51 protein-coding genes, 1 tRNA gene and 3 pseudogenes (2 of these 55 cut by a window edge) are annotated in these 57671 nt (G+C 46.8%); 47 read left to right on the top strand and 8 right to left on the bottom strand.

The window, feature by feature from the left end; genetic code table 11:
- Positions 1-221: the 3' portion of a sulfurtransferase gene (locus tag HRU78_10145; GenBank protein ID QOJ23961.1), read on the top strand. The gene continues 160 nt to the left of window position 1, outside the view; 221 of the gene's 381 nt are visible here — the last part of the coding sequence; the start codon falls outside the window, past its left edge; it ends in the stop codon at positions 219-221.
- A 92-nt stretch (positions 222-313) separates the two neighbouring features.
- Here the strand turns inward: HRU78_10145 and HRU78_10140 are convergent, their stop codons facing one another.
- The 3 genes from HRU78_10140 to HRU78_10130 all read right to left on the bottom strand — a co-directional run bounded on the left by HRU78_10140 (position 314) and on the right by HRU78_10130 (position 5691).
- Entirely contained in the window at positions 314-1867 is a 1554-nt protein-coding gene (locus HRU78_10140; GenBank protein ID QOJ23960.1) for an APC family permease, read from the bottom strand.
- A 243-nt stretch (positions 1868-2110) separates the two neighbouring features.
- A complete protein-coding gene (locus HRU78_10135) occupies positions 2111-3904 on the bottom strand; it encodes an Ig-like domain-containing protein (GenBank protein QOJ23959.1) in 1794 nt (597 codons plus the stop codon).
- A 248-nt stretch (positions 3905-4152) separates the two neighbouring features.
- On the bottom strand, positions 4153-5691 hold the full coding sequence (locus tag HRU78_10130) for a matrixin family metalloprotease (GenBank protein ID QOJ23958.1): 1539 nt from the start codon (positions 5689-5691) through the stop codon (positions 4153-4155).
- Between the two features lie 282 nt (positions 5692-5973).
- On the opposite strand from HRU78_10130, the gene HRU78_10125 reads away from it, so the two are divergent.
- Positions 5974-7332, top strand: a complete 1359-nt coding sequence (locus tag HRU78_10125) for a cytochrome C (protein ID QOJ23957.1) — start codon at positions 5974-5976, stop codon at positions 7330-7332.
- A gap of 171 nt (positions 7333-7503) precedes the next feature.
- Here HRU78_10125 and phoB read toward each other — a convergent pair whose 3' ends face one another.
- Positions 7504-8232 carry a phosphate regulon transcriptional regulator PhoB gene (gene phoB / locus HRU78_10120; protein QOJ23956.1) on the bottom strand — a complete coding sequence of 243 codons (729 nt, stop codon included), beginning with the start codon at positions 8230-8232 and terminating at the stop codon, positions 7504-7506.
- Between the two features lie 305 nt (positions 8233-8537).
- Here phoB and HRU78_10115 point away from each other — a divergent pair, with 305 nt between their 5' ends.
- The gene (locus HRU78_10115) at positions 8538-9584 is read left to right on the top strand and encodes a hypothetical protein (protein ID QOJ23955.1); all 1047 of its coding nucleotides are present in this window, start codon (positions 8538-8540) and stop codon (positions 9582-9584) included.
- A gap of 123 nt (positions 9585-9707) precedes the next feature.
- On the opposite strand, the gene HRU78_10110 is transcribed toward HRU78_10115, so the two are convergent.
- Positions 9708-10154, bottom strand: a complete 447-nt coding sequence (locus HRU78_10110; GenBank protein ID QOJ23954.1) for a phosphate-starvation-inducible PsiE family protein — start codon at positions 10152-10154, stop codon at positions 9708-9710.
- A gap of 142 nt (positions 10155-10296) precedes the next feature.
- On the opposite strand from HRU78_10110, the gene HRU78_10105 reads away from it, so the two are divergent.
- The 15 genes and pseudogenes from HRU78_10105 (at position 10297) to HRU78_10035 (ending at position 27534) form a co-directional block, all read left to right on the top strand.
- Entirely contained in the window at positions 10297-11112 is an 816-nt protein-coding gene (locus HRU78_10105) for a DUF3450 domain-containing protein (protein QOJ25010.1), read from the top strand.
- The gene (locus tag HRU78_10100; protein ID QOJ23953.1) at positions 11109-12605 is read left to right on the top strand and encodes a MotA/TolQ/ExbB proton channel family protein; all 1497 of its coding nucleotides are present in this window, start codon (positions 11109-11111) and stop codon (positions 12603-12605) included. Before HRU78_10105 ends, HRU78_10100 begins: the two co-directional genes overlap by 4 nt.
- Positions 12606-12607: 2 nt before the next feature.
- The gene (locus HRU78_10095) at positions 12608-13201 is read left to right on the top strand and encodes a MotA/TolQ/ExbB proton channel family protein (protein ID QOJ23952.1); all 594 of its coding nucleotides are present in this window, start codon (positions 12608-12610) and stop codon (positions 13199-13201) included.
- 24 nt (positions 13202-13225) lie between these two features.
- The gene (locus tag HRU78_10090; protein ID QOJ25009.1) at positions 13226-13630 is read left to right on the top strand and encodes a biopolymer transporter ExbD; all 405 of its coding nucleotides are present in this window, start codon (positions 13226-13228) and stop codon (positions 13628-13630) included.
- A 4-nt stretch (positions 13631-13634) separates the two neighbouring features.
- Positions 13635-14273, top strand: coding sequence for an energy transducer TonB (locus HRU78_10085; GenBank protein ID QOJ23951.1), 639 nt, complete (start codon positions 13635-13637; stop codon positions 14271-14273).
- Between the two features lie 8 nt (positions 14274-14281).
- On the top strand, positions 14282-15454 hold the full coding sequence (locus HRU78_10080; protein ID QOJ23950.1) for a hypothetical protein: 1173 nt from the start codon (positions 14282-14284) through the stop codon (positions 15452-15454).
- Between the two features lie 154 nt (positions 15455-15608).
- Positions 15609-18812 (top strand): TonB-dependent receptor, encoded by a 3204-nt coding sequence (locus HRU78_10075; GenBank protein ID QOJ23949.1) that lies wholly within the window; start codon positions 15609-15611, stop codon positions 18810-18812.
- A 148-nt stretch (positions 18813-18960) separates the two neighbouring features.
- Positions 18961-19248, top strand: coding sequence for a hypothetical protein (locus HRU78_10070; GenBank protein QOJ23948.1), 288 nt, complete (start codon positions 18961-18963; stop codon positions 19246-19248).
- 126 nt (positions 19249-19374) lie between these two features.
- Positions 19375-20973, top strand: coding sequence for a hypothetical protein (locus tag HRU78_10065; GenBank protein ID QOJ23947.1), 1599 nt, complete (start codon positions 19375-19377; stop codon positions 20971-20973).
- 374 nt (positions 20974-21347) lie between these two features.
- The gene (gene pstS / locus HRU78_10060; protein QOJ23946.1) at positions 21348-22391 is read left to right on the top strand and encodes a phosphate ABC transporter substrate-binding protein PstS; all 1044 of its coding nucleotides are present in this window, start codon (positions 21348-21350) and stop codon (positions 22389-22391) included.
- Positions 22392-22500: 109 nt separating this feature from the next.
- A complete protein-coding gene (gene pstC / locus HRU78_10055) occupies positions 22501-23463 on the top strand; it encodes a phosphate ABC transporter permease subunit PstC (GenBank protein ID QOJ23945.1) in 963 nt (320 codons plus the stop codon).
- A 9-nt stretch (positions 23464-23472) separates the two neighbouring features.
- Entirely contained in the window at positions 23473-24318 is an 846-nt protein-coding gene (pstA, locus tag HRU78_10050; GenBank protein QOJ23944.1) for a phosphate ABC transporter permease PstA, read from the top strand.
- A gap of 8 nt (positions 24319-24326) precedes the next feature.
- On the top strand, positions 24327-25106 hold the full coding sequence (gene pstB, locus HRU78_10045) for a phosphate ABC transporter ATP-binding protein PstB (protein ID QOJ23943.1): 780 nt from the start codon (positions 24327-24329) through the stop codon (positions 25104-25106).
- A 1097-nt stretch (positions 25107-26203) separates the two neighbouring features.
- Positions 26204-26296, top strand: a pseudogene (locus tag HRU78_10040) (PEP-CTERM sorting domain-containing protein).
- Positions 26297-27444: 1148 nt separating this feature from the next.
- Positions 27445-27534: pseudogene (locus HRU78_10035) on the top strand (PEP-CTERM sorting domain-containing protein).
- Positions 27535-27712: 178 nt separating this feature from the next.
- Here the strand turns inward: HRU78_10035 and HRU78_10030 are convergent.
- A pseudogene (locus tag HRU78_10030) lies at positions 27713-28126 on the bottom strand (transposase).
- Between the two features lie 439 nt (positions 28127-28565).
- Here HRU78_10030 and rpsT point away from each other — a divergent pair.
- The 28 genes from rpsT (at position 28566) to xerD (ending at position 56377) form a co-directional block, all read left to right on the top strand.
- A complete protein-coding gene (gene rpsT, locus HRU78_10025; GenBank protein QOJ25008.1) occupies positions 28566-28832 on the top strand; it encodes a 30S ribosomal protein S20 in 267 nt (88 codons plus the stop codon).
- A 301-nt stretch (positions 28833-29133) separates the two neighbouring features.
- Positions 29134-30846, top strand: a complete 1713-nt coding sequence (locus HRU78_10020; protein ID QOJ23942.1) for a hydroxylamine reductase — start codon at positions 29134-29136, stop codon at positions 30844-30846.
- Positions 30843-31877 carry a hydroxylamine oxidation protein HaoB gene (haoB, locus tag HRU78_10015; GenBank protein ID QOJ23941.1) on the top strand — a complete coding sequence of 345 codons (1035 nt, stop codon included), beginning with the start codon at positions 30843-30845 and terminating at the stop codon, positions 31875-31877. Before HRU78_10020 ends, haoB begins: the two co-directional genes overlap by 4 nt.
- Before the next feature lie 100 nt (positions 31878-31977).
- Entirely contained in the window at positions 31978-32697 is a 720-nt protein-coding gene (locus HRU78_10010) for a cytochrome C554 (GenBank protein QOJ23940.1), read from the top strand.
- Positions 32697-33398: a NapC/NirT family cytochrome c gene (locus HRU78_10005; GenBank protein QOJ23939.1), complete on the top strand. Its 702-nt coding sequence runs from the start codon at positions 32697-32699 to the stop codon at positions 33396-33398. Before HRU78_10010 ends, HRU78_10005 begins: the two co-directional genes overlap by 1 nt.
- A gap of 290 nt (positions 33399-33688) precedes the next feature.
- Entirely contained in the window at positions 33689-34618 is a 930-nt protein-coding gene (pstC, locus tag HRU78_10000) for a phosphate ABC transporter permease subunit PstC (protein QOJ25007.1), read from the top strand.
- 47 nt (positions 34619-34665) lie between these two features.
- Positions 34666-35592 carry a phosphate ABC transporter permease PstA gene (gene pstA, locus HRU78_09995; GenBank protein QOJ23938.1) on the top strand — a complete coding sequence of 309 codons (927 nt, stop codon included), beginning with the start codon at positions 34666-34668 and terminating at the stop codon, positions 35590-35592.
- 4 nt (positions 35593-35596) lie between these two features.
- Entirely contained in the window at positions 35597-36394 is a 798-nt protein-coding gene (locus tag HRU78_09990; GenBank protein ID QOJ23937.1) for a phosphate ABC transporter ATP-binding protein, read from the top strand.
- Positions 36395-36633: 239 nt separating this feature from the next.
- Complete coding sequence (locus HRU78_09985; GenBank protein ID QOJ23936.1) at positions 36634-37389, top strand: triose-phosphate isomerase; 756 nt, start codon at positions 36634-36636, stop codon at positions 37387-37389.
- 17 nt (positions 37390-37406) lie between these two features.
- Entirely contained in the window at positions 37407-37790 is a 384-nt protein-coding gene (gene secG, locus HRU78_09980; protein QOJ23935.1) for a preprotein translocase subunit SecG, read from the top strand.
- 53 nt (positions 37791-37843) lie between these two features.
- Positions 37844-37928, top strand: a tRNA-Leu gene (locus tag HRU78_09975).
- Positions 37929-38006: 78 nt separating this feature from the next.
- Positions 38007-38363, top strand: a complete 357-nt coding sequence (locus HRU78_09970; GenBank protein QOJ23934.1) for an NADH-quinone oxidoreductase subunit A — start codon at positions 38007-38009, stop codon at positions 38361-38363.
- A 4-nt stretch (positions 38364-38367) separates the two neighbouring features.
- Positions 38368-38844, top strand: a complete 477-nt coding sequence (locus HRU78_09965; GenBank protein QOJ23933.1) for an NADH-quinone oxidoreductase subunit B — start codon at positions 38368-38370, stop codon at positions 38842-38844.
- 6 nt (positions 38845-38850) lie between these two features.
- Complete coding sequence (locus HRU78_09960; protein ID QOJ23932.1) at positions 38851-39471, top strand: NADH-quinone oxidoreductase subunit C; 621 nt, start codon at positions 38851-38853, stop codon at positions 39469-39471.
- 55 nt (positions 39472-39526) lie between these two features.
- Complete coding sequence (locus HRU78_09955) at positions 39527-40780, top strand: NADH-quinone oxidoreductase subunit D (GenBank protein ID QOJ23931.1); 1254 nt, start codon at positions 39527-39529, stop codon at positions 40778-40780.
- Positions 40781-40782: 2 nt separating this feature from the next.
- Entirely contained in the window at positions 40783-41259 is a 477-nt protein-coding gene (gene nuoE, locus HRU78_09950) for an NADH-quinone oxidoreductase subunit NuoE (GenBank protein ID QOJ23930.1), read from the top strand.
- Positions 41256-42533, top strand: a complete 1278-nt coding sequence (gene nuoF / locus HRU78_09945; GenBank protein ID QOJ23929.1) for an NADH-quinone oxidoreductase subunit NuoF — start codon at positions 41256-41258, stop codon at positions 42531-42533. Before nuoE ends, nuoF begins: the two co-directional genes overlap by 4 nt.
- A gap of 68 nt (positions 42534-42601) precedes the next feature.
- Complete coding sequence (locus tag HRU78_09940) at positions 42602-45013, top strand: NADH-quinone oxidoreductase subunit G (GenBank protein ID QOJ23928.1); 2412 nt, start codon at positions 42602-42604, stop codon at positions 45011-45013.
- Positions 45014-45035: 22 nt separating this feature from the next.
- Positions 45036-46133, top strand: a complete 1098-nt coding sequence (gene nuoH, locus HRU78_09935; protein ID QOJ23927.1) for an NADH-quinone oxidoreductase subunit NuoH — start codon at positions 45036-45038, stop codon at positions 46131-46133.
- A gap of 14 nt (positions 46134-46147) precedes the next feature.
- The gene (gene nuoI, locus HRU78_09930) at positions 46148-46636 is read left to right on the top strand and encodes an NADH-quinone oxidoreductase subunit NuoI (protein QOJ23926.1); all 489 of its coding nucleotides are present in this window, start codon (positions 46148-46150) and stop codon (positions 46634-46636) included.
- Positions 46637-46655: 19 nt separating this feature from the next.
- Complete coding sequence (locus tag HRU78_09925) at positions 46656-47261, top strand: NADH-quinone oxidoreductase subunit J (protein QOJ23925.1); 606 nt, start codon at positions 46656-46658, stop codon at positions 47259-47261.
- Positions 47262-47321: 60 nt separating this feature from the next.
- On the top strand, positions 47322-47627 hold the full coding sequence (nuoK, locus tag HRU78_09920) for an NADH-quinone oxidoreductase subunit NuoK (GenBank protein ID QOJ23924.1): 306 nt from the start codon (positions 47322-47324) through the stop codon (positions 47625-47627).
- A gap of 56 nt (positions 47628-47683) precedes the next feature.
- Positions 47684-49624, top strand: coding sequence for an NADH-quinone oxidoreductase subunit L (gene nuoL, locus HRU78_09915; protein QOJ23923.1), 1941 nt, complete (start codon positions 47684-47686; stop codon positions 49622-49624).
- Between the two features lie 75 nt (positions 49625-49699).
- Positions 49700-51184 (top strand): NADH-quinone oxidoreductase subunit M, encoded by a 1485-nt coding sequence (locus HRU78_09910; protein QOJ23922.1) that lies wholly within the window; start codon positions 49700-49702, stop codon positions 51182-51184.
- Positions 51185-51233: 49 nt separating this feature from the next.
- Positions 51234-52679, top strand: coding sequence for an NADH-quinone oxidoreductase subunit NuoN (gene nuoN, locus HRU78_09905; GenBank protein ID QOJ23921.1), 1446 nt, complete (start codon positions 51234-51236; stop codon positions 52677-52679).
- A 229-nt stretch (positions 52680-52908) separates the two neighbouring features.
- A complete protein-coding gene (gene htpG / locus HRU78_09900) occupies positions 52909-54819 on the top strand; it encodes a molecular chaperone HtpG (protein QOJ23920.1) in 1911 nt (636 codons plus the stop codon).
- A 156-nt stretch (positions 54820-54975) separates the two neighbouring features.
- Positions 54976-55479 carry a methylated-DNA--[protein]-cysteine S-methyltransferase gene (locus HRU78_09895; GenBank protein QOJ23919.1) on the top strand — a complete coding sequence of 168 codons (504 nt, stop codon included), beginning with the start codon at positions 54976-54978 and terminating at the stop codon, positions 55477-55479.
- Positions 55466-56377, top strand: a complete 912-nt coding sequence (gene xerD / locus HRU78_09890) for a site-specific tyrosine recombinase XerD (protein QOJ23918.1) — start codon at positions 55466-55468, stop codon at positions 56375-56377. The genes HRU78_09895 and xerD overlap by 14 nt, the downstream gene beginning before the upstream one ends.
- Positions 56378-56393: 16 nt before the next feature.
- On the opposite strand, the gene HRU78_09885 is transcribed toward xerD, so the two are convergent.
- A complete protein-coding gene (locus HRU78_09885; protein QOJ23917.1) occupies positions 56394-56867 on the bottom strand; it encodes a disulfide bond formation protein B in 474 nt (157 codons plus the stop codon).
- Positions 56868-57019: 152 nt separating this feature from the next.
- Between HRU78_09885 and HRU78_09880 the strand changes: the two genes are divergently transcribed.
- Positions 57020-57361: a hypothetical protein gene (locus HRU78_09880; GenBank protein QOJ23916.1), complete on the top strand. Its 342-nt coding sequence runs from the start codon at positions 57020-57022 to the stop codon at positions 57359-57361.
- Between the two features lie 25 nt (positions 57362-57386).
- Here HRU78_09880 and HRU78_09875 read toward each other — a convergent pair whose 3' ends face one another.
- Positions 57387-57671 carry the 3' portion of a DUF423 domain-containing protein gene (locus tag HRU78_09875; GenBank protein QOJ23915.1) on the bottom strand. The gene runs 90 nt beyond the window's last position, so the window shows 285 of its 375 coding nt (coding positions 91-375); the start codon falls outside the window, past its right edge; it ends in the stop codon at positions 57387-57389.

Raw genomic sequence — 57671 nt, 5'->3', positions numbered from 1 at the left:
GCGCTCAGCACCTTGGAAAAGGCATTATCGAACGCGATATTGAAACCGTGATTCCGGACAAGCAAGCGCCAATTGTGTTGTATTGCGGCGGCGGTTACCGTTCAATACTGGTAGCGGATGCATTGCAGCAAATGGGTTATACCAATGTGGTTTCGATGGAGGGTGGGATTAGAGCGTTGCGTGATGCGGGTTTTCCGCTTGAGAAAGATAAATCTATTTAGGAAAGGGGCAATGCACCCCCGATGTATTGAAACAAGTGCTTTCTAAAATTCGCTACTGACTTCCCCTGCAAATTCTCTTATTAAAAGTTAAGCTAACTCTTTTGTACAGTGCCTTTCGTCGCGTTAGCGGCCACGCTACTTTTCCCGTTATCAGGCACCATATGCGCTCGTTCGAGCGGTAGAGTTTCTCCCCGGAAGAATTTTGGTTCGAACAAGCTCCATAGCAGCATCAGCAGAACTCCGAGAAATAACGTAACCACGCCGATCAAAAACACTATACCCACACCCGCGATTGATCCGCTGGATCCATAACCGGGATCCATCATATTCCATGCTTGAATGACAGCTACGGCAACCAAAATGATGGCAGCAATTCCCGGCAAAATCACCTGAGATAATGTGGTATGCCAATGATTGAATGCGGTGCGATGAAAATACAGCACGCAGGATAATGCCGCCACCGTGTAATAAGTGCAAACCGCGATACTGACGCTGTGAATGGTGTCCTTAACGATTGATTCGCTGATCAAGCTTAGCGTGATGTAGATAATCAATGTCATCAAACCGATCGTCCAAGTTGCAAAATGCGGGGTTTGCGTTTTTTTATTGATCGAGGAGAATTTGCGCGGAATCGCCCGGTATGTTGCCATAGCCAATGCAGCGCGCGCGGCGGGCATGATCGTCGACATGGTGGCGGAAAATGCCGAAATTGCGATGATCAGCGCAGCGGCAAAAGCGCCTTTGGTTCCGATCATGCTGGTTGCCAGAACTGTAATGATCGAGTCGATATTGTCTTGAAATGTCAAACTGGAACTGTCATGCGTATCTATGCCGGCATACGCCAGTGCCGCCGTTGCGAAGACAACATAAGTAATCACTGTGATGAACATCGCAATGATGCCGCTTCGTCCCGCTTGTTCCGCGCTGCCGCTCGTTTCTTCTGACATTGCCAGGGATGCATCAAATCCCCAGAAAATGAATAGCGCCACCAGAAATCCATTTAAGAATGCATGAAACGATGAGATTGCAAACGGATTGAACCATTCGAACGACAAAGGCTCAGCGGTGCGCACGGCATCGCCTTGCATCACTTGCGCGAACAGAATGATTGCCAGAGCGATCAATCCGCCATATTGCGTGATCGTCAGAATCAAAGTGGTGCGTGAAGATTCTTCTGCACCAAGCGCAGTCAGATAGGTGGTGCTTAAGATAAATAAGGTAGCAATGCCAAAGTGGAACCATAACGGTATGCCCGTCATGCTTAGTAAAATAGCCAGTGCATCGACAATAATTTGCGTGGCCGCCACTCCCGCCAGTACGCTTGCCAATAGCAATGCCCAACCGCCCAGCCAGCCGAATCGCGGCCCGATAGCCTTAGTTCCCCACGTAAAAACCGTACCGGAATCGGGCGCCGAGGTGGTCAGGTGTTTATAAGACAATGCCACGAAGAACATCGGGATTACCGATAAAATAAACACGATCGGCAGTTGATAACCGCTCTGTGCGGCGCCATGTCCCAGTGCGCCGGTTAACGAATAGGCAGGAGCAGTTGCCGCAAGGCCGATGGTGACGGCGGCGGATTTGGAAATTGATCCTTTCTTCAACCCCTTGGCTTTCAGGCCGTGCATTACGGTTTCTTCGTGCATGTCATTCCTCATGTTTTACCGGAGCGCTGAGAAAGCAAAACCGGGATTTGCGCAGGAAAGTAACAAAGATTTGTAATGAAGTCAAAAATCGTCCGGATTCATCAAAAAGCGTGATTCTATTAGACTTTCATACGATTCGAAAGAAAATCGGAGATATTCAAATTTGCAAGGGCATTGTATCAGCAGCCCCAAATTTTCAGTATGGTGGCCTGTTTACGTGATTTATGGAACCATAATATCCGGCTAAACAAAGTCGGTCATCGTGATGAAATAGGGATCGGTTGTCGTGAATTCCAATGCGGTGGCATCATGAATGCCCGCATAGGGATTGCCGGCGATATCGGCGATGACTCCGTCTGCTATTTCAATATGGTAGGTGGTGTGCGGCAGCAAATTATCCGACGGATGGATGAAGACATCGCCATATTCATCGAACATCACTTGGCTCGTGTCATGAATATCGATGATGCGGGTATCGGAGTCACTGCTGAGAATAATTTTGCCGTTACCTGCCGCTACTTTCTCGTCAAAAAACAGTTGAATACCACTGTCGGGGCGCTGAATCAGTTGTTCATTCCAGAGATTGCCGGCGCTTAAGAACGGTTGATCATCGCTCGCCATGAAATTGGTCCAAAGCAATAAGGGATTGGAGTTCACCGATGTGAAGCTGAGTTCGGATTGAGCATCAGTGCCCGCAAAAACATTTCCATCCTTATCGGTCACAGCACCGGCTGCTACCCGGATAGTATAGAGGGTATCGAGAACCCAATCCTGCAATGGTTTGATGAACACCTGACCATAGTCATCGAATGTCACTTGACTACTGTCATGAATATCGATCGTGCGCGTGTCGGTGCCATTACTGATGATGATATCGCCATTAGCGGGTAACACTGGTTCGTCAAACTTCAGCAAGAGGCCATCGTCAACTTTGAAAGTGATCTCACCCGGCGGTGCAAGACTGCCAATTGCATCGATACCGTAAAGCAGCGGGTCGGAGGCGATTGTTGTAAAACTCATTGCATTCTGATCACCGATTCCGTGGAAAGCATGACCAGTGACATCCGCGATTACACCGGCCGCCATTTGAACAGTGTAGGTGGTACCAGGAATAAGATCAGCCGATGGTTTAATGGTGAAGTTGCTGTATCCTTCAAATGTCACTTGACTGGCATCATGGATGTCGATAGTGCGTGTATCCGAGCCGTTGCTGATAACAATGGCGCCGCTACCCGCTTGAACAGCTTCACCAAAATACAAAAGGATGCTTTCATCCACCTTTAACGTTGATTCATTCCACAGATTGCTCCAGTAGAGTTCCGGATCAGCGGGAGTAGCCACAAAACTAAGTGCATCCGGATCGTTATTGCCGGCATAAGCGTTACCGGCGGTATCGGTAATGACACCACTGGCAATTTGCAGGTGATAGCTGGTATTGGGAATCAAATCGGTTGCTGGGTTGATGACGACAGAGCTGCCATCTCCGCCGCCGAAGGTCACTTGGCTGGTATCCTGAATATCGATGACACGCGTATCCGAGCCGTTGCTGAGAATTATGCTGCCATTGCCTGGAATCACGGTCTCATCGAAATAAAGCCCTATGTCACCATCAGCAGCTAATTCAGCGGGTAAACCCGGATTCCACAGAGTATTGTCAATGTTACTGCTGAACAATAAAGGCGCGGAATCCACGGTATTAAAGCTTAACGTTTCGGGATCGTCGATGGCGGCATTGACATGCCCGTGCTTATCCGCGATGACGTTGCTCGCCATCTGAATGCTGTAATGGGTGTTGGCAACCAGATCCTGCGCTGGATTGATGATCACGTAATTACCGAATTTACTGCTGCTGAATGTAACCTGGCTGGTGTCGGTGATCGCGATTTTGCGGGTATCCGAACCGTTGCTAAGAATAATATCGCCGCATCCGGCAATCACCTCGTTTTCGAAGGGTAATTCGATAGTACCATCGGTTTTGATCACAGGCGCATGATCGGCATCGCTGTACGATAGAATCAGATTTGATGGAATTAGCATCTTTTGTCCTTGTCGCGCGGGTGGCTGTTGAATGATGTCTTTAGGCCGAATGATGGCGCATAAACTGTCATTGCTGGCGGCCATTATCGAGTAAGCCGGGTTTGGGTAAGTTGACGAATAGCGGTAAAAATCCTGATTTATTCGGCAAATCAGATGACTGTGCTGATGGTTAATTCAAGCCTGTTCGACAGCAGCGGTCAACTGGAAATTAGGTCAAACAAGCTTGAATCAAGGAAATCAACCGGCTATCAGCCGGTATACGCTAACCCAGTTTGCATAAGCCCCGTCAGGTGAATATTGTCCGCGTTGATGCCGGTATCTGCGGCCAGTATCGCGAGCGCGCCGGTAGAGATTTCGCCGTGGTCGAGCATATCGACATAAGGTGATTTTTCGCTGAGCGAGGGTGCGGAACCGAACAAGTTTTGCCACAACAGCGTGACGATATCGTCGTGGCTGGTTAGATTGGTGGCGTCGATGGCGAAAGTGGCCAGTTGTTCGTAACTCAATCCTTCGTCGGCTTTGCTCAGGCCGATACCGGCATAATCTTGATTGACCACGGCAGTGGCGCCGAATACCACGCCGAGCAGTTTGGCGACTTCTCCGGCGTGACCGTCGAGATCGAGCGCTACGTGCGCGTCGGCAAATTTCACCCGCTCAATGTTTGTCAACGTATCCTGATTGTCGGGATTGGTGTTGTCGCTGAGGGTGTAGCCGCCGAACACCGGGTTGAGCGTGAATTGGCTGCGCGCAGAGTCGACTTGCACGGTATCGATTCCGGCACTCCCATCCAAGTTGTTGCGGCTGTTGTTGCCGATCAGGATATCGTTACCTTGGCCGGCGACGGCATTTTCGATCGTAACGTTGTTGGCGATCCAGACGTTTGGAACCGGATCGCCGACATTGACACCGTTGGATTGAACGTAAACCGGCTGGCCGATAAACGATCCATCACCCGGATTCAAATCGATCACACCGGATATTGCACCATCGTAGCGGAGGGTATCGGTGCCGCCCGCATCCCAGAGGGTTTCGTGGTAAGTGTTGGCATCATTGAAAGCGTAGGTGTCGTCACCGGCATGGTAGTGTGTGTTGGCGCCGTATAAGTATTGTATTGCGGCGATGTCCAGCACCATCGGCGTGGTTGGGTGAAAGGAGAATTCGTTGCCCGTTTCGCCTTGTAAATTGGCATAGGTATAACTCATAACGGTGTGAATGGTGCTGTCCAAATTCGGCGGGAGTACCGGTTTGGATGGCATGTCGGGGTCGGCGAACGGGTGGCTGAGGCCGAGCGCATGGCCAAGTTCGTGCAGAATGGTTTCGAAGGAAATGTTGCCGGGGTTCCAGTCCTGCGAATTGAGCAAGCTATTGGTATTAATCCAGATATCGCCCGCTAAGGGGCTTGTATTGGGTAAATAAGCCCAGGCCAAGGTCGATTCATCCGGGTCGTCGGTGTAGGCTGCACGGATATCGCCCACGTTGCCGGGAGTTTCCGTGACCTGAACGAAATTGATATTGGCTACGTTGGCCCATTGTTGCAGCGCTTTGATAAAAGCTGTCTGATCCGCGGTGGTCAGCGGTGCGAATGCACTTCGCCAGGGCTCGCCATCGCCGAATTGGGAGCCGTATCCGCCGGATAGTGATGACCAGTATGAAACACTATTGCTCGTTGGGAAGCTGTACGAAATGGTTGAGTTTACCCAGCGTGTTCCGCCGAGGAGTGAATCAATCGAATTGATATGAGCCGGAGTGGTTGAGGTAATGCTGCTTGAAACAAAAGGTGTTGGCATGGTGAATCCTGAATCGGTAAATTAAGGAATGGGTTCGGAATGGTGTCACGATAAATCAAGTTGTTGTTTCTTACCTATTTGTTTTTAGATAACTTCACAATTCTTTTCATCAACTTCACAAGAAATTAATGCATTGAAGATAATAATACATAAATATAAATTGTTCCGTTGAAAATGGCAGTCGAGCGATTGATTTGCAGACTGAATTAGAACTAGATTGCTCTTTATTCACGCGAATTCTCTTGTATAAATTTTTTCATTTCAATTGATAGGGGTTGAATAATGACCGCAATAAAAAATGCGATGTCATTGGGTGTTGGTTTGTTGGTATTTTTCCTGATAAGTTCTAACGCGAATGCGCTGCCGAGCTTCGCGCGCCAGACCGGTTACGCGTGCAGCGCTTGCCATGTGCAGTCATTCGGGTCTAACCTGACAACGGTCGGCAGAAATTTCAAACTGAATGGTTATACGCAGACGGACGGTAAGAATAACAATCTCATTCCGTTGAGCGGTATGCTCCGCGGTTCGTATACGCATACGCAGGAAGCCCAGGCGGACGGTGCGGCGCCGCGTTTCGGTAAGAATGATAACGGCACGATAGATGAAGCATCCGTTTTCCTTGCCGGCCGTTTGACATCCAAGATAGGTGCGTTTGTCCAGGGAACCTATGATGGCGTGGAAAATATCGGTGTGCTGGATAACATCGATATCCGCTTCGCGGATCGTACCGATGTCGCCGGTCAGAAGCTGGTTTTCGGTTTGACGGCGAATAACAACCCGACCGTTACCGATCTGTGGAACACCACGCCGACATGGGGATTTCCGTGGAGCTCATCGCCCTTAGCGCCAACGCAATTGGCTGCCAATTTGATCGAATCGCTGGGTTCGCAGGTGATCGGCGCGACAGCGTATATGATGCTGAACGATTTGTTGTATGTGGAAGCCGGTGGCTACACCAGTTTGGCCAAGAATGCGCAAAAAGGGATTAGCGTATTCGACGCGGAACAACCTAGACTGAACGGCGGCGCGCCTTATTGGCGGATTGCGCTGCAAAAGGACTGGAACGGTCATTATGGCGCGGTGGGAGCCTATGGCATGCATGCCGATGTCAATCCGCAAAGAATCGCCGGTGCAGGCACGGACCGGTACGACGACTTCGGCTTTGATTTGACTTATCAATATCTCGCCAACCCGGTGCATATTTATGAATTTACCGCAACTTATCTGCGTGAAAACCGCAACTTGAACGCCAGCTCGGCGCTGGGATTGGCGGATAAAGTAAAGAGCAATCTCGACACGGCACGGATAAGAGCCGGGTATACGTTCCAGCAAACCTACGGTTTGAACCTGTTTTACAATCAAACCACCGGAACGTCCGATACCGTCATCTACAGTTTTGGTGATCCGATCAGCGGCAGCCGTACGGGGAATCCGCTCAGTCAAGCATTTATCGCCGAAGCCAGTTTTACTCCTTTCGGCAAAACCAATGATTCCGTGATGAGCACGTTCGTTAACCTGCGTATTGCGGCGCAATACGTACACAATTTCAAATTTAACGGCAGTGTTCACAATTATGATGGCCTGGGCCGCAACGCGGTGAACAACGATACGTTCTACTTGAACGGCTGGCTGTCGTTTTAAGATATCTTTGCTGTTCATGCTTGAAAGATTGTTGCCGGGTGCAGCAATGGTTAAACTGCAACCCGGGAAACAATCTTTAAGGCACATGAAACCCGGATGTGCGGGTTCATAACATGAAAAATCCGCAACCGGATATGGATATTTTAAATAGGAGAGAAAGACAGTAAGGGTTTACTCAACGTTTTCTTCACAACATTCGACTGAAAACCGGTAGCCGGTGCCGCGCACGGTTTGTACCAGATTTTCTTTTCCCACCGCTTCAAGAATTTTGCGCAACCTGCGGATATGCACATCGACGGTGCGATCCTCGATAAATACATGATCGCCCCACACGCGATCGAGCAATTGCGCGCGCGTATGCACGCGCTCCTTATACGCCATCAGGAAATGCAGCAAGCGGAATTCGGTCGGGCCGAGCGAGATTTCCGCCAATCTGGACGGTTCGTCAGTCGTAGCGACATGCACGCGGTGCGTTACCGGATCGAGTCTCAAACCGCCGACTTCGATGATTTCATCGGACATTTCCGGCATCCGGCGGCGCAGCACAGCCTTGATCCGGGCGAGCAACTCCCGCGGTGAGAACGGCTTGGTAACGTAATCGTCCGCACCGGCTTCCAGTCCGGCGATTTTGTCGCTTTCCTGAATGCGCGCGGTAAGCATGATAATCGGAATGCTTTTGGTGCGTTCTTCCCGCCTTAATTTGCGCGCGAATTCTATCCCGCTGATATCCGGTAGCATCCAATCGAGCAGCACCAGATCCGGCAGAACGTTATTGACCATTTTCCTGGCTTGCTCGGCATCGTCCGCGCACAGCACGATATGCCCCGCCTTCTTGAGATTCAGCGCGATCAGCTCCTGGATTGCATGTTCGTCTTCAACAACGAGTATGGTGACAGCCATCAACCGCTCCAATTAATTTCATGTAGTTAGAAATGCTGCAATCATATAAACAATGCATTACATTTTTATGACAGAACGGTGAAGGGAGTGTTATTTGTTGCGAGTGGTGAAGCGATGCGAGCAATGCAAATGACTTAGGAAGTAGTTTTATTACCAGATGGCATGATCGTATTTTTTTAATAATTTTCTCTGTTTATTCTTTGATTTCTAATAGAATACAGTTTAGTAATTTATGATGATTATAGGTATGTATTATCTCATGCACGATTATTGGACAATATTTCGCATATGTTAAGGTAGCTGTCATGGATCTTACAGGCTTTTCGATTCCTGATACTTATGGGGTTGAACGTGTTCAGCTCGAAGGCACTTTCACTGAGTCATCGCTTGCTGAAATGTTGATTGCCGAATGGATACCTTACTTCGAATGCCACAATTGTGGAAGGTGGGATTACTGCAAATACGCCAAGCGACATCCTGCGAATCCCAATCGCTCAGTCGATATCAAGTGCGGTGTAGCAAGCGACTGCATTCGGAATATCGTGAAATCAACTTTTCCATTTCTAGCAAAAATGGATCGTGGCCACATTCAAGAGTTTCTTGATGGCACATACTATTTCTATAAGTTTATCTATATTGCTGAGCAATACATTGGAATGAATATGGATGACGGATTCCATAAGTATTTCGGTGACTATGCTCCAAACATTTATAGCCGAATCGGTCACCTTCGGGATTATCTCAATGGCATTGCTTCCCACTGGAAGGATCTACCGGCATTTAGTACCAAGAGTCCAGTACTTTTTGTGGAAGGGTATGCCGAGAAGGCATTCCTGGATGAGTTGCGAAAATCCCACTTAGCATGGTTTCTTGACCTTAATGTAGAAGTCTATGCTGGCAAAGGCAATCGGCGATCAAAGCGAATCCAGATGCTTCTTGAGAAATTCAAATCACAAGGTTTGGTCGTTTATGCTCAAGGCGATGCCGACGGAGAGAATACTGATATCTTTCGCGGCTTAATCAATTCGGGCGCAATAGACCAGAGTAAGACCTTTGTGTTTAAGTACGACTTTGAAACATCTCTTCCCAGAGAGCTCCTATTAGCAGTCCTCGTTGAAATGCAGTTTCTTCCCGAAATGTCTGTCGAGGAGTTTGACGAGAAACTGGGGAGTTTCGAAGGCTCCATCAACGCCAGGCTCGAGGAAATGTTTGCTATTGATGTTGTTCCGAGCAAGGTTGAACTGGCAACTACCGCAGGTTTGGTGCTGAATGAAGTGGCATGGTGGCAGAACGAAAAATTCATGGCATCGGAGCTTGGGCAGTTTCTCTATTTCGTTCAGAGAGTCATATGATTAAACGTTAAGGTTCGTGAAATTACAGATTAACACCAATGGCGTAGCCTGCCATTTAACATGGTGTGCTGTATTAGACTCTGCTAAATTCCATCGGTGAGCTTAGTCGACTTTCATTTCTAACTAGTCAACCACATTCGGCGAAAACCGGATCGATACGATGCGCAGCAGGATCAACATGGTGATGGCGGCGATGTGTAGGCCGACTTCGACCGATGTGTATTCCTTATACCAAAGCCCGATCAGTTCGCCGATCAGCACTACCAGGGCCACATCCAGAATGAACGTGACCTTGACGCGCCCGACCGATAGGTAGGACTGCAAAATACGGACCAGTTCAAGAATCGCCAGGATCAGCACGATGTCGACGATGATGTGCTCGGCGATTTGCGCCCAGCCGTTCTTCAGAATTTCCGGCAAATTGAGTAATAAACTCAGTACACCCGCGGCAATCCACACATACAGCGCCAGCATCAAAACACCCACGATGAATTGAATCGTGCGTGCATGCCAATCGCTGTCGGTCAATAAAAAAACGCTTTTTTCTTTGGCAATCGATTGATTGATCATCTGATTTCTCCTCTTCGTTCAGTCGCATGGACTGCCATCTTAGCGGCGCAACGTAAAAGTTTTATGACAGCCGGATACTTCCCGGTTTCCTCGCCGGTATCGGCAACAGAGCTTTGTGAAATGACATCGAGTTGTCATGAGGATGAAATATTCGGCTTGTAGTATGCGCTGCGTTGTTAACGAGGGTTTTATGCATATTCATTTTTCAAAAAAAATAATCTTGCTGGGCGGGCTGGTGCTTTGGCTTTCCGCACCGGCAGCAATGGCGAGCAGTGTGGAAAATCTGGCGAAATCGCTGGCCAAGATTCGTGGTGAAGTCGAGACGCTGCAGACGCAGCTGGACATGGAAAAAGAGAAGCATGCTAGCCGAATGTCCGCACTCAACTCGCAACTGGCCGATTTAAGCGTGGAAGAGAGAAGGCAAAAGCTGAATATCGAGAAGCTGCAGCATTCCATCGAAAAGCTGTCTGCGGATACCAAAAAAGCCGAGGAATCGGGGGAAACGCTCAAACCGGTCATGTTGGCAGCGCTGGGGGATTACAAGCGCCATGTGCAAGCGGGGTTCCCGTTCAAGATTGAAGATCGTGTGAGAGCGATCGGCGATCTGGAAAATAACATTGCCAATCGTACCATCGATCCTAACAAAGCAGTCAATCAAGCTTGGTCTCTTATTGAAGACGAGATTCGCTTGAGCAAGGAAAACGGGATTTATCAGCAAACCATCACGCTCAATGGCGAGAAAATGTTAGTAGATATTGCCAAACTGGGCACGGTATTTCTTTATTTCCAAACCAAGGACAACCAGTCAGGAATGGCTAAGCGCACCCCGGAAGGTGAATGGAAATTTGAAACCGTGGAAAGTACGGATGAGGCAGAGCGCATCAAGATTTTATTCGATTCTTTGAAAAAGCAGATACGCCAAGGCTATTTTGAATTACCCAATCCATTGAGAAAATGAACAAGATATTCGTCATGTTGCTGGTGCTGGCGATGATCGCCGGTGCAGCGGAAGCAAATGAAAAAGAAACTACGGTCAATGCTGAGGATGTGCAAGCATCGGCAGACAAAACTGAAACGGCACCAGCGAAAAAACCGGGATCGTCCAAACAGGAAGCGGTCAATCTGGAAACCGCCTATAAGCGCGAGTTTGCTTTTTTGGAAGCGCAAAAACGCGAGTTGACTGAACGCCTGAAAACTTACCAATCAACCGCAATCCGTGAGGAACAGGCGCTCAGTGCCAAGATCGGCGCATTGGAACGGCATTCGGTAGAGCGCTCGGCGAAAATCGATCAGCTCACCACCCGCTTGTCCGAGGTGGAGCGCAAAGACGTGGCAGCGACGGAGCGCAACGATGCATTGGAAAACACTTATCTGCAAGCGGAAGCCACACTGAAAAATTACGGCATCGAAATGCCCGCGGCATTGAAGGAAGCAAAGGACAATGAACAAGCGAAAGTGAATTTTTTGTTCAAGCAGTCTTTGTCGTTGCTGCAGGATTTGGGCGCCATCAAAACCAAGCCGGGAAAATTTTATCTGGAAAATGGCAAGCAGGCTGACGGCACGTTATTGTTCCTGGGAAATATTGCGGCTTACGGTATCAGTACCGAGGGCAGCGGCAGTCTGGCCCCGGCGGGTGGTGGCGAGTTCAAGGTCTGGAAAGGCAACGGTGCGGAAAGTGCCACTGCATTGAGCAAAAACCAACAGCCGGATACGCTGCAGTTATTTTTGTTCGAATCGCGCACCACGGCCGTCGACGAAATGCATGAACAAACACTGCTGGAACATGTCGATTCAGGCGGTCCGATCGGTTGGGTCATCGTCATCCTCGGGATCATCGCAGCATTTCTATCCGTGTTTCGCATGATTCTCCTGCGTACCAATAGCACCGATACGCAACAGCTTTCCGACAAGATTCTGCAGCAATTGTCGCACGGTAATCTGGAAGTGGCGAAACAAAGTTGCGCAAGCAATGCGTCAGCGATCGGCCGGGTGCTGCTGTATACCTTGCGGCATTTGAAAGACGATCGGGATCATATGGAAGGCATTGTGTACGAGGCCATTTTGCAGGAATCCGGCCCGCTGGATCGTTTCGGCCCGGCGATTCTGGTTACGGCTACGGTAGCGCCACTGCTTGGCCTGCTGGGAACGGTGACCGGCATGATCGAAACATTTGATTCGATCACTCAATTCGGTACCAGCGATCCGCGATTGTTATCCGAGGGCATTGCGATTGCATTGGTCACGACGGAACTGGGGCTGGTGGTGGCGATTCCGGCATTGTTGCTCGGTTCCCTGCTTTCCGCCTGGGCGCGTAACATCAAACGCGACATGGAACATGCCGCGTTGCGGATCATCAACGTATTTCTGGCAGGCGGCGTCGATGTGGATGCAGCGCTTGAAGCCGAGTCTGCGAGTCACAACGAAATACTATTGGCTCCGGCAGCATCTTAGACATGACAGCGACAGAACTGATCATCTGGATCAAGGAATTGTTCGTTGTCGGCGGGATCGTCATGCCGCCGCTGGTGCTGTGCACCTTGCTACTGTGGTATGGCGTGGGCTATCGATTCTGGGCCATGAAAGAACCGAAATTGATGGGCATCCGCGACATGGTGAAAGACTATCAGCTGCATGAAGGCAAACCCGCCAACAGCATCGTCGCCAAGGCCATCAAACGCGGCATAAGGCTGAAACATCAGGGTGTCACGAATCTGCGGCGTCAACTGGATGCGGCTTTTTACGAATATGAGCGGGAAATTGCTAAGTTCTCCGTGCTCATCCGGGTAGTCGTCGTGATTGCACCGCTGCTCGGTTTGCTGGGAACCGTCACCGGCATGATCGAGACCTTTCAATCGTTATCCACCATGACCCTGCATGCTCAGTCCGGTGGCATCGCGGGCGGGATTGCCGAAGCGCTGTTTACTACCCAAATGGGATTGACGGTGGCCGTTCCCGGTTTGCTGGCGAATAGTCTGTTGAACCGCAAGCAACAGCAAATCGAACAAGATCTGTCGCAGATCAAGGATCTGCTGTGCCATCAAACTTAACCAAGAGTTGAAACTGGAATCATGATGAGAAATAACGAACCTGCTGAAGTCGAAGCCACCATCGATATGGCGCCATTGATTGACATGGTGTTCATCCTGCTGATTTTTTTCATGGTGACCACGACTTTCGTCAAGGATATGAAGCTGGATCTGGAACGCCCCAAAGCCAACAGCGCCGTGATGGCATCGAGCAAGGCGATTCGCCTGTTCATCGACCGGCAGGGCGATACGTACATGGATGGAGAGCCGATACGGCTGTGGCTGATCCAGAGTAAATTGCGCGATTTGCTGGCCAGTTCAGCCAGCAAAGTGGTGCTGGTGGTAACGGATGAGGGGGTGCCTGCGGGCAGGCTGGTGGAAGTCGTCGATCAGGCGCGCCTGGCCGGTGCCGAGAGTGTGGGAGTGGCTACGAAAAAAGAAGCGGGGTAGAAAAATGAAAATGATACATTTCAAACGGCATGCGGCGGGTGTCGTCGTCATGTTATCCGGTTTGGTTTTGGTGTTCGGCATGATTTTGTGGATGAATCGCTATATGCACGAGGTGCAAAAACCAACCGCGCAGGAAGTGACGGAAATCGCCATGACCAAGGAAATCAAGCCGGAACCGAAAAAAGAAATCAAGAAAGCGGAACCAAAGAAAATGGTATCTCGTTCGCAAGCGCCTGCACCTTTCAAGGGGTTTGATACGGCGCTGTCGGGTATCGATCTGGGTTTATTGGGACTGGATGGCGGCAGTGACAGAAATATGAATGACGGCTTGCTGGGTAAGACGGGTAACGCAGTGATGACGGCTGACCTGGTCGATATCCCACCGAAACCGGTGGCGCGCGGCTCTTTCAAATACCCGCCGGCAGCCAAGAAGAGCGGTGTCAAAGGCTATGTTGTCCTGTCCGTATTGGTGGAAGCGGATGGTTCCGTCAATCAGGTGCAGGTATTGGAATCGAGTCCGTCCGGCATCTTCGATGCGGCGGCACTGCAGGGAATCCGTTCCTGGCATTTCGAGCCGGCCAAGTATAAGGGAGAAACGGTACGGGTTTGGGCGAAGCAGAAAATCCGTTTCGATTTGTCCTGATGTTTGCTATGAACAATCGATCGAGCTGGCAACTGCATTTCCTGGTTTACGCCGCCATCGCGCTGAGTTGTTACGTGCAGTCCGTTCACGCAGCGGAGAATAAGGCGCAATCTACCGATTTCATCGAGCTGGCTGCGCTTATGCTGAAGGATGGTCATCACGATCGCGCCTTGCTGGCGCTGCAGAGTGTCGATCTGGCTAATGAGAAAACCGATTGGGCGCGTCTTTATACGGTGCAGGGTTTGGCCTACCTGGGATTGAACGATCTCGAAGCGGCCAAGGGCAGCCTGCAGCAAGCCATCAAGAAAGGTCAAACCGATAAGGCGATCTATACTTATCTGGCGCAAACCCATTTCGGCTTGAAAGAGTACCGGCAAACCCTTGATGCAATGGCCAAGGCAGGCGATCGGGCAGGTAAAGATCCGGCATTTCTGAGTATCAAGGCGGAATCGCATTGGCATTTGCAGCAAACCGATGCGGCGATCAGTACATTGAATGACGCGCAAAGAAAATTTCCGGCCGATTTGCGTTTTATCAAGCGTACGGTGTTCTATTTCGTCGAGCTGGGGCTTTATCAGGAAGCAGTCAGGCTTGGCCGGGAATACCTGCACCGATCCAAAGCCGTTGCGGCGGATTATGTCGCGCTTGGCAATGCGCTCAGACTGAGCAGGGAATATCAGGAAGCATTGAACATTCTGGAAATCGCGCGCCTGAAATTTCCGCACGATGAAATGGTAGCGAAATTGCTGGCGCATACCTACCTGGATCAGGGCAAGCTGAATTCGGCAGCATTCATTCTGGAGCAAGCGGCATTGCTGAATCCCGGTTTGCAAGCGGAAGCCGCGGAAATCTACCGGCGCGCAGGGCGCTTTCACAAAGCACTGACCTTGAACGAGAGTATCGGCGATCAGAAAATCAAACTGAAACAGCGGTTGTCTCTTCTGCTGGCGCTGAAACAATACGAACGCGCGGCCAACATGGAATCCAGTTTATACCGTACCGGCTTGCTGGAAGACCAGGATGTGCGCTATGCGCTGGCGTATGCGCTGTTTTCCAGCCGGCGCTTTGCCGATGCCAATAAGCATCTGGACCACCTGACCCATGCCGAGTTGTTCAGAAAAGGCACCGAGCTGCGCCGCTTGATGGAAATTTGCAAAACCGAGCCATGGCAATGCGCGTAATGCAATCTCCAGCCGTGCAGCGATTCCCCGCCGCCGCATTTTTATCGATGCCGCCTTAACACCACCACCCCGCGACGCTTTCCTTTTCGATTAACTAAGAATTGATCTTCATGCGCAACCGGTTTGCGGGTGGAGAAGGGGCTTGTTACGCCAAATGAATACAAAACTAAAAAAAATTTTCTGGGCCTGCTGCTCATTTTCGATTGTTTTAATAAGCGCCGCTGCCTGGGCAAGCGAGGAAAAAGCTGAGTTCGCGATTCATTTGTTTCAAAATGGTTTGCCGGTCGCAGATGCCGAAGTATCCATCAGCAGCGAATCGTATGACAAATCCAGCGCAGTCCTGATTTTTGAAGCGACTCCGGCCACTTACAGCTGGCGGCCGGGGGGCGATGCGCCGCTGAAAACCAATGCGAGCGGAAGTTTGGCCGGGAAACTGCCGCCCGGATTTTATCAATTCACTATCAAAACAAAAAAACAGGAATTTACTTTCGACCTGCCATTGCGTCCCGCTGAGAACGCGCAGATTCTTATTACTTTCTATGCCGGTAAGAAGAAACCGTTGCTGAATATCGAAAGTTCTGTGGCGGGTACGATGGCGGGATCGGAAAAGGTTGGGGAAGTGAAGCGTGATGAGGGTGAAGGAACGATTACGGTGCAAGTGATATCGGCGGAGACACAAAAGCCGGTCAAAGACGTGCAAGTTTTTTTTAGCGGTTTGAAACAAAAATTCCGCACCGATGAACAAGGTCAGGTTAGCGCAACCATACCGGCGGGCAGTTACAGTGTTTCCCTGCTGCACAACGCTTACAGCAGTCAGACCTTGGATGAAGTAAAAATTGAAAAGGATCAAAGCACGCCGTTAAGCTTCAAGCTAACGCCGGCAGGCGTGGAGTTGGCCGAATACGTGGTGCTGGAGCCGCATCTTGCCGGAACCGTGGCATCGGTGATCGAGGAACAACGCACGGCAACATCGGTGGCGACGGTTTTGGGTGCCGAACAATTCAGCCGGGCGGGCGACAGCGATGCCGCCAGCGCGCTGCGGCGGGCTTCCGGGTTAACGCTGGTAGGCGGTCAATTCATTTTTATCCGCGGCCTGGGTGAGCGTTTTTCCTCGACGCTGGTCAATGGCGCCGCAATCCCCAGTCCGGATGCGACCCGGCGTGTCGTGCCGCTGGATTTGTTTCCGACCAATATCCTGGAAAGTGTGATGGTGCAAAAAACCTATTCGCCCGACCGTCCCGCGGAGTTTGCCGGCGGTACGCTGGAGATGCGCACGCGTGGAATTCCCGATGCGTTTTTCTTTAATCTGAATTTGCAAGCGGGCCTCAATGACAATACGACGTTTCAGGACGGCCTGGCCTACAAGGGAGGTGGGCTTGATTTTACGAGCTTCGACGATGGTGCCCGTGCATTGCCGGATTCGATTGCAGATGCGACCAAGGATGGCGGGACGATAAGGCCGGCATCTGTTTTTAATCCCACCGGCTTTACGCCCGCGCAGATCGAGCGGTTTGGTGAAGATTTATCCGGTGTATGGAACGTCGACCGGAAAAAACGCGCACCCGATACCGGTATTCAGGCATCCGTCGGCGATAGCTTCACCTTCGGCGATTTCCGCCTGGGTTATATCGGTGCGGCCGGGTGGAAACGCGAATTCAGGAAACAGAATGAAATTAACCGGGAATTTGTCGCCGCCGACACGGGTGACGGCAGCTTGCGGAAGATTCAGGATTTTTATATGCAGCGCTCGTTAAGCGAAGCGCAGCTGACCGGTTATGCGGGCACGGAATTGCAATACAAAGATCATCACAAGCTATTCGCCAGAACGATGTTTCTGCGCCAGGCGTTCGATGAAGCCAGGATCTCGCAAGGATTTACCGATGCGGAAACCAACGATATCCGCAGAACCAGGCTGAAGTTCTTTTCCAATCAACTGCTGATGGCCCAAGTAGGCGGAGAACATCAATTCGATTGGTTGAAGGATTTTTCCATAAACTGGCTGTATACCAACGCCACCGCCAACCGGGATGAGCCTAAAACGCGCGATTACCGTTTTGACGCCGATAGAGAAGGTAACTATTTCTTTGCGCAACGCGCGGATAATAACCAAATCATGTATGCGGATTTGGTCGATAAGGATCAGAGCTGGCGGGTCGATGGAAAACTGCCGGTACAACCGTCGTTCAATCATAAGGTGATTTTAGGCAGCGGTTTTATCACCCAGAGCAAATCAAGAGATTCGACGATCCAGCGGTTCAATTACTTTCCGGTCGGTCCGGATGGGTTTAATCCGGCGGTTTTCGCGCAGTCGTCGTTGCAAAGCATATTGCAGCCGCAGTATATCGGCAGCAATGGATTTCAGCTGCGCGATGTGACGCGCCCCAGCGACAAGTACAATGCTAGCCAGGATCTCTTTTCTTACTACGGGAAAGTGGATTGGCTGATGTACGACCGGCTCAACATTACCGGCGGATTGCGCTGGGAAGACAACGATCAGCGGGTTAATACCTTCACGCTGAACAACAATCCTACGACAGCCCGGTTGAGCCGGGTGGATATGCTGCCGTCCGCGGTCGCCACGCTGTTTCTTACCGCTAAGCAGCAGCTGCGCGCCGGTTTCAGTCAAACGTTGTCACGCCCGGATTTCAGGGAATTATCGTCAGCCCCGTTTACCGATATCAATACCAATCAGGAAACTGTCGGTAACCCCAACCTGAAGCAAACGGCCATTACCAATTGGGATTTGCGCTGGGAATATTACTTGTCGCCGACAGAAAATATTTTTGCCGGATTTTTCTGGAAAGATTTGACTCGACCGATCGAGTTGGTTGCGGTGCCGGGTACCGCCGGTCTCAATACCTATCAGAATACCGATAAAGCGAGGATTTTCGGATTTGAGTTGGAGCTCCTGAAAAAATTGGATTTTGTGCATCCCGTGTTACAGAATTTTTATGTCGGTGGCAACTACACCTGGTCGGCCTCGAATGTGCAATTGAATGCCGAGAATCTGAAAGCGCAAACGACCAACGACCGGCCGCTGCAAGGTCACTCCGCGCAAATCGTCAATTTTCAGATCGGCTATGACAATCCGCAGTGGAAAACGCAGGCTACCCTGTTATACAACGTCTCCAGCAGACGCATTATGGCGGCCGGCGTGCTGGGTGCGCCGGATAAATACGAGCAACCCGTGCACCAGCTGGATTTTGTCTTTAGCCAGAATTTGTATAAAGGATTGTCGATGCAAGTTTCCATGCAAAACTTGCTCGATTCCGAGATTCGCGTGACCCAAGGTGACGAGGTCACCCGGGCGTTCCGCCGCGGGCGCTTTTTTAATCTCAGTGTGCGCTTGGCGTATTAATCAAAATTTTTTCAAAATAAGCAGCACGAGCTGCTGCCGGTAAATCCTCTCAGCGGTTCAGTCTGCATTAATTTTCCTCGGGTTAAAGTGGTATCCGGCAGCGGGAAGTTTTCCGCACGGACAAACCATTTTTGACGAGGATTGCATCATGAAAAAATTCTTCCTTTTGTTAACTGCAGTTGCATTGGTTATGCTGCTGAGCGGTTTTCGCGCACCTAACGGCAATATCATTTCCAAGGGTGATTTAGCGGATAAGCTGCTGATCAATATGGGCGAGCCGCATATCCGGATGGATCTGGGACTTGTGCAAACCCGGGCTTTCGGCGGCATTATCTATATCAAGCGGGAAGTCTGGACTTACCGCATAGATGACTATAACTACCGCTTTATCATTGAGAACGGGCAAATTGTCGCGGATCATTGGACTAGGTTCTAATTGTTTCGGTAATGATCAAGGTGGGGGTAGTTTGATAGCGATATCAGTTTTCATATTCACGTAATACCACTGTCATTTGGGCTTGATAGATTTGCATACTCAAAACAACTCTGAGGTAAGCAAATTATGTTTAAGCCAAGTCATATAAAAAAAATAATTACTGCATCAGCAGTTTTGCTGAGTGCTACCGCACTGAACGGGCACGCAGCAACTGCAACTTTTGATCCGGCAACGGGTATTGTCAATCTGCCTGTCGTGGAAGTTTTAAGCGGCAGCACATCTTCATTCTACAGCGCGCAATTGCAATTAAGCGGCAGCGATCTGCAGTTGATTGCCGCCAGTCCCATTGCGGCAACGACCGGTCAGCGTAACGTTTTTGATTCCGATACCAGCGCGGTGCACATCGCGTCGGTTACCGTCGGAGCGGATGATTTTTACACAAAATTAAAGTTAGTGCCCGGTTCCAATCCCTTGCGTTTTGCCGTGGATCAGCTTGTCAATAACGCATTCCAAGGTTGCCCGAGTTTTGCAACGGCAGGTCCTAGCGCCGGTTCTTGTATGTTGAACGGTGAAATAAAAGCGGATGTCACTCTGACGAAAAACATCAATTGGATTTTATCGGGTGGCGTTTATGTCGGCGGCAATAACACACAAAGTGCAACCCTTACCATTAATCCCGGCACCAAAATCTTCGGTCAGTCGGGAGCGGATTATCTGTTCGTGAGACGCGGTTCCAAAATCATGGCGGAAGGAACCCCGGATAATCCGATTGTGATGTCCGGTCCATTGCAACAATCACCCGGTGAATGGGGTGGCTTGCTGATCGCCGGTAATGCGCCGATCAATGGTTGTAATGTGGGTGTGCCGCTGTGCGAAGCGCCTTTTGAAGCGATTACGTCGGAATTTTTCGGCGGTAACAATCCAACCGATAACAGCGGTGTCATTAAATACACGCAAATTCTTTTTGCCGGATTTGCCGTCCGTCCGGACGAAGAACTCAATGGCTTGACGCTGATGGGTGTCGGTTCAGGTACGGTGATTAATTATGTACAAGTGCATGCCGGTTTGGACGACGGTGTGGAAATGTTCGGCGGTACGGTGCGGATGAAGCATTTGGTGTTGACTGACAATCGTGACGATGCGTTCGATTGGACCAGCGGCTTCAAAGGCCAGGCACAATTCGTTCTGGTGAAACAATCCGCCGGTATCGGTGACCGCGGTATCGAAGCGGATAATAACGAGAAAAACCACGACAGCCTGCCACGTGCGCATCCTGTTTTATCCAACTTCACCATTATCGGCCGCAATGATACCGGTGCTACGGAAGGTATTTTGCTGCGCCGCGGCACAGCGGGGAATATTTGGAATTCTGTCATTACCGGTTCACCGGTTTGTGTGCGGATTGATAGCGCATCGACTTATGCCAATGCCGGTGCTCCAGGTAGTTTAACGGGCGAATTGACGATGCAAAATTCTTTTGTTCAGTGCGCTAAGAATTTTGCGGATGGAGATGGTGCGACGTTTAAAGTATCTGATTGGTTCTCGTCTCAACCGGAAAATAAAGCAGAAGATCCATTGCTGGATGGTTATTTACCCAAAACCGGATCGCCTTTGACATTAGGGGGTGCTGCGGTTGGCGATGCGTTCTTCGATGTCGTCGATTTCGCAGGCGCATTCAAAGACGCAAGCGATGATTGGACCAAGGAATGGACTTTCCCGTTTTAACCGGCTCTACGGTGATTTCATTTCATTTACTCGCCATGTTTCCGGTGGTTTATTGATCACTTAGACAAATGCGAGTTGCAGGTTGATGGTCATCTACGCTCCCCTCTAATAGTGTAGATAAAACCGCTTAGCCCAAGCACTTCGACTGGAGAAGTGTCACGACGATCCAAGAGATCGGGGGCGTTTTGAATTGGGTTCTATTTTCTGACTGTAAGTCGTTTTCTTCTCGAAGTGGGCCTCCCGGCTGCCGCTGCCAGTGGCAGATTCATCCCGGGAGGTTTTTCATGTATACCGGTTTGTCATATTCCTGTCATATCAGCCAATTAAGATTTCTACCTCAATGTGTACGTTATTTCCTAGTGGGAGAATGTTAGATGAAACTGCGATTTGGCTTATTACTTATTTCTATTGCTGTATTTTTTGTTACTCCGGCAATTGCTGCCGATATCACCGGCGCCGGTGCGACTTTTCCTTACCCGATTTATGCCAAATGGGCGGATGCCTATAAAAAAGTAACCGGCATCCGTTTAAATTACCAATCGATTGGTTCCGGCGGAGGCATCAAGCAAATCAAGGCCAAGACTGTCGATTTTGGTGCCTCGGATAAACCGCTGACGGTAGAAGAGCTGGAAAAAAGCGGTTTGACTCAATTTCCTACCGTTATTGGCGGCGTAGTGCCGGTAATCAATTTGGAAGGCGTAAAGGGAGGTGAGATCAAATTAACCGGAGTTGTTCTTGCCGATATTTTTCTTGGCAAAATTAAAAAATGGAATGATCCGGTGATTGCCGAATTGAATAGCGGCATTCATTTACCAGCCAATAACATTACCGTGGTGCATCGCGCGGACGGTTCCGGCACAACTTTCCTGTTTACCGATTATCTGAGCAAAGTCAACGCGGAGTGGAAAGAAAGGATCGGTGCCGATGCTTCGGTAGCCTGGCCAATCGGTACCGGTGGGAAAGGTAACGAGGGCGTTGCCAACTTCGTGAAGCAAATCAAGAATTCAATCGGCTACGTGGAAGCGGCTTACGCCAAACAGAATAAAATGAGTTTTGTGCAATTGCAGAATCGCGACGGTTTTTATGTCATACCGGCCGAAGACAGCTTCAAGGCGGCTGCCATCAATACGCTCTGGGACAAGAATGCGGGATTTTACGAGATTCTTACCAATAAACCCGGGCAGAACAGCTGGCCCATCACCGGTGCTACTTTTGTGCTGATGCATCAAGCTCAGGAGAATCCTGCACAAGCATTGGAGGTGTTGAAGTTCTTTGAGTGGGCTTATGCGCACGGTGACGAGATAGCTTTGGAGCTCGATTACATTCCATTGCCGGACGATATCGTGAAGCTGATTGAGGATTCCTGGAGAACAAGGATCAAGGGTAAGGCAGGTCAAGTGATTTACGCAGCGCAATAAGCATCGGTAAAAAATCCAAGATTGCCTAATAACCATGCGCCATCATTTCCTGCTAGCGGTTATCACTAAAATAAGCCTTGCGCGCCTTCAATCCGGCGTGACAAAAACGATGTCAACAGCACACGCCGCAACAAAATTAAAAAGGCAACGGCTCCTTGATTCGATATTCCGCAGAGCAACTTTATTTTTTACGATGGTTGTTTTTCTGCTGCTGGCTGCTTTAATCGGCTCTCTGATTATCGGCAGCTGGCCGGCGCTACAAACGTTCGGTTCCGATTTTCTATGGAGTACGCAGTGGAATCCGGTCACGGAGAAGTTCGGTGCGCTGGTGCCCATCATCGGGACATTGATTACTTCGCTGATTGCATTGTCGATCGGGATTCCGGTCAGTTTTGGCATTGCGCTGTTTCTGACCGAATTATCCCCACCCTGGTTACGTCGTCCGCTAGGGACGGCCATTGAACTGCTGGCTGGTATTCCCAGCATTATTTACGGTATGTGGGGATTGTTCGTATTTGCTCCTTTTTTTGCTCAACATATACAGCCGTGGATTCAGGGTACGTTGGGCGAAATCGCGGGAATCGGCTTTTTGTTCGAGGGCGCCTTCATGGGTATCGGCATGCTGACGGCCGGTATTATCCTGGCTATCATGGTAATTCCTTTTATTTCTTCGGTCATGCGCGATGTTTTTGAAGTCGTCCCCGCGCTGCTCAAAGAATCGGCCTATGGGCTAGGTGCGACGACCTGGGAAGTTATTTGGTATGTGGTTCTTCCGTACACTAAAAGCGGTGTGGTCGGCGGGATTATGCTCGGTTTCGGCCGTGCGTTGGGTGAGACGATGGCGGTTACATTTGTCATCGGCAACTCACACCAGTTGCACGCATCGCTTTTCATGCCGGGAAACAGCATCGCTTCCGCATTGGCGAATGAATTCACGGAAGCCGATGGCGATTTGTATACCGCGGCCTTGATCGAGCTAGGGCTGATTTTGTTCCTGATCACTTTCGTGGTGCTGGCTTGCTCTAAAATTCTTTTGTTACGATTGAAGAAGCGTGAAGGTACTGCTTCCTAAGGCCATATTATGATTTCCATTTATACCCGCCGCCGTATCGTTAATGCAATCAATCTGACGTTTTCCGTTTTGGCGATGCTGTTCGGCTTGTTTTGGTTGTTCTGGATTTTGTTGACTCTGTTCGATAAGGGGCTGAGCGGAGTCAGTCATACTATTTTTACGCAAATGACGCCGGCACCGGGCGATACCGGCGGTTTACTGAATGCGATTTTTGGCAGTCTGGTCATGGTTGCGCTGGCGACATTCATCGGTACGCCGGTCGGTATCATGGCTGGCACTTATTTGGCTGAATTTGGTCAACGTGGATGGCTTGCACCGGCTACCCGCTTTGTGAACGACATATTGTTATCCGCGCCATCCATTGTCATCGGTCTTTTTGTTTATACGATCTATGTCGCCAAAGTCGGTCATTTTTCCGGCTGGGCCGGCGCACTGGCACTGTCATTGATCGTTATCCCGGTTGTCGTGCGCACCACCGAAGATATGCTGCGGCTCATTCCCAATAGCTTGCGCGAGGCCGCGATCGCATTGGGTGCGCCGTACTGGAAAGTGGTTACGCTGGTCACTTGGCGCGCTTCCAGGGTTGGCATCATGACCGGTATTTTATTGGCGGTTGCGCGCATTAGTGGTGAAACGGCGCCTTTGTTGTTTACCGCGCTTAACAATCAGTTCTGGAATGCGGATATGAACCGCCCGATGGCGAATCTGCCCGTCGTCATTTTTCAATTTGCCATGAGTCCTTACGAATACTGGCAGGAATTGGCTTGGACCGGTGCGTTGTTGATCACGCTGAGCGTTCTTGGATTAAATATTGCGACGCGCTTTTTCTTGCACAAAAACGACCTTTTAAACTGAAATCAAAAATGACTGACGACCATTCACCGGCGGATATTGCAAAAATCACCATTAACAATTTGAATTTTTATTACGATTCGTTTCATGCGCTGAAGTCGATCAGCATGCAGATTCAGAAAAATAAAATCACGGCTTTCATCGGCCCTTCCGGTTGCGGGAAATCGACCCTGCTACGCACGTTGAATCGCATGTATCAACTATACCCGAGCCAGATCGCCAAAGGGGAAGTCATGGTGGACGGCGCGAATATTCTCGACAAGGCGCAGGATTTAAATATTTTGCGTGCCAAAATGGGGATGGTATTTCAGAAGCCAACGCCATTTCCGATGTCGATCTTCGATAATGTGGCATTTGGTGTGAAATTGTATGAAACGCTCAATCGTTACGAATTGGCCGAACGGGTGGAATGGGCGCTACAAAAAGCTGCACTGTGGGAGGAAGTCAAGGACAAATTGAATCAAAGCGGCACCAGTCTTTCCGGTGGTCAGCAACAGCGCTTGTGTATTGCGCGTACGATCGCGGTGAAGCCCGAGGTGGTGCTGTTCGATGAACCGACTTCAGCGCTCGATCCGATTTCCACCGCGCGCATCGAAAATTTGATCTTCCAATTGAAGGAAGATTACACCATTGCGATTGTGACGCATAACATGCAGCAAGCAGCTCGTGTTTCCGACTATACCGCTTACATGTATCTGGGCGAATTGATCGAGTTTGGCGATACCGATACGATTTTTACCAAGCCCCGGAAGCGCGAGACGGAAGATTATATTACCGGTAAGTTCGGTTAAGCGCTTCAAGTTTTCACGAGACTCATTTATGAAACCCGACGGCGCATTTCATCCATAAATCCACTTGTAAATTTACCGGCACGAAGAACATTTCTCCCTTTTTGTTAGTACATATGTACTAATAAAAAGGGAGAAATGTTCTATGTACTTAAGGATTTACAAAACTATAATTAAGCACGTTGGTGTTGTGGATGAATCTCTGGGTTGAATCATATTTAAAGTGGCGTAGCAGAGTGAATGACTTGAAGCTGACTGTCGGCGTAGTACGAATAACCGGTTTTTGTTGCAATCTTAAATTTATGGAGTGAATTATGAAATTCGCATTGAAAAAAAGTTGTCTTGCACACGCAGTAGCTTTTGCGTTGTGTGGCACATTTATTACTGCAGCACAAGCTGCGCCTGTTACGATTAGCGGTTTTGGCACTACCTCCGCTAGAATCGATAATGCCGGTTACTTTTCTCCTTCTGGCGCGCTCGGTTTGAGCTTCAATGGTAGAGAATTCGTTAATCACGGTACTTTTGCATCCAATTGGTGGTTAAATGCCAATGGTGCTTCGGTTGCAATTGCTGACGAAGCGACCGGAAGCAATCCCTTGGGATCAACAGCTTTTGCTGTCGGCGGTAATATTGCCGTTGTTACCAATCTTGGTGGCGGCGTCGGTGGCTGGAGTGTGGTGGAAGTTGTGAGCATTCCTACCAGTGGTCATGTCGCTGTTAAAGTGCAGCTGACAAATAATACAGGTGCTACAGCCAATCACGTGCAGTGGGGTGTTGGCATTGATCCGGACCAGGGTATTCCAGGTGGTGTTGGGTTTGGTACCACTAATATAATTAATGGACTGGGGAATCTTGCCTCCGTATCAGCAATAAGCGCGGATGGATGGGCATTGACACTGCATAACACCACGAGTGCTTCAGCATTTGCGATCGCACCGTATGTTGATCCCATCGCTTGCTGCAGTCCGATTGATCCTGCCGTCATGTTAGCGGCAGCTCAAGGTATCGGTAACTACGGTTTTGCAGATCATTCCATCAATTTGGCTTATGATCTTGGCTCTGTTCCGAATCACCATACGGTCAGTTTTGGTTACGAATACATCATGGCTGTCCCGGAACCAGAAACATATGCCATGCTTATCGCAGGTCTTGGTTTAATTGGTTTCTCAGCGCGCCGCCGTAGAGTGCTGTAGTCAGTATAATCATTTAATACTGAAAGCCACAGAGAAATTGTATTTTTCTGTGGCTTTTTTATTTACGGGCTTAATAAGGGCTCCGATTTAAATATTGTGCTTTCAGAATCACAAAAGTCTTTGCTGTAATGTGAAAATCGCAATTAATTAGTACATATATACTAGAAAAGTAGGCGCAATGTACTAGGTATTTAAAGGAAGGATGTCCTATGTACTTCAGGATTCGTGTACTTATAATTAAAAATACTGAAATATAGAATGAATTTCAGACAGGAAGATATTCAGAATGTTATAAAAATAAGTGATTTGAGACTTAAGCCTAGTCATAGCTTATGTTGCAATCCTTAATTAAAGGAGTAGTCATTATGAAACTCGAGTGGAAAAAGAGTTACCTAGGACAAGTTGCCGCGATTGCACTATACGGTATGTTTACCGCTACGGCGCATGCTGCCTCAACTGTAGTTAGCGGTTTTAGTACTTCCGCCACGATTGATGATGCTGGTTATTTTTCTCCTGCTGGCTCACTTGGTTTAAGCTTCTTGGGGAGGGAATATGTCAATCACGGTACCTTTGCATCCAACTGGTGGTTAAATGCCAATGGCGCGACTGTTGCAGTTGCTGATGAAGCTGTTGGAAACAATCCATTGAGTTCTACAGCTTTTGCGGTAACAGGCAATGTCGCCATTGTTACGAATATTGGAGTTGGTGGCGGATGGAATATAGTTGAGACGGTGAGTATTCCCATTGATGGTCATGTCGCAGTGCAAGTTCAATTAACCAATAATACGGGTGCTACTGCAAACCATGTAGAGTGGGGTGTTGGCATTGATCCTGATCAAGGTGTTCCTGTTGGGCTTGGGTTTGGTACCACTAACGTAATCAATGCATTAGGAAATCTTTCTTCAGTAACGGCAACAAGTCTGGATGGTTGGTTGTTAACGTTGCGCAATACGACCAGTGCCTCCGCTTTTGCGATCGCGCCTTATGTTGATCCGTCTGCTTGCTGCAGTCCGGTTGATCCTGCAATTATGTTGGCTGCGGGACAGGGGGTGGGTAGTTATGGTTTTGCGGATCATTCCATTAACTTGGCCTATGATCTCGGCTCTATTCCGAATCACTACTCGGTTACAATCGGCTACGAATATGTTACGGCTGTTCCAGAACCGGAAACCTATGCGATGCTGCTGGCAGGTATTGGTTTAGTCGGTTTTTCAGCACGCCGACGCAGGGTAGCATAATATAACAATTGCTGTATTGTGAGATTAGAAACCACAGAGAAGCGACTTTTCTCTGTGGTTCTTTCTGAGTCCTGAATGCCCAGATTCAATCGAATTCCGTAAAGTGACTCTTTATTGTTACTAGGAAAACGCTGAACAAATTCCGAAGTTTGAGATAATAGTGTTTTCTTTTCCGATGCGTGGGGGAGATCTCGGCCCCGTACATCTCTTCCAGATGACCCTGAATCTCTCGCACCGTCATACCATGGGCATACAGTGACAGAGTCCTGTCGTCGAAGCCCGTCCAGTGGGTTTGATGCTTGGGGGCGATCTCTGGCTCAAAGCCGCCGCAGCGGTCACGCGGAATTGCGATCGGCAATTCGCCAAACTTGCCTTTGAGCGTCTTCTTGCTCTTGCCATTATGGGTGTTGCCGGCAGGGTTGGCAACCGGCTCGTTGCGGGTATGACCAAGGTGTTCAGCCATCTCGATTTCCAATGCCCGCTCGACCAATTTCTTGGTGAGCTGCTTGAGCAGATCATGCTCATCTATCAAATCCTCGGGTTTCTTGTAATCGACCAGCAGGCTATCGATCAATTCGTTACTTACAGTCATTTCTACTCCTTAAAAAGTAATGACGGCTTCCCGTCAAATGACCGTTTACACAGAAGTTCTTACATCCTCTAGTTTTTTGGTAGATAGGCAGTCTCACCTTGTTTTTCTGGTTTGAAGTAATTTGATCCACGTGTTCAAATATTGATTTCTTCTTGCTCAACATCAATTTTCCATTACTTCGAAGTGTCTTTTTGTTATCAGTCGCTTGAAACTATTTGATCACGCTAATATTAATTTTCGGGTTTCGAGCTGCTTCAATTCGTATTCCTATATCCGCGATCTGGCACAAACCGATCGTTTTCAATTTAAGTAGTTACTATTTTTTCTTATTCTTGATTGGGGGAGCTTCTTCGGAGTGTCGAACCCTATCGATGGTTGCAATAAGGAAAAAAAGGAAGTAGTATTCAAACCTTTTTCTTTGAAAGGAGCTTGGATTTTTATGGCTAATAGTGCACAAGCAAGAAAGCGTGTGAGGCAGGCGATTAAGCGTAGGGAATATAATGTTAGCTTGCGGTCTAAATTACGTACTGCAATTAAATCAGTAAGAAAAGCGATAGATAATGGAAATAAAGAGCTGGCTCAAAATGCGTTTAATAGCTCCTTGAGGACTGTCGATTCAATCGCTGGCAAAGGTATTATTCATAAAAATAAGGCCGCACGTTATAAAAATCGGCTATCAGCTGCAATCAAGGGAATGAATAGCTAAAAGAAAAAATTCTATTTTTCTAGTAAAATCAATAAAAATTGAGTAGATTAAAAGTTAGATATTTTTAAGGGTTTTAAGGGGGGTGCACCGTTTTCCCCTTGACAGTGAAGAGGTGACTCAGTAGTCTACGGGAGGCATGCTGTCTGGTTTTTTGAAGGTAGAGTAAGAGAGCGGACAGCGAAAGAGTCGTTATGGATACTGGCTGGTATTGGGGGTATTCAAGGATGGTCGAGAACAAGAAGAAGAGAAATAGGTAAGTAAGGTATAAGGGAAGCAATATGGAAAACCAAAGGAGAGAGAGATGAAAGGCAAGCTATGGCCGAAGGTATTGGCGGTGATGCTGGGAGGGTTGCTGATAGGAGCGGCGCACGCTGACATACCGACTGTACCGAACGAATTATACGAAGCACTGAAACTGGATCGTGCGAAAGTAACGCCGAAGGAACTGCACGAAGCGTTAGTGAAGCGCTACAAGGATCCTGCGCAAGGAGCGGGACGGGGCACGCTGGCGCAATACTGGGAACCGATACCGTACGGGATTTACCTGGACCCGGCGACATTTTACAAATCACCGACCACTAACAAAGAAGTGGCAAGCCGCAAAGAATGCGTGGAATGCCACACCGACGAATCACCGGTATGGGTACAAGCGTGGAAGCGTAGCAGCCATGCGAACCTGGACAAGATTCGCAATTTGAAAGCGGGCGAACCTACTTTTTATAAGAAAGCCAAACTGGAAGACATCGAAAAGAACCTGCGCTCGATGGGCAGACTGGCTGAAGGGGAAAACCTGAAAGAAGTTGGCTGTATCGACTGCCACGTCGACATTGGCGCGAAGAAAAAAGCCGACCACACCAAAGACATCAGAATGCCGACGGCGGACGTCTGCGGCACCTGTCACTTGGCAGAATTTGCGGAACGCGAATCGGAACGCGACACGATGATCTGGCCGCACGACCAATGGCCGGACGGACGCCCATCGCACGCACTGGACTACAAAGCCAACGTGGAAACCACCGTATGGGCGGCGATGCCGCAACGCGAAGTAGCCGAAGGCTGCTCGATGTGCCACACCAACCAAAACAAATGTGACTCATGCCACACCCGTCACGAATTCTCAGCAGCGGAATCCCGCAGACCGGAAGCCTGCGCAACCTGTCACAGCGGCGTAGACCACAACAACTGGGAAGCGTACTCCATGTCCAAACACGGCAAAATTGTCGGCATGCTGGGCAACCAATGGAACTGGGAAGCACCGCTGAAAGACGCGTATGCAGTGGGCAAACAAAGCGCACCGACCTGCGCCGGCTGCCACATGGAATACGAAGGCGAATACAGCCACAACATGGTCAGAAAAATCCGTTGGGCGAACTACCCGTTTGTTCCTGGAATTGCGGAAAACATCAAGAGCGAATGGTCGGAAAAACGTCTGGACTCATGGGTGGTTACTTGTACCCAATGCCACTCGGAACGTTTTGCCCGCTCCTACCTCGACCTGATGGACAAAGGCACTTTGGAAGGACTGGCTAAATACCAAGAAGCCAACGCCATCGTACACCAACTGTACAAAGAAGGCCTGTTGACAGGACAAAAAACCAACCGTCCTGCACCACCTGCACCGGAAAAAGAAGGCTACGCCTACTTTGCTCAACTGTTCTGGTCGAAAGGCAACAGCCCTGCAGCGATCGAACTGAAAGTGCTGGAAATGCATGAAAACGACCTGGCCAAAATGCACGTAGGCCTGGCGCACGTTAACCCGGGCGGCTGGACCTACACCGAAGGTTGGGGTCCGATCAACCGCGCCTACGTTGAAATTCAAGACGAAAACACCCGCATCCGTGAAATGGTTGCACTGCAAGAACGTGTTAAAAATCTTGAAAGCAAGAAAACCAGCCTACTCGACTTGGACGGCACAGCAGAGAAAATCTCGCTGGGCGGTTTAGGCGGTGGCATGCTGCTAGCCGGAACACTGGCACTGGCAGGCTGGCGCAAACGTAAGCAAAGCGAAGCTTGATAAGCGCTAACGCAGAAGACCGCACAGCCAAGGCAGTGCGGTCATCGGGAGACAAACTACTCCCGTCATTAGGAATCCTCCTGGTGACGGGAGGTTTGCTTTTACTGGGCTGGTTTGCGTATTTATGGTTCAAGCCGGTACCTGTCCCCTATCACTATCAACTGGTTGCGGAAGGCAATAGCGAGAAGTTCAGCAAAATGGACCTATCGGGCTGGCCGGAACTGAAACTGAGTCAATACAAAGTACAAGCGGACGGAGTAGCCAAACCGATTGCCGAATTCATGGTAGCGCGGCAGGACGATGAAGCACCGGTACTGATCTACTGGAAGAACAGCACCAACGAAATACTGTACAACTTCGACCGCAAACCATCGGAACTCAGCGCACTGGCCGCGGTGATCAAAAGGCACGCACCGAAAGACGCCCTGATACTGTCATGGTGGGACACCTCGCGGCAAATCAAACTGCTCACCGGCAACGACACACTCTTCACCAGCCACCTGAACGAACCGCTGATGATACCGGTACCCTGGCTGGAACAAAGCGAAGCGATCCAAGCGTATGAAAACCAATTCTGGGGAAGCAAAGCCAGTCAAAAAGAACGCGCACAATTCAAGCGTTTCAGCGAAGCCCTGACCGCCCCTGCGGAAGAAGGCGTCAAACAACTGCGGGAACTGGTAGGCTCAGACCGGGAAACCTACCTCATCGTCCACGTCACCGACCTGTACAAAGCAGGGCTCATGCACCCGGACAAAATCGGCGTAGCGTTCCAGAACTTCCCGATGACCGGCAACATGCACGGCATGATCAACCAAATGAAAGTGCAACTGAAGGAAAACGACTTCAACACCTACACGCTGCAATCGGTTGCGGACGAAGAAATCAGAGTATTCTTTTTGAGCGACGAAAAAAGCAGCCAAACCCTGCTGGCCAGAATGCTACCGTTTGTCGACAAAAAAGCCCCGACGGAACTGGACGTAGCGCAACTGATTTACCAACAAGGCGGCTACTGGGTCTACAAACTACCGTAGGCGGAAACGCGAGCAAAATAGCCATTTACACAATGCGGCGATAGCGTACAATACGAAGCCATCAAAAACTTGAATTAAAAAAGCATAAAGGAGGAGAAGGATGAAACACCCAATAACCTATATACTGGCTGTTCTGGCGACGGCCGCATTTTTTTCAGGTGCAGCGATAGCGGACACCTTTGAAGGACGCGCGAAATGCAGCTCCTGCCACAAATCGCAAGCCAAATCCTGGAAAGGCACCGCACACGCCAAAGCGATGGAATCGTTAAAACCGGGTGCGCGCAAAGAAGCCAAAGTTAAAGCCAAACTGGATCCGGAAAAAGACTACACCCAGGACAAAGACTGCGTAGGCTGTCACGTTGACGGCTTCGGCAAGAAAGGCGGCTACACCATAGACGCAGCGAAAAAACCGCTGGCGGCAGTCGGCTGCGAATCCTGCCATGGCCCAGGAAAGAACTACCGCGGGGATCACCGCAAAGCAGGACAAGCATTTGAAAGCAAAGGCACCACCACACAACGCAAAGTGGTTGCCGACAAAGGGCAAGACTTCCAATTTGAAGAAGCCTGCGCAGCATGCCACCTGAACTACGAAGGCTCACCCTGGAAAGGCGCGAAAGCCCCTTATACCCCATTCACCCCGGCAGTCGATGCAAAATACACTTTTGACTTTGACAAAATGGTCAAAGACGTCAAAGCAATGCACGAACACTACAAACTGGACGGCACCTTCGTAGGCGAACCGAAATTCAAGTACCATGACGAATTCCAAGCCAGCGCCAAGGAAAAGACAGGGGACAAAAAAGATAAAGGAAAAGAGTAATGACAGGCATACAAAAAGGAGCGATAGGCACACTGCTGACAGGCGGGTTGCTGGGCATCGTACTGGTAGCGGTCGTATTTGGCGGAGAAGCGGCGTTATCGACCGAAGAATTCTGCACCAGCTGCCACTCGATGACCTATACGCAAAAGGAACTGAAGCAATCGACGCACTACGGCGCACTGGGGGTGAATCCTGGCTGTAAGGACTGTCACATACCGCAAGGGTTCAAGAACTTCCACCTGGCCGTATATACCCACGCAGTGGACGGAGCGAGAGAACTGTACCTGGAACTGATGAATGACTACTCGACGCTGGAGAAGTTTAACGAGCGTCGTTTGATCATGGCGCACGATGCGCGGATGAACCTGAAGAAATGGGACAGCATCACGTGCCGGGACTGCCATAAGAACCCGAATCCGCCGGGAGCGGATGCGCAGGAAGCGCACAAGAAGCTGAAGACGGAAGGTGCGACATGCATAGACTGCCATCAGAACCTGGTGCATGAAGAAGCACCGAAGACCGACCTGAATGCGAGCTTGAAGGCGGGTAAGCTGGTATTGGTGAAGGAAGAGGATGAAGGTGGTGGAGGGGAAGACGAGGAAGAGGACGAGGATGAAGGCGAAGGTGCGAGCAGCGGTGCTGGCAGCTCAGCTACGAGCTCGGAAGCCTCAGATGATGAGGACGATGACGATGAGGAGTAGTCTTCAGCAAATCTTGGGATCCTGAAATAGAAAAAATAAAATTCTGGAGATATTTACATCTCCAGAATTTTTTTATGAGTATAAAAAGAAAAGCATCGTAAAGAGAAGAAATCTGTAGATAGATTTTAAACACGAAAGTGATAAAAATTTCACCGAGTAGATAAAAATGTGTTTAAGAAATCTAATAAATCAATGCTAATCCCAGGTGTTCTGAAAAAATGAAGCTGGTTTTGTGTTGATGGACGATCCTCTTACGATAAATGCTTCAACTCAGAGAAGGGCTGGCCATTTTGACGGAAGAGTCACGTAATAAAACTCATGCTGGCAAGCTAGGATATAGCTTTCGCCGCCACATGCACGAGCGGCTTATTGAAGCTCTCTTGCTCTTATCGGCAATGCTATCGATAGCGATCATGCTGGCGATTATTGTGATGCTAGTTAAAGAGTCATTTGTGTTTTTTCAACATGTATCGGTTTGGGAATTTATCACCGATACTCAATGGACACCCTTATTCGATGATGCTCATTATGGAATAATGCCATTAGTTTCGGGTACGGTGGTCAGTTCGTTGATTGCATTGCTGGTTGCACTCCCTTTGGGAACTATCATTGCGATTTATCTTTCCGAATTTGCACCCTTTACTGTACGTGAAATGGCGAAACCCTTCCTGGAATTGCTGGGTGGTGTTCCGACCGTTGTGTATGGTTACTTTGCATTATTATTTGTTACGCCGATGCTGCAGATTATCTTTCCTGAGTTACCCGGTTTTAATTTGTTATCAGCCGGATTGGTAATGGGAATAATGATTATCCCTTATGTCAGCTCGATGACTGAAGATGCAATGCGCGCTGTGCCCATGAATTTACGTGAAGGCTCTTACGCAATGGGAGCTACGCGTTTCCAAACCGCCATCCGTGTTGTTATGCCAGCCGCGTTTTCAGGGATAGCAGCAGCTTATATTTTAGGTATATCACGTGCAGTAGGGGAAACAATGGTGGTGGCAATTGCGGCAGGCATGCAACCCAATTTGACATGGAATCCGATGGAGCCGGCAGCGACAATTACAGCTTATATCGTGCAGGTGAGTCTGGGAGACTTGCCCCATGGCAGTATCGGCTACCAAACCATTTTCGCTGCAGGCTTAACTTTATTATTGATAACGTTAGTATTCAATATTATCGGACATATATTACGCAAGCGGTACAGAGAAATTTATTAACGCAAGAATCAGTGAAGCCATGAAGATATTTGCGGCGGTGTAGTGTGATGAAAAGAATGAATGATCTGGAAGAAATCAGAATAATCATTGGGTTGCATAAAAGATGGGATCTGATCTTCATGATTACTGGAATTATTGCCCTTATGATTGCAGTATTAACCTTCATGGCTTTGTTTGCCCATATGCTAATCGACGGAATGCCGCGATTGTCATGGGATTTTTTTACATCGTTTCCGTCGCGGCGACCTGAATCAGCGGGAATTTTATCAGCCTGGGTTGGAACAACGCTGGTGATGCTCGTAACGGCAGTTGCAGCGGTGCCGCTAGGAATAGGATCGGGTGTGTATTTGGAAGAATATGCGGCGAAAAATTTGTTGACGGAAATTATTGAAATTAATGTTACTAATTTAGCGGGAGTTCCTTCCATCATTTATGGTTTGCTCGCGTTAGGTTTGTTCGTGTATCAACTCGGTTTTGGGCAAAGTATATTAGCCGCAGGACTTGCTTTGGCACTCTTGATTCTGCCGGTTGTGATTGTCGCTACTCGCGAAGCGATAAGATCGATTCCCGTCTCGATACGGGAAGGTGCCTATGCACTCGGTGCGACCAAATGGCAAACGGTTTCAGATCATCTATTGCCGTATTCATCCGCGGGAATTCTGACCGGAATTATTATTGGCCTAGCTCGGGCGATAGGTGAGACTGCACCGATTATTACGATCGGAGCGTTAACATTTATTGCTTTTTTACCACCTTCACCGGTAAAAAGTGAATTTCCTTATATATCATTTGAATGGTTAACTGCGCCATTTACCGTGATGCCGATACAAATGTTTAATTGGGTATCGCGTCCTGAAGAGGCGTTTCAATTAAACGCAGCGGCAGCCGGGTTGGTATTGGTTGTGATGACACTCGCAATGAATGGCTTGGCAATTTATTTACGCTATCGCATGCGAAAAAATATTAAGTGGTAAGGGAATGATGCAGATTGATTCGGAAAAAACGTTAGAACCGGTTCAGTATAAATCGGAAGTTAAGAATCTCAGTTTTTATTACGGTGGATTTAATGCGCTGAAAAAGATCAGTATGGTCCTGCATGATAAGAAAATTACCGCCCTGATCGGACCATCGGGTTGTGGGAAATCAACATTTCTGCGCTGTTTTAATCGTATGCATGATTTATATCCCGGTAATCGCTACGAAGGAGAAATTATTCTTCATCCTGATGACGTCAATATTTTGGCTTCTAATGTTGATCCGATAGAAGTGCGAATGCGCATCAGTATGGTTTTTCAGAAACCGAATCCTTTTCCCAAATCTATCTATGAGAATGTTGCGTACGGTTTACGTGTGAGAGGAATTAAGCAGCGCGCTGTTTTGGATGAAAAAGTTGAAGCCGCATTGCGTAATTCAGCATTATGGGATGAAGTAAAAGATCGTTTGCATGATCTGGCTTTTAATCTTTCTGGCGGGCAGCAACAAAGGCTGTGTATTGCGAGAGCTTTGGCAACGGATCCTGAGATACTCTTGTTTGATGAACCGACTTCCGCGTTGGATCCGATTGCAACGGCAAGCATTGAAGAATTGATAACTGATTTAAAGAATAAAGTCACGATTTTGATCGTTACTCATAATATGCAGCAAGCCGCCCGAGTATCTGATTACACCGCCTATATGTATTTGGGCGAGCTGATTGAGTTTGATGTAACAGATACAATTTTTATCAAACCCAAAAATAAGCAAACGGAAGATTATATTACTGGCAGGTTCGGTTAATTGTAACGAATTCGGTAATCAATGATGAGCATAAGCATATGCTGATTAAAGCATATGTAAGGACAATTAATACGATTATTGCGGGTATGTAAAATGCGGTGAATGAAAAACAGCCATGTTTTTTAATACGATAAATTTCAATTTGTATCAAGCAGTGATGAAAATGGAATCACAATTGACTTGGTAAAGAATCGAATGTAGCATCACACCCTTTTAGGAAGTCGAGGTAAGAAGTAAAAATGCGCGAAAAGATGGTTGCCGGTAACTGGAAAATGCATGGTAGCTTGGCCGATAATAAACAGTTGCTTGATGCGGTTATAGCGGGCTTAAATGGATGCAATGAAGCTTGTTTCGTGGTTTGCGTTCCTTATCCTTATCTTTCATCGGTACAAAATACATTGCAGGGCACAAATATTGTTTGGGGTGCTCAGAATGTCAGTCAATACGAAAAAGGTGCCTATACAGGAGAGATTTCAACGTCAATGTTGAAAGATTTCGGATGTCGCTATGTCATTGTTGGACATTCGGAAAGAAGAGCATTATTTGGTGAAAGCAATTCTGTTGTTGCAGAAAAATACTTGGCGGCACAGCGCGCCGGAATTACTCCTATTTTGTGCGTAGGTGAAACACTTGAGCAGCGCGAAACTGGAATAACCGAACAAGTTATTGAAGATCAACTAGCAGCAGTTATCGGATTGGCAGGTGCCGAATCTTTAGGTAAATCAGTGATTGCCTATGAACCGGTATGGGCTATCGGTACAGGTAAAACAGCATCGCCCCAGCAAGCTCAGGATGTACATTCATTTATCAGATCAGAAATAGCGAAAAAGAATGTGACCGTAGCCGAAGAACTGACTATTCTTTATGGTGGCAGCGTTAAAGCGAACAATGCAACCGAACTATTTGCTATGCCGGATATTGATGGCGGCTTAATTGGCGGAGCATCACTTATTGCCAGTGAATTTGTATCGATTTGTCGCGCTTTGCATCATTAATTCGAAGGGAGTTCATATTGGAAATTTTAGTTTGGGCAGCGCATGTTTTGCTGGCGATAGTCTTGGTAGTTTTGGTATTATTGCAACACGGTAAAGGTGCTGATATGGGAGCTGCATTTGGTAGTGGTTCTGCAGGTAGTTTGTTTGGTGCGAGTGGATCAGCTACATTTCTAAGTCGTGCTACCGGTTTTGTTGCTGCTATGTTTTTTGTTACCAGTATGAGTTTGACTTATCTGTCAGCTAATAAAACTGAGAATTCAGGTGTAATGAGTTTGATGGATCAGATTGAAGAATCTGAAAGTGTATCTGCGACAGAAAATGAAACGAAATCTGTCAAGGATCGTAATCAGGATGTATCTGAAGTGGAAGATAGCTCAAAAGTCAATCAAATACCGGAATAGTAGCTACGGTTTTATTATGGCAGTCTATTGATCATACAATGAATTTCTTAGCTGCCGACGTGGTGGAATTGGTAGACACGCCGTCTTGAGGGGGCGGTGGCGAAAGCTGTGCGAGTTCGAGTCTCGCCGTCGGCACCACACGAAAATGTATCCGTAAAGTGTTTTAATGTTCACAGATAAGTATTTCTGTTAATTCGGGTTATTTAATTTTGCAAAATGCTTGAAAATTATTTTCCAATTTTATTGTTTCTTATTGTGGGATTTTTGGTTGGTGTTGTCCCAATGTTATGTGGATGGCTCTTGGCGCCCAATCGTCCGGATAGTGAAAAACTGTCTCCATATGAGTGCGGATTCGAAGCTTTTGAAGATGCACGCATGAAATTTGACGTACGCTATTACTTGGTTGCAATTTTGTTTATTTTGTTTGATCTCGAAATTGCTTTTCTATTTCCATGGGCGATTGTGCTTGATGAAATTGGTTTATTTGGATTTGTTGCAATGATGTCATTCCTGAGTATCCTGATCGTAGGCTTTATCTATGAATGGATGAAGGGTGCATTAGAGTGGGATTAATGCTATGAGTATCGAAGGAACACTAGAGAAAGGATTTATTACCACCAGTCTGGATTCGGTTATAAATTGGGGGCGAACGGGTTCAATGTGGCCCATGACTTTCGGATTGGCTTGCTGTGCGGTTGAAATGATGGAAACGGGAGCTTCACGTTATGATCTTGATCGTTTTGGTATCGTCTTTAGACCAAGTCCGCGGCAATCGGATGTGATGATTGTGGCAGGCACGCTTTGCAATAAGATGGCACCGGCTTTGCGTAAGGTTTACGACCAAATGGCCGAGCCTCGTTGGGTGATATCCATGGGATCTTGTGCAAATGGAGGGGGGTATTATCATTATTCATATTCTGTTGTGCGTGGATGCGATCGTATCGTGCCGGTCGATATTTATGTGCCTGGTTGTCCGCCTACGGCAGAAGCGCTGCTATACGGCATTATTCAATTGCAAAATAAAATAAATCGTACCAACACTATTGCCCGCTAATCTGTTATGTCTACTACCCAATTGGAAAATCTTGCAGAAGCATTGAAGGGTGTGTTCGGAGATCAGCTGGCTGGTTTACAAATACAGCATAGCGAAATAACAATCGTGGTGCGAGCTGAAGACATTATCAGGGTAAGCGAAACATTACGAGACAATTCCCGATTAAGATTCGATACGCTAATTGATTTGTGCGGAGTCGACTATTTAACCTACGGTGAGGATTTATCAGTCAAGCATAATTTGCGTACCAAGCGATTTGCCGTGATTTATCATTTGCTCTCGGTGGAATTGAATCAAAGAGTACGAGTCCGGGTTTTAGTCGAAAACGACGAATTTCCGGTTGTCGATTCGGTAGTCGAGATATGGTCGGTTGCCAATTGGTTTGAGCGAGAAGCATTTGATCTCTATGGCATAGTTTTTACTGGGCACCCGGATTTGCGTCGTATATTGACTGACTATGGTTTTATTGGCAATCCATTTCGTAAGGATTTTCCGATAACCGGGCATGTTGAGATGCGCTATGACACAGAGCAGAAGCGAGTTATCTATCAACCGGTCACAATCGAGCCGCGTGAAATTACACCGCTTGTAATTCGTGAAGAGCACTATGGGGACTGCGAATCATAGCGGTTATTGAGTTCTCATCATGAATTATATTTATTAGAATTTTCTGAAGTAGCTTATGGCTGAGATACGAAATTACACCATGAATTTTGGGCCGCAACACCCTGCAGCTCACGGCGTGCTGCGGCTTGTTCTGGAGTTGGATGGAGAAGTTGTAAAACGTGCCGATCCGCATATTGGATTGCTCCATCGTGCAACCGAGAAATTGGCGGAAAATAAGACATATCTGCAATCTGTTCCTTATATGGATCGATTGGATTATGTTTCGATGATGGTCAATGAGCATGCTTATGTGATGGCTATCGAGAAGTTGCTGCAAATCGAGGTTCCTATAAGAGCGCAATACATACGCGTAATGTTTGATGAAATTACTCGTATATTGAACCATCTGCTATGGATTGGCGCACATGCTCTGGATGTGGGGGCGATGACAATGTTTCTCTATGCTTTCCGGGAAAGAGAAGATCTGATGGATTGTTATGAGGCAGTGTCGGGTGCCAGGTTGCACGCTGCTTATTACCGGCCTGGTGGTGTCTATCGTGATTTACCGGACACCATGCCAAAGTATCAATCGTCAAAAATTCACAATGAAAAACAAACGCGTATTCGGAATGCTAACAGAGAAGGTTCTCTGTTAGATTTTATAGAAGATTTTACTAATCGCTTTCCAATCTATGTTGATGAATACGAAACCTTACTCACCGATAATAGAATCTGGAAGCAACGTCTAGTTGATATCGGTATTGTTTCTCCTGAACGTGCCAAAGCATTAGGTTTTACTGGTCCGATGTTGCGCGGTTCTGGCGTCGAATGGGATCTGAGAAAGAAACAGCCTTATGAAGTTTACGATCGCCTTGATTTTGATATACCGGTAGGCGTTAATGGTGATTGTTACGATCGCTATTTGGTGCGTATGGAAGAGTTCCGTCAGTCAAATCGTATTATTAAGCAATGTGTCGATTGGCTGCGTAAAAATCCTGGGTCGGTAATAACGGATAACCATAAGGTGGCCCCGCCTTCGCGTATCAACATGAAACAAAACATGGAAGAAATGATTCATCATTTCAAGTTATTTACCGAAGGGTTTCATGTACCTCCAGGTGAAGCCTATGTAGCGGTTGAGCATCCAAAAGGGGAATTTGGCATTTATTTGGTCTCGAATGGTGCCAACAAACCCTACCGCTTGAAAATACGTGCGCCTGGATTTGCCCATTTGGCTGCCTTGGATGAAATGTCCACTGGGCACATGATTTCTGATGTGGTCGCAATTATAGGCACACAAGACATTGTATTTGGCGAGATAGATAGATAACGATGTTAAGCACTGAATCCCTAAAAAAAATAGACCGAGAAATCTCGAAATATCCGGCTGATCAGAAACAATCTGCAGTCATGTCAGCGCTTGCAATTGCACAAGAGGAAAAAGGTTGGTTGGCGAACGAAACAATGAATTTTGTCGCTGAATATTTGGGTATGCCGCCTATCGCAGTTTATGAAGTGGCGACATTTTACAATATGTATAACCTTGAGCCTGTAGGTAAATATAAAATTACGGTATGCACTAATTTACCGTGTGCATTATCAGGTAGTAATAATACCGCTGCCTATTTGAAGCAGAAGCTAGGTATAGGATTCAATCAAACGACGCCTGATGGAAAATTTACACTAAAAGAAGGTGAATGTTTCGGGGCTTGTGGAGATGCTCCGGTATTATTGGTGAACAATAAACGCATGTGTAGTTTTATGTCCGATGAAATGATTGATCAATTGCTGAAGGAACTGAGTGAATGAATCAGTATCCGCAAACATTAATGAATGGAGTAATTCCGTCAGATCCTGAGAATTGGCGTCTTAGAAGCTATGAGAAACGCGAGGGTTACGCGGCACTCAGAAAAATACTGGCGAAAAAAATTTCTCCTGAGGAAGTAATCGAGGAAGTCAAGAAATCCGCCCTGCGAGGACGAGGTGGTGCCGGCTTTCCAACGGGATTGAAATGGAGTTTCATGCCGAAAGGGTATGAGGGCGACAAGTATATTGTTTGTAATTCTGATGAAGGGGAGCCGGGTACTTTTAAAGATCGCGATATTCTGCGATTTAATCCGCATTTGCTTATTGAAGGAATGATAATAGCCGGATATGCAATGGGGGTTAAAGCAGGTTATAACTATATTCATGGCGAAATATGGGAAACCTACGAGCGCGTGGAAGAGGCTGTTGAGGAAGCACGGGCTGCCGGCTATCTGGGCAATAATATTTTAGGTTCATCATTTTCCTTTCAACTCTATAATCATCATGGCTACGGCGCTTACATTTGCGGCGAGGAAACTGCGTTATTGGAATCCATAGAAGGTAAGAAAGGTCAGCCGCGTTTTAAGCCGCCATTTCCCGCCAATTATGGTCTTTATGGAAAGCCGACTACAATCAACAATACTGAAACTTTTGCCTCGGTTCCTTGGATTGTTCGGAACGGCGGAGAAAAGTACCTCCAACTCGGTAAACCGAATAACGGCGGTACAAAAATTTTCTCAGTTTCCGGTCATGTCAATAAACCGGGCAATTATGAGATACCATTAGGAACGCCGTTTGCCGAGTTGTTGGAATTAGCTGGCGGAATGCGCGGCGGCAGGAAGTTAAAAGCATGTATTCCGGGCGGATCCTCCATGCCGGTATTGCCAGGTGATATCATGATGAAAACCGACATGGATTATGATTCGATTGCTAAAGCCGGATCCATGTTAGGCTCGGGAGCCGTTATCATTATGGATGATACGACATGCATGGTTAGAGCGTTAGAACGTCTGTCTTATTTCTATTTTGAAGAATCTTGCGGGCAGTGTACACCTTGCAGAGAAGGAACAGGATGGCTCTATCGCATTGTCAATCGTATAGAACATGGTAAAGGCCGGTTAGAAGATTTGGAGCTGCTGGATAATATCGCGGACAACATACAAGGAAGGACAATTTGTGCTCTGGGCGATGCTGCTGCGATGCCTGTTCGAGCGATGATTCAACATTTTCGAGACGAGTTTGTTTACCATATAGAACATAAGAACTGTATGGTTTGATTATTTAACAGTTAAATAATCAAACTGCATCAATTTTACAATTGTGATTAATCCAAGAATTTTAGCCGATGGTCAATATAGAAATCGACGGTAAGCAAGTATCTGTGCCTAAAGGAAGTACCATCATGGATGGCGCCAAGCAGATTGGCGTATATATTCCGCATTTTTGTTATCACAAGAAATTATCCATTGCCGCCAATTGCCGTATGTGTCTGGTGCAAGTTGAGAAAGCCCCTAAGCCGTTGCCCGCTTGTGCTACCCCGGTTATGGATGGTATGAAGGTTTATACGCACTCACAACAAGCAGTCACAGCACAGAAAGGTGTGATGGAGTTTTTGCTGATCAATCACCCCTTGGATTGTCCTATTTGTGATCAAGGTGGCGAGTGTCAGCTGCAGGATTTGGCGGTAGGGTACGGATCGAGTGGCTCGCGGTATACCGAGGCGAAGCGGGTGGTAGTGAATAAGAATTTAGGACCATTGATTTCAACGGATATGACGCGGTGCATTCACTGTACGCGTTGTGTTCGCTTTGGTCAGGAGATTGCCGGAATTATGGAACTTGGAATGGCAGGGCGTGGGGAACATTCCGAGATTCTTGCTTTTGTCGGCAAAACGGTTGATTCCGAATTGTCCGGCAATGTCATTGATCTTTGCCCTGTTGGTGCACTGGTTAGTAAGCCATTTCGTTATTCCGCGCGTACTTGGGAATTATCACGCAGAAAATCAATAAGTCCACATTGCGGATTAGGTTCGAATCTGGTTGTGCAAGTCAAACAGAATCGTGTCATGCGTGTTCTTCCACGCGAAAATGAAGCGATTAATGAGTGTTGGTTATCGGATAAAGACCGATTCTCCTACGAAGGCTTGAACTCCGAGGATAGGCTGACAAGCCCCATGATCAAGCGTGATGGTCAATGGTTTGAATGTAACTGGCAAGAGGCATTGGAATTTACCGCGTATTCTTTGCAAATGATCAAACAAAAACATGGCGCTAAGAGCATAGCGGCATTAGGATCTCCGCATAGTACAGTGGAAGAATTGTATTTGTTACAGAAGTTACTGCGTACCATGGGTAGCGGCAATATTGATCATCGTTTACGTCAATCTGATTTTCGTGCAGATAAAAAAATGCTGGGTGTGCCGTGGCTAGGCACCAGTATTGCGGATATATCTCAATTAAAATCAGCGCTCATTGTTGGTAGTACATTACGTAAAGATCACCCGTTAATCGCACAGCGTTTGCGTCAGGCTGTTAAAAACGGCATGGCGTTAAACATAGTAAACCCAATTGATGATGATTTGCTGACCAAGATTGCGAATAAAGCGATAGTTTCGCCGGCTTCAATGACGAGAGTTCTGGCGGAGATTCTTAAAGCTGCTGTGGAGATTAAGGGAACAGGGTTGGCAAATGAGCTTAAACAGCACATCGATTCGATTAACGTTTCAAGCACGGCCAGCGCCTTCGCGATTGCTTCCAGTTTGATCGAGGATGCGCCAGCGGCAATTTATCTAGGCAATTTATCACAGCATCACCCAGATTATGCAACGCTCAATTTGCTTTCCGGTTTAATCGCTCAAATAACTGGTGCAAGTTATGGTGTGCTGGGTGAAGCGGCAAATAGCGTAGGTGCTTATTTAGCAGGCGCAGTGCCAGAAATTGATTCCGCAGCAGTTGCAGCAAAATTAGATTATGTGGAATCCGGATTAAATGCAGCGCAAATGTTAGGATTCGGTAATGATTCCGCAGAAAGTAAGTGCCAAGCGTTTATATTGTTGAACGTGGAGCCAGAATTTGATACTTACAATTCTCAGCAAGCGCTTAAAACAATCAAGTCGGGTGAATTTGTGGTATCACTCAGTGCTTATCAAGGCAATGCTAAAGATTATGCGAATGTGTTGTTGCCGATCGCGCCATTTACTGAAACATCGGGTACTTTTGTCAATATAGAAGGTGTAGTGCAAAGCTTTAACGGTGTTGTATCACCTTTGGGTGAGGCCAGACCAGCTTGGAAAGTGTTGCGTGTTTTAGCGAATTTACTCGGACTGGAAAGATTTGATTACGAGACATCCGAACAGATTCGTGAAGAGATTTTTCCTAATGGCACAGAAATCAATCAGTATCTGAATAATAAATTGAAGAGTAGTGATGCTGCGATCATAGTGAATGAAGGTCAAGGTATACAGCGCATTGGAGAAATACCGATTTATCAGGCTGATCCGATTGTGCGTCGCGCTCAGTCTTTGCAGGCTACACATGATGCAGATCCGCCTAAAGCTTGGATGACGGCTACGATGTTGGAGAAATTGGGGATTACGGCAGGGGATCAGGTGAAGGTTAGACAAGGCGAAGGATCTGTTCAACTTGAAGCGGCGCATGATGAAAAGCTGCCAGTCAATTGTGTACGCGTAGCGGGTGCTCATTCTAAAACAACCGCATTGGGTACTTTATTTGGTGAAATTGTGCTGGAAAAACTGTGATGGCAATGGTTGGAGCTTATTAATGGAGAATATTCAACAACAGTTCGTGGAAATATTCGGGGCAGAATGGGGTTCCATGCTGTTTTCATTAGCAACCAACATGACATTTATCTTTGCCATAGTTGTTCCATTGCTATTAGGCGTCGCCTATTTAACTTTTGCTGAGCGAAAGATTATTGCTTATATGCAAATTCGGGTTGGTCCGAATAGAGTCACTTTCTTTGGAATACCGTGGTTGCGTGGCTGGGGGCAACCGATTGCTGATGCTGTTAAAGCAATCATGAAGGAAATAGTGATTCCAACAGGTGCGAACAAATTTCTCTTTATATTGGCTCCGGTTTTGACCATTATGCCGGCATTAGCGGCTTGGGCGGTAATTCCATTTTCGCCTGAATTAGTCTTAGCTGATATTAATGCCGGATTGCTTTATATTTTGGCGATGACGTCAATGGGTATATACGGCATTATAATTGCAGGATGGGCATCGAATTCTAAGTACGCTTTCTTAGGTGCCATGCGTTCGGCTGCTCAAGTAGTGTCATATGAACTGGCGATGGGCTTTGCCTTAGTATGTGTTTTGATGATGTCACAAAGTTTAAACTTAGGCGATATTGTGAATGGGCAGCAAGGCAGCAGTTTTTTGAATTGGTATTTGATACCGTTGTTCCCAATGTTTTTGGTTTATCTAATTTCAGGTGTTGCTGAAACCAACCGTGCACCTTTTGATGTGGCGGAAGGGGAATCTGAAATTGTGGCCGGATTTCATGTCGATTATTCAGGCATGGCTTTTACCGTATTTTTCTTGGCTGAATATTCCAATATGATACTGGTTGCGACATTGACATCCATCATGTTTTTGGGGGGATGGTTGCCTCCCGTTGACATGGCACCGTTTACACTGATACCGGGCATAGTATGGCTATTATTGAAGATTGCATTTATCCTTTTCTTTTTCCTGTGGTTTCGTGCAACCTTTCCGCGCTATCGCTATGATCAAATTATGCGATTGGGTTGGAAAATATTTATTCCGATTACGCTTGTATGGATTGTTTTATTGGGCTCGATAATGCAATTACCCGAATCGATACGGAATACATTTCCGTTGAATATCTGGTTTTAAAATAGAGAAATAAAATGGATCGTATCAAAAAGTTTTTCAGTACTTTTTTGTTGTTTGAATTGCTGAAAGGTATGGCGGTTACCGGACGGTATTTATTCAAACCAAAAATCACAGTGCATTTTCCCGAGGAAAAAACGCCACAATCACCTCGTTTTCGCGGCCTTCATGCACTACGCCGTTATCCAAATGGAGAAGAACGTTGTATTGCCTGTAAGTTATGCGAAGCTGTTTGTCCAGCCATGGCAATCACTATTGATTCGGAACAGCGCGCAGATGGCACGCGCCGGACTACACGCTATGATATCGACTTGAGTAAGTGTATTTTTTGCGGTTTTTGCGAGGAATCTTGTCCGGTCGATTCGATTGTAGAAACTAGAATATTGGAGTATCACGGGGAAAAGCGGGGTGATCTGATCTATACCAAGGAAATGTTATTAGCCATTGGTGATCGGTATGAGGAGCAGATTGCCAAAGATCGTGAAGCTGATGCTCGTTATCGCTGAATCTTGCCGGTAGATAAAAATGAGTTTCCAAGATATTTTATTTTATATTTTCTCAACCATTCTAATTGCATCTGCGCTTGGCGTGATCACCGTGCGTAATCCGGTAAATTCGGCACTGTTATTGGTCTTGGCGTTTGTCACATGTGCCGGTTTGTGGTTGCTCCTGGAAGCGGAGTTTTTAGCGATCGCTTTAGTGCTGGTATATGTCGGCGCTGTCATGGTGCTGTTCTTATTTGTAGTAATGATGCTCGATATTAATTTGGATCGATTGCGCGAAGGATTCTGGAAGTGGTTTCCATTTGGTGCCGCGATTGCATTGATTATGGTTGCGGAAATGTCAATGGTATTAATGGGTAAATATTTCGGACTCGAAGAAATGCCCGCACCCAGATCGCAAGATGCTGATTACAGCAATACCAGAGAATTGGGACGGCTGATTTATACCGAGTATGTTTATGCTTTTGAACTAGCCGCCGTACTTTTATTGGTTGCGATGGTTGCAGCAATAGCATTGACTTTACGGCATCGAGAAGACAAAAAATCTCCGAATCCATCCAAACAAGTTAAAGTGAGAAAAGAAGACCGATTGCGTATAGTGGCAATGCCAGCGGAAAAGAAAGAATAATGAAATCTTGAAACGGATTGTTGTGGCGGTTTTTATAAAATATAAAAAGAGGTAGTTAGCTTGGTATCGTTATCACATTATCTTGTGCTCGGAGCAGTTTTGTTTGCAATCGGCTTGGTTGGCATTTTTCTCAATAGAAAGAATGTCATCATTCTATTGATGTCGATTGAATTAATGCTGTTGGCCGTAAATATGAATTTTGTCGCATTTTCGCATTATTTGCAGGATATTTCGGGACAAATCTTCGTATTTTTCATTTTGACTGTCGCTGCAGCGGAATCGGCGATAGGTTTAGCAATTTTGGTGGTGCTGTTCCGCAATATGCGTACGATTAATGTCGATGATTTGGATGAACTCAAAGGCTAGTACACAATAATAAATTAATTTAAGTACCTATCATTAATAAAGAATTATTGATTGAGATGCAAAAACTTTACTTACTGGTGCCATTGGCTCCACTGTTTGGCGCATTAATAGCCGGGTTATTTGGACGTTTTATCGGACCGGTATGGAGTCATCGAACGACTATTACATTGGTTTTTGTTTCCTTATTGGCGTCTATTGTCATTTTCATGGATGTATTGCAAGGCAATAGTTATAACGGTAGTGTTTATACATGGTTGGTTACCGGGGATACACGATTCGAAGTTGGATTTTTAATTGATCAGTTATCGGCAACCATGATGATTGTCGTCAGTTTGGTTTCGCTTATGGTGCATATTTACACTATCGGCTATATGCACGACGATCCGGGCTATCAACGTTTTTTTAGCTATATTTCGTTATTCACCTTTTCAATGATGATGTTGGTGATGTCGAATAATTTCTTGCAATTATTCTTCGGCTGGGAAGCAGTTGGTTTGGTATCTTATTTATTAATTGGATTCTGGTATACCCGTCCCACCGCGATTTATGCCAATTTGAAAGCATTTTTAGTTAATCGGGTTGGCGATTTTGGATTTCTTTTGGGTATCGCGATGGTGTTGATGCATTTCGGCACGCTAGATTACGCATCCGTATTTGCACAAGCACCTGGAATAATTGATGAAAAAATTGAGCTGATACCCGGTATGTCGTGGCTAGTTATTACGCTCATATGTATTTTGTTATTTGTTGGCGCAATGGGAAAATCGGCGCAATTTCCGTTACATGTGTGGTTGCCTGATTCAATGGAAGGCCCTACACCGATTTCTGCACTGATCCACGCGGCTACTATGGTGACGGCCGGTATTTTCATGGTGGCGCGTATGTCGCCATTATTCGAGTTGTCGGAAACTGCATTATCGGTCATTTTAGTAATTGGCGGTATTACTACACTGTTTATGGCGCTTATCGCCGTAGTGCAAACCGACATTAAACGCGTAGTTGCCTATTCCACGCTATCACAATTGGGTTATATGACGGTTGCTTTAGGCGCTTCGGCTTATTCCGCCGCGATTTTCCATCTGATGACGCACGCTTTTTTTAAAGCGGTTTTATTCTTAGGTGCGGGCTCGGTCATCATCGCCATGCATCATGAACAAAATATGGAAAAAATGGGAGGGCTTAAGCGTTATATGCCAATTACATATTGGACAATGTTTATCGCTGCCTTAGCCAGTGCCGGTGTGCCCGGTTTTTCCGGTTTTTTTTCTAAAGATGCAATTATAGAAGCAGTGCATTTCGCCAATATTCCTGGTGTCGGTTTTGCCCATTTCTGTGTGCTGGCAACGGTATTTGTCACAGCTTTGTATACATTCCGTTTGATATTCATGACATTCCACGGTAACACCCGAATGGATGAACATACTAAACAGCATCTGCATGAATCGCCTTGGGTCGTTACTTTACCGCTGATAGTGCTTGCGATACCGACTATTTCAGCGGGTTGGTTTATCGGTCCGATTGTTTTCGGTGATTACTTTAATAATGTAATTCATGTATCACCTCAGCATGATGCTATCGAAAAATTGGGGGCGGAATTTTCCGGAGTTGGCGGTATGATGCTGCATGCATTGTCGACGGCACCATTTTGGCTATCCATTGCAGGAATTTTTACCGCTTGGTTTTTTTATAGCGCAAAAACCGATTTACCAGGGAAGATAAAAGGTCGTTGTGGGTATTTATATAATTTATTGAATAATAAATACTATATTGACGAATTGTATTCGTGGGTATTTGCCGGGGGAACACGAGCTTTGGGAACAGTTTTATGGCGATATGGCGATATCAAAGTGATTGATGGGTTTTTTGTCAATGGTGCAGCGCGGGTTGTAGCACTATCGGCAGCTATGGTACGACGATATCAAACTGGCTATATCTATCACTATGCTTTTACAATGATTGTTGGCATATTTGTCATCCTGACGCTATGGCTTTATTAATTTCCTGCAAATAAGTCCGAGCGTTAAATATTAATAATTCTACTTATAAGTACAAACAAATAAAACGGAATAAGCATGTCGTTTGAGTTCCCACTATTGAGTTTAATTATCTGGCTGCCTATTGTATTTGGTATTGCCGTCTTTACAACCGGAAATGATAACAACGCGCAACTTGCTCGTTGGATAGCTCTGGTAGGATCGGTATTAGGGTTTCTGGTAGCAATTCCACTGTGCAGTAACTTTGACCCCACCACGGGTGCAATGCAATTTGTGGAAAATCACATTTGGTTTGAACGTTTTAATGTCAATTATCATCTTGGTGTTGATGGCATATCGATGCCGCTGATTTTGTTGAATTGTTTTATTACACCATTGATCGTCGTTGCTGGATGGGAAGTGATAAGAGAGCGTGTATCACAATATATGGGTGCATTTCTTGTGATGTCCGGTATTGTGAATGGCGTTTTTGCGTCACTGGATGCCATTCTATTTTATGTATTCTGGGAAGCTTCTTTAATACCGATGTTTTTGATTATCGGCATATGGGGCGGTCCTAATCGGGTTTACGCCGCCATTAAGTTTTTTCTCTATACGTTGCTCGGCTCATTATTGATGCTGATTGCATTCATTTATTTATATCAAGCATCGGAAGGAAGTTTTTCGATTGAAGACTATCATAAACTTGCAATTCCGCTGACACCTCAAATTTTTATATTCATCGCATTCTTACTGGCATTCGCAGTTAAAGTACCGATGTGGCCGGTACATACCTGGTTACCGGATGCGCACGTTGAAGCACCAACCGGTGGATCGGTCGTTTTAGCGGCGATTTTGCTCAAATTAGGCGGCTACGGATTTTTACGTTTCTCATTACCGATTGTGCCTGATGCCAGTCTCTATTTGGCTGATATGATGATTGTGCTATCTTTGGTTGCCGTTGTTTATATCGGCTTGATCGCATTAATGCAAGTCGATATGAAAAAGCTGATTGCTTATTCGTCAGTTGCGCATATGGGGTTTGTTACATTAGGATTCTTTTTGTTAAATGCCTATGGAATTGAAGGTGCCATGGTGCAAATGATTTCCCATGGATTTATCTCCGGTGCGATGTTCCTTTGTGTCGGTGTGCTGTACGATAGATTACATTCCCGTCAGATTGCAGATTATGGTGGAGTTGTCAACAAAATGCCCATCTTTGCTGCCTTCTTCATGTTATTTGCGATGGCAAATGCCGGATTGCCAGGAACGAGCGGTTTTGTCGGCGAATTTATGGTCATTATGGGTGCAATCAAAGTTAACTTCTGGTACGCATTTCTGGCCGCGACCACACTGATTTTTGGCGCTGCCTATACGCTGTGGATGTATAAGCGAGTGATATTCGGAGCTGTGGCAAGCCCGGCAGTTGAGAGTTTGCAGGATATTTCAAAACGTGAGTTTGCATTATTGGTCATTTTAGCAGTCTCAGTTTTATGGGTCGGCCTTCATCCTTATCCTTTAACTGAAGTTATGCACACGACAGTCGATCAGCTGTTAACACATGTCAATAACAGTAAGTTATAAAAAGTGATTTTGAAACAATAAAAGCTTCAGATATAAGGATTAAGAATTAATGAACTTTATACCGCCTGATTTTGCACCGGCCTCTTCCGAGATTTTTATGCTCATCATGGTGTGCGTGGTCATGCTGGCTGACCTCACTGCAGGTGACAATAGACGTTATGTAGCTTATCTGCTGACACAAGTTACACTATTAGGCTGTGCTATATTGACGTTTATATCATTTTCTACCGAAATCAAACAGACTTTTTACGGTATGTATGTGGATGATGCGATGGCAGATATCCTGAAACTGATGGTGTATACCACAGTATCGGCTGTTCTTGTATATTCTCATTCCTATATCAGTGATCGCGGGTTACTAAAAGGTGAATTTTTTAGTTTGATACTTTTTGCAACCTTGGGAATGATGGTTATGATTTCTGCCAGTCATTTTCTAACCTTATACATTGGTTTGGAGTTGCTCTCACTGTCACTTTATGCGCTTGTCGCGTTGCGGCGTGATTCCATTGTGGCAACAGAAGCTGCTATGAAATTCTTTGTATTAGGTGCTCTGGCTTCCGGATTTTTGCTTTATGGTATGTCGATGGTTTATGGTGCTACAGGTACATTGCATATTTCGCAACTTGCCCAGATTATTCAGAGTGAAGCAAGCAGCAAGGAAGTATTGGTTGTCGGTCTGGTATTCATCGTGGCTGGAATCGGTTTTAAACTTAGTGCAGCACCGTTTCACATGTGGGCACCGGATGTTTACCAAGGCGCTCCCACGGCAGTCACGTTATTTATTGGTTCCGCACCTAAGTTTGCGGCATTCGGCTTTGTCATGCGTTTGCTAATTGAGGGATTGGGGGAGATGGTTTCTGACTGGCAAGGAATGCTGATAATTCTCGCTGTCTTATCGATGGCAGTCGGTAATATTGCTGCTATTGCACAAACCAATATCAAACGTATGTTGGCATACTCGACCATTTCACATATGGGATTCCTACTGCTTGGGTTTATCAGTGCCGATTCGAATGGTTATAGCTCTGCGTTATTTTATGTGATTGCTTATGTTTTGATGACATTAGGCACGTTTGCCATGATCATGCTACTGTGCCGGAGCGGATTCGAAGCTGAAAATCTCAATGATTTTAAAGGACTTAGTAAAAGAAACAGTTGGTATGCTTTTATCACTTTGTTGCTGATGCTTTCTTTAGCCGGCATTCCGCCAATGATCGGATTTTATGCGAAATTTGCTGTATTACAAGCTGTCGTCAATGCTGGATATGTTTGGCTGGCCGTCGCAGCGGTATTGTTCTCATTGATTGGTGCCTTCTATTATCTGCGCATTATCAAGCTGATGTACTTTGATGAGCCTGAAAACACAGAACCGCTTGTGCCTAATAGCGATGTAAAAATCTTGTTGAGTGCGAATGGTTTTGCGGTACTGGCCTTGGGTATTTTTCCTCAAGCGCTGATGGGACTTAGTTTATACGCAATTCAGAATTCCATGTAGTTTCATATGTAAACAAGGGTATTTTAAGCTCCAATACCCTTGTGCAGTACATTCTCAGAAAAAACACCTCAAAACCGAGAGATTCCTTTCTCTTTATCTAGTTACCTCCTTTTTGAAGTATTCTTCGAAGCGGTTGTGAGTTGCACGAAAAATATCAATTTGTTATTAAGCAATCTTGATTTTCTCAGTGCAGTCCCTATATCAACACAAAATATTTAAGGAGATAAATGTGCAAGCTGAAACAACGAAAGAACAATTAAGCTTCCAAACGGAAGCCAAGCAACTGCTGAAGTTAATGATTCATTCCTTATACAGTAATAAGGAAATTTTCTTGCGTGAATTGATTTCAAATGCTTCTGATGCGGCTGATAAATTGCGTTTTGAAGGTCTCACGGATGCTGCGCTTTATGAATCGGATTCCGATCTTAAAATCCGCGTGAGCTATGATGCTGCCGAGCGGACGATTACCATCTCCGACAATGGGATCGGTATGTCGCGACAAGAAGTCATTGATCATATCGGAACCATCGCGAAGTCAGGCACCCGTGAATTTTTTAACTCTTTAACGGGTGATCAAGCCAAAGATGCACATTTAATCGGTCAATTTGGTGTTGGCTTTTATTCCGCATTTATTATTACCGACAAGGTTACTTTGATCACCCGGCGTGCGGGATTGACTGCCGAGCACGGTGTGCGCTGGGAATCCAGCGGCGAAGGTGATTATACATTGGAGACTATTGAGAAGTCGGCCAGAGGTACTGACATCATTCTGCATTTGCGCGATGGTGAAGATGATTTTCTCAATGGTATGCGTATTCGCAATATCATTCGAAAGTATTCCGATCACATTACGCTGCCGATCGTGATGAAAAAGGAAGAATGGTTGCAAGAAGAAAGCAAAAATAAAATTACCGATGAAGACGAAACGATTAACCAGGCCAATGCATTGTGGGCGCGTCCCAAAAATGAAATTACCGTTGAACAGTACAATGAATTTTATAAACATGTAGCGCATGATTTTGAGCCACCATTGGCTTATTTGCATGCGCGCGTAGAGGGCAAACAAGAGTACACACAACTACTGTATATCCCGGCACGCGCACCTTTCGATTTGTTTGATCGCGAACGCCGCCATGGAATTAAATTATATGTGCAACGTGTATTCATTATGGATGATGCAGAAAAACTGCTGCCGAACTACTTGCGTTTTGTACGCGGTGTAATCGACTCGAATAATCTGCCGTTGAATGTGTCGCGCGAAATCTTACAGGAATCCAAAGATATCGACTCGATCCGTGCCGGTGTAGTCAAAAAAGTGCTGGGATTGATCGAGGATTTATCCAAAAATGGGGATGAAGAAGGAGAAGAAAAATATAAGACATTCTATCGTGAGTTTGGTCAAGTTTTGAAAGAAGGAATCGGCGAAGATTTTGCCAACCGCGAGCGCATCGCGAAGTTGCTGCGTTTCACGACTACGCATAGTGATACTGAGGAACCGGCTGTTTCACTAGATAATTATGTGCAGCGCATGAAAGAAGGTCAGGAAAAGATTTATTATGTGACTGCCGATAGCCTGAAAGCCGCACAGAACAGTCCGCACTTGGAAATTTTCCGTAAAAAAGGCATTGAAGTGTTATTACTGTCGGATCGTATTGATGAATGGCTCGTCAGTAATTTAACCGAATTTGATGAAAAACTGCTGCAATCAGTCGCGAAAGGCGGCTTAGATTTGGGAGATCTGGAAGACGAGACCGAGAAAGAAGAACGTGAAAAAGAAACTAATGCTTTCCATGAACTGACAGAAAAAATGAAACAAACACTCAGTGAGCAAGTAAAGGATGTGCGTGTTACTTTCCGTTTAACCGAATCGCCTGCTTGCTTGGTTGCGGATACTTATGACATGGGCAGTAATCTCGAGAGACTGCTGAAATCCGCGGGACAAAAAGTGCAACATAGCAAACCGATCCTGGAAATTAATCCGCACCATCCGATGGTTCAACGATTGAAAACTGAAATAGAAAATTTCGAAGACTGGAGTCATTTATTATTTGAACAAGCCTTGTTGGCTGAAGGTGGTCAACTCGAAGATCCAGCCGCATTTGTGAAAAGATTGAATGAGTTGTTATTGTTGAAATCCTGAAACCGATAAAGTTTCTTACTTCCGATCAAACTTCCGGCATCACCCTGATGATGCCGGAAGATTCAAGTTTCGCTTGAAACTTCTCTGTATTTCAGCTGTCCATCGTTTGCATACAGAAGCGTTGAACAATTTTTCAGGTAAATGCTCAGGTAAACAGTGAGTAGATCAAAAAAAAATCAAATTGCAGATTCAATCGAAACGTATCAGGCAAAGCTGCTGACACCATTTGCTGTACTCGGTATCAAAACGGAAGAAGATTGGCTTACTGCCATTGACTATTTGCCGGTCGATACCGGTACATTAGCGCCGCAAACTTTGCTGGCGAAAGAGGTTTGCAGGCAGTTGCAAGCTTATCTGATCAAACCGGATTTTATATTTGATCTAAGTTTGCATATCGGCGGAACAACTCATCAGCAGCGCGTGTGGCAGGTTATTCAGGCAATTCCGAGTGGAGAAACGAGCAGTTATGCGGAAATTGCAGTGCAATTGCACTCTGCACCCAGAGCAGTAGGCAGAGCATGCGGCGCCAACCGGATACCGATCATCATACCTTGCCATCGGGTTATTTCCAAAAATGGCGGATTAGGAGGTTTCATGAATGCGAGTGATGGAAATCCTCTCGAAATCAAACGTTGGTTATTGCAGCATGAGAGCGCCTGAACTCAATGCCGGTCTGCTGGATGAATTTTCCGATGCTTTATGGCTGGAAGATGGCTTATCGCGCAATACGCTCGACAGTTATCGCAATGATTTGCAACTTTTCAGCGAATGGCTTAGAAAGCGCAATCAAGATAACAGGGTACTGACTGATGCTACACATACCGATCTGCTTGAATTTTTAGCCTCCAGAGTTTCCGCTAAGATCAAGGCCAGTACGACCAGTCGTGAATTATCCAGCCTAAAGCGTTTCTATCGTTTTTTATTACGTCAGGGAAAAATTACCACGGACCCAAGTCTTAATATTGAAACGCCGAAATTGCAGCGTAGCTTGCCGGAGAGCTTGACAGAGCAAGAAGTCGAGTTGTTGCTGAGTGCTCCTGATCTTAAATATCCACTCGGTTTACGCGATCGTGCCATGCTGGAAGTTTTGTACGCCAGCGGATTACGTGTATCGGAATTGATCAATTTGAAGTATTCGCAGCTCGGTATGGACATGGGCGTTTTGCGAGTCATGGGCAAAGGCAGAAAGGAGCGTCTTGCACCATTGGGAGAAGAGTCTCTTGAGTGGTTAAGTCGTTATACCAAAGAAGCAAGGCCTGCGCTGTTAAATGGTATTGTCACGGATACCATATTTGTAACAGCGCGCGGTGCGGCTATGACACGTCAGGCATTTTGGTATTTGATTAAACGCTATGCGCAAGTTGTCGGCATCGAGAAGCAGCTTTCCCCGCACACCTTGCGGCATGCTTTTGCTACCCATCTGTTGAATCACGGTGCAGATTTGCGAGTAGTGCAATTGCTGCTTGGACATGCCGATATTTCCACCACGCAAATTTACACCCATATCGCACGTGAACGCCTGAAACAGTTGCACGCCAGGCATCACCCGCGAGCCTAATCAACCTGCAGTCGGGTTATTTTTTAGCCAATAACACATAAAGCGCGAGACTTCCCAGGCTCGTAAAAGCAATCAATGACCAATCGGGGATAGTGAGCGATAAAAACTGCCAATCGATATTGGCGCAATCACCATTGGCTTCGAACATTCCAGGCCACCAAGCGGCGATCGGCAAAGAATTTAGAAAAGCTTCTTCGGGACTGATGCCGCATTCAAACGCTTCAGGATATCGTATCAGCCACGCATGCCGCGCGGCGATGACTATGCCCGTGAAGGCGAATCCACATAACAAGAAACCGTAGATCTGGCGTCCGATCATTTTGGGGTTATGAAGAAACGCGAGCAGCGCGGTTAACCCCAATAGCCAGTAAGCAACACGCTGTGCCACGCACAACGGGCAGGGTAACAATCCTTGCGCGTGCTGTAAAAATTGCGCATAACCTAGAAGACCGATACAGCAAAGTAGAATAAATAAAAACAGTAGTTTCATGTTGTTTTTCTCTTCAATCTAATTGATCGCTTGGTTTATCCATTTAGCATTTGTGGATTTCGGATAGTTTGTTATTATGAGCAGGAAGCTTGTCGAGTATGGATAGTAGCACTGGAGTTTGCTTTTTAATTGTCAAATTGAGGAAATTTACCATGCGAACAAAGATAATGATCATAGTTTTGATTACTTCCACTTTATTTGTCCCTTGTGTGTCGATTGCAGAGTTAGGAAAAATGGACAAGGCTGAAGCTCAAGCAAAAACTAAATTTGACCATATCGGATTGGCCGAGATGTATGAAAGAGAAGTTGATGAAATGAGTGCCAAAGCCGAGGAGCAAAAAAAACTGTTGGAAGAATATAAGCATCATAGCGAATATTATGGTCGGGAAGGCCAAGATTTCCGGGCGCACCATGAAGCTTTATTGCGGGAATATACGAAAGCAGTGGAACGTAATAAAGAAATGGCCGCTTTACACCGGAAAATGGCAATGTAGGCAGGGATAGGCGCGACCAGTCATTTCATTTTTCTTTCCAGATGGCATAGGCAAGCAATAACCAGGCGGTGAGGAACGAAACACCACCGAACGGCGTGATCATGCCGAGTCCGCGCACCTCGGTTACGCTAAGTGCATACAGGCTGAAACTGAACAATACAATGCCCGTCATCATCAGCCAGCCGGAGATCGGTATGAGGCGGGATTTCGGGAAATGCAGCAACAGTAAGCCGACGACGACGATTCCAAAGGCGTGATAAAAATGGTATTGCACAGCGGTGTGATAGACCGTCAGCATATCGGCCGATAA

The sequence above is a fragment of the Gammaproteobacteria bacterium genome, from assembly GCA_015709635.1.
Taxonomy (GTDB): Bacteria; Pseudomonadota; Gammaproteobacteria; order Burkholderiales; family Nitrosomonadaceae; genus Nitrosomonas.
This window is presented reverse-complemented; position numbering and strand designations above follow the sequence as displayed.

Bases quoted from the DNA above. Each gene is read 5' to 3' on its own strand.
- HRU78_09940 (QOJ23928.1), top strand. From the start codon at position 42,602: ATGGTCAATATAGAAATCGACGGTAAGCAAGTATCTGTGCCTAAAGGA.
- HRU78_10135 (QOJ23959.1), bottom strand. From the start codon at position 3,904: ATGCTAATTCCATCAAATCTGATTCTATCGTACAGCGATGCCGATCAT.
- pstA (QOJ23944.1), top strand. From the start codon at position 23,473: ATGATTTCCATTTATACCCGCCGCCGTATCGTTAATGCAATCAATCTG.
- nuoL (QOJ23923.1), top strand. From the start codon at position 47,684: ATGCAAAAACTTTACTTACTGGTGCCATTGGCTCCACTGTTTGGCGCA.
- HRU78_09970 (QOJ23934.1), top strand. From the start codon at position 38,007: ATGCTTGAAAATTATTTTCCAATTTTATTGTTTCTTATTGTGGGATTT.
- HRU78_09910 (QOJ23922.1), top strand. From the start codon at position 49,700: ATGTCGTTTGAGTTCCCACTATTGAGTTTAATTATCTGGCTGCCTATT.
- HRU78_09985 (QOJ23936.1), top strand. From the start codon at position 36,634: ATGCGCGAAAAGATGGTTGCCGGTAACTGGAAAATGCATGGTAGCTTG.
- pstA (QOJ23938.1), top strand. From the start codon at position 34,666: ATGAAAAGAATGAATGATCTGGAAGAAATCAGAATAATCATTGGGTTG.
- phoB (QOJ23956.1), bottom strand. From the start codon at position 8,232: ATGGCTGTCACCATACTCGTTGTTGAAGACGAACATGCAATCCAGGAG.
- HRU78_09990 (QOJ23937.1), top strand. From the start codon at position 35,597: ATGATGCAGATTGATTCGGAAAAAACGTTAGAACCGGTTCAGTATAAA.
- HRU78_10115 (QOJ23955.1), top strand. From the start codon at position 8,538: ATGGATCTTACAGGCTTTTCGATTCCTGATACTTATGGGGTTGAACGT.
- nuoF (QOJ23929.1), top strand. From the start codon at position 41,256: ATGAATCAGTATCCGCAAACATTAATGAATGGAGTAATTCCGTCAGAT.
- HRU78_10105 (QOJ25010.1), top strand. From the start codon at position 10,297: ATGAAATATTCGGCTTGTAGTATGCGCTGCGTTGTTAACGAGGGTTTT.
- HRU78_10090 (QOJ25009.1), top strand. From the start codon at position 13,226: ATGAGAAATAACGAACCTGCTGAAGTCGAAGCCACCATCGATATGGCG.
- HRU78_10065 (QOJ23947.1), top strand. From the start codon at position 19,375: ATGTTTAAGCCAAGTCATATAAAAAAAATAATTACTGCATCAGCAGTT.
- HRU78_10020 (QOJ23942.1), top strand. From the start codon at position 29,134: ATGAAAGGCAAGCTATGGCCGAAGGTATTGGCGGTGATGCTGGGAGGG.
- HRU78_10075 (QOJ23949.1), top strand. From the start codon at position 15,609: ATGAATACAAAACTAAAAAAAATTTTCTGGGCCTGCTGCTCATTTTCG.
- HRU78_10085 (QOJ23951.1), top strand. From the start codon at position 13,635: ATGAAAATGATACATTTCAAACGGCATGCGGCGGGTGTCGTCGTCATG.
- rpsT (QOJ25008.1), top strand. From the start codon at position 28,566: ATGGCTAATAGTGCACAAGCAAGAAAGCGTGTGAGGCAGGCGATTAAG.
- HRU78_09960 (QOJ23932.1), top strand. From the start codon at position 38,851: ATGTCTACTACCCAATTGGAAAATCTTGCAGAAGCATTGAAGGGTGTG.
- HRU78_10140 (QOJ23960.1), bottom strand. From the start codon at position 1,867: ATGCACGAAGAAACCGTAATGCACGGCCTGAAAGCCAAGGGGTTGAAG.
- nuoE (QOJ23930.1), top strand. From the start codon at position 40,783: ATGTTAAGCACTGAATCCCTAAAAAAAATAGACCGAGAAATCTCGAAA.
- HRU78_09965 (QOJ23933.1), top strand. From the start codon at position 38,368: ATGAGTATCGAAGGAACACTAGAGAAAGGATTTATTACCACCAGTCTG.
- HRU78_10005 (QOJ23939.1), top strand. From the start codon at position 32,697: ATGACAGGCATACAAAAAGGAGCGATAGGCACACTGCTGACAGGCGGG.
- HRU78_10100 (QOJ23953.1), top strand. From the start codon at position 11,109: ATGAACAAGATATTCGTCATGTTGCTGGTGCTGGCGATGATCGCCGGT.
- nuoI (QOJ23926.1), top strand. From the start codon at position 46,148: ATGGATCGTATCAAAAAGTTTTTCAGTACTTTTTTGTTGTTTGAATTG.
- nuoH (QOJ23927.1), top strand. From the start codon at position 45,036: ATGGAGAATATTCAACAACAGTTCGTGGAAATATTCGGGGCAGAATGG.
- HRU78_09885 (QOJ23917.1), bottom strand. From the start codon at position 56,867: ATGAAACTACTGTTTTTATTTATTCTACTTTGCTGTATCGGTCTTCTA.
- HRU78_10080 (QOJ23950.1), top strand. From the start codon at position 14,282: ATGAACAATCGATCGAGCTGGCAACTGCATTTCCTGGTTTACGCCGCC.
- pstC (QOJ23945.1), top strand. From the start codon at position 22,501: ATGTCAACAGCACACGCCGCAACAAAATTAAAAAGGCAACGGCTCCTT.
- HRU78_10095 (QOJ23952.1), top strand. From the start codon at position 12,608: ATGACAGCGACAGAACTGATCATCTGGATCAAGGAATTGTTCGTTGTC.
- HRU78_10130 (QOJ23958.1), bottom strand. From the start codon at position 5,691: ATGCCAACACCTTTTGTTTCAAGCAGCATTACCTCAACCACTCCGGCT.
- nuoN (QOJ23921.1), top strand. From the start codon at position 51,234: ATGAACTTTATACCGCCTGATTTTGCACCGGCCTCTTCCGAGATTTTT.
- xerD (QOJ23918.1), top strand. From the start codon at position 55,466: ATGAGAGCGCCTGAACTCAATGCCGGTCTGCTGGATGAATTTTCCGAT.
- HRU78_09880 (QOJ23916.1), top strand. From the start codon at position 57,020: ATGCGAACAAAGATAATGATCATAGTTTTGATTACTTCCACTTTATTT.
- HRU78_10125 (QOJ23957.1), top strand. From the start codon at position 5,974: ATGACCGCAATAAAAAATGCGATGTCATTGGGTGTTGGTTTGTTGGTA.
- HRU78_10070 (QOJ23948.1), top strand. From the start codon at position 18,961: ATGAAAAAATTCTTCCTTTTGTTAACTGCAGTTGCATTGGTTATGCTG.
- HRU78_09955 (QOJ23931.1), top strand. From the start codon at position 39,527: ATGGCTGAGATACGAAATTACACCATGAATTTTGGGCCGCAACACCCT.
- HRU78_10010 (QOJ23940.1), top strand. From the start codon at position 31,978: ATGAAACACCCAATAACCTATATACTGGCTGTTCTGGCGACGGCCGCA.
- pstB (QOJ23943.1), top strand. From the start codon at position 24,327: ATGACTGACGACCATTCACCGGCGGATATTGCAAAAATCACCATTAAC.
- pstS (QOJ23946.1), top strand. From the start codon at position 21,348: ATGAAACTGCGATTTGGCTTATTACTTATTTCTATTGCTGTATTTTTT.
- HRU78_10110 (QOJ23954.1), bottom strand. From the start codon at position 10,154: ATGATCAATCAATCGATTGCCAAAGAAAAAAGCGTTTTTTTATTGACC.
- HRU78_09925 (QOJ23925.1), top strand. From the start codon at position 46,656: ATGAGTTTCCAAGATATTTTATTTTATATTTTCTCAACCATTCTAATT.